Here is a 53,899-nt window from a genome sequence, read left to right as displayed (position 1 = left end):
AGACTGTTTCCTCCGATACACCGACACCACGCATGCTGAGCTGGGCGCGCAACTCCGCCATTTATCGCTTGGAGCGGCGGATGATGACCGAAAAGCAGCTGTTTGATGCCATTACCCGCAAGGCGAAAGAAAAGTTCGAGGATATCGGCGCGGCGCAACTCAAAGCCCTTGCCGATTTCGCCGTCAGGTTCGCCTATGACAACAAGGCTCTCGATGATGGCGCCTATGCCGAGATCAGCACGCGTTCCCAGCTGCGCGGCGGCAAATCGAAGCGCGCCATCGCCCGGAAACTTGCGGCCAAGGGCGTCGCTGGCGATAAGGTCGAGGCCGCCCTCGAGCAGGCTGACGATCTCTATGCCGCGACGATCTTCGCCCGCAAACGCGCCTTCGGCCCCTTCCGCCGCGTCGAGCTTGATGACAAGCGAAAGGCCAAAGAGCTTTCGGCCTTCGCCCGCAACGGCTTCAGCTTCGACATCGGCAGGAAGGTGTTCGACATGAGTTTTGAGGATGCCGAAGAGCTCATTCTGGCCGGCCGTCTCTGATCTTGCATAAGGCCTTTTGCTGGCCGGATCAGAAGTTTGAATTTGTCGCTCGCAAGCCGCCTTCGTAAGAACAGCTCACAATTGGAGGCGGATATGGAAGAAAGAGCAAATGCCGGCGCGGGCGCGCTGACCGCAGAGGCGTCAACAGCATTCGGCGGGGTGGCGGCCGGCGGGCTGATGTGCCTCCTATCCATGTCGTCGATCCAGTTTGGCGCTGCACTATCATCTTCCGCCATCGCCGCATATGGACCGGCCGGCGCCAGCTGGCTGCGCCTGGCTTTTGCGGCCATCATTCTCGCCGTCGTCGTGCGACCGCGCGTCGTCAGCTGCAACAGGGCGCAATGGACGAGCGCGCTGGTTCTCGGCGCGACGACGGCGCTGATGACCATGAGCTTCTTCGCGGCGATCGAGCGCATTCCGCTCGGTCTTGCCGTGGCGATCGATTTTCTCGGCCCGCTGTCGGTTGCGACCATCGGCTATGGCCTCAGCCGGCGTCTCCTCTGGCCGCTCATTGCAGCACTTGGCGTTCTGGCCCTCGCCCATGACGGTGAAGGCTGGGTGGGCGATATCGGGGGCATTCTCTTTGCGCTCGGCGCGGGAACCGGATGGGCGATCTATATCGTCCTGACAAAAAAGATCGGCGCGAGCTTCAAGGGGCTGGAGGGGCTGTCCATATCGCTAATGGTCGCTGCTCTTGTCGCCACACCCTTCGGCTTCGCCGGCGCCATGCCGAAGCTCGATGCTTACGGCCTGGTTGAAATGGCGGGCCTTGCCATTCTTGTGCCGCTGCTCCCCTACACGCTAGAACTGATTGCCCTGCGGCGTATGCCGACAGCCTCCTTCGGCATTCTCATGAGCCTCGAGCCGGCCATTGCGGCACTCGCGGGTTTCGTCATTCTGGCGCAGCCGATGACGCTGCTGCAGATGGCCGGAACTGCCTTGGTGGTTGCCGCAAGTGCCGGAGCGACTTTTGCCGCAAGATAGTGATCAGCCCACCTTTTTCGCGGGATCGTCGAGAGCGGGATTGTAGAACAGCGACAGCGTCAGGCTTTTGGCGATCCGCTCGGCGGTCGCCATGAACCAGGCCTTGGCTTCCGGCGAGGGAGCGACATCGTCGAGCGTTGCGGCAAACAGCGACAGCCACTTCGGAAAAAGATCGGGCGTCAGGTTCTGAACACCCGTATGCGCCTGCACCGGCTTGCCGCCATAGGCGCCGCTGCGGAAGGCGACGGCCGACCAGAAGCTCTTCATCTTCTCCAGATGCTCCGGCCAGCGCCCGGAAAGCCGCGCATCGAACACCGGCCCGAGATCGGGATGCTCCAGCACGCGCCCGTAGAAAGTCTCGACCAGCCTGCCGATAAAGGCCTCGTCGACCCCCATCGCCCGCATCTCGGCCTCCGCCTTTTCGCGGATCGCCGCGACATGGGCAGGGCGGCCTTGAATGTCATTGTTCATCATAAACCCCGGCGCCGCATGATGCGGCAGCCTCCATATAGGTCTTTACCTCAGCGAACCAAAGCCGCTCATGCGGATTGCGGCAATCTGTCAGCCGGTCCGCCCCCGCCACTTGACCACCATCGCTTCCTTCCTTAGGTTTAGAACTATTCTAAATTGTTGGAGAAGTTTATGCTGGCGCGTTTTTTCAGGTCGCCGAAACGATCCTTTGACTCGCTCTCCGAGCAGGAGATTCTCGCACTTGCGATTGCCTCGGAGGAAGACGACGCCCGCATCTATCTCGCCTATGCCGATAGGCTGCGCCCTGAATTTCCGGCTTCGGCCAAGGTCTTTGAAGATATGGCCGAGGTCGAGGACACGCACCGCAAATCGCTGTTCGAAATCCATCGTCAGCGTTTCGGCGAGCGTATTCCACTGATTCGGCGCGAGCATGTGCAGGGTTTTTACGAGCGCAAGCCGGACTGGCTGAGAGCCAACCTGTCACTCGACGCGATGCGACAGGAAACCGAGGCGATGGAGGAGCAGGCCTATCGTTTTTATGTCGAAGCGGCAAAGCGCACCACCGACGCCTCGACGCGTGAACTGCTCGGCGACCTCGCGCTCGCCGAGCAGGGACACGAGGATATTGCCCGCATGCTGGGCGACACGCACACGCCAGAGGATGTCAGGCATGACGAGGACGAGACGGCGCACAGGCAATTCGTGCTGACCTATGTGCAGCCGGGCCTTGCCGGCTTGATGGACGGCTCGGTCTCGACGCTGGCGCCGATCTTTGCCGCCGCCTTCGCCACCCAGGACACATGGCAGACCTTCCTCGTCGGTCTTTCGGCTTCGGTCGGCGCCGGCATTTCGATGGGCTTCACCGAAGCCGCCCATGACGACGGCAAGATCTCCGGCAGGGGCTCGCCGGTCAAACGTGGCCTTGCCTGCGGCATCATGACTGCGCTCGGCGGCCTCGGCCATGCGCTGCCCTATCTGATACCGCATTTCTGGACGGCGACGATCACCGCCGCCATCATCGTCTTCTTCGAACTCTGGGCAATCGCCTTCATCCAAAACCGCTACATGGAAACCCCCTTCCTGCGTGCCGCCTTCCAGGTGGTGCTCGGCGGCAGTCTGGTCCTCGCCGCCGGTATTTTGATTGGGAATGGGTGAGGAGCGGTCGGCGAAGCCGAGCAATCGATCCAGTGAATCGATTGCAGCGACGAACGCCCTGAGCTCAAGCGAAGGGCCGGGAAACGGTGCGGCATATTAACACCCCATCTCAGGCGGCACGCACCACGATCAGCCCTCATGGTGAGGAGGCCAGCAGGGCCGTCTCGAACCACTAGGGCGGGTGGCTGAACGCCGCTCATCAGCATCTGCCGGGACCGGTGGCCAGCCCCGTCCTTCGAGGCTTCGCCCTATGGGCTACGCACATCAGGATGAGGCTGGAGAGAGGGCGTGCCGGCATTCTTGCCCCTCGCTCACGCTCAGTGGATTCGCTTCTATCATCCTCACTCCTCACTGCTCGTCAGGCCAGATGAGGGGCGAGGAGCGCCAGCGACGAATACCTTGAGGCCGCGAAAGGTATTGGCGACGCCTCTCCAATCTCCCCAAAAAGCAAAAGGCCGGCTTTCGCCGGCCTTTTCCCCCGCATCCCCTCGAAATGCTTAGCGAAGAGCGCCGACCAGAAGGTCGCGGCCGTTCTCGATGGTGACCCAGCGGCCGGCGTTGTAGCTCGACTGGCGCTTGACGAAAGTATAGGCCGTCGCAAACCAGGGCTTCACGTCGGCAGCGAGATTGTCGAGCACGAAATCGCCCCCGGCGGTGCGCAGCGTCAGCACGGCATGGCCTTCACCGTCGGGCTTGCGCACGACGGTCATCAGCAGGTCGGCGGCCGAAAAGCCGCGCTGAATCAGCATGCGGCGCTTCAAGAGCGCGAAATCCTCGCAGTCGCCGGCAGTCGTCGGATAGGCCCAGACCTCGTCCTTGCCGTAGATTTCCTTGTCGGTCATCGGCTTGATCGTGCTGTTGACCGTGGCGTTGACCGAACGGACCAGCGACCACTTCGCCGGCGTCATCTCGACCGGCCCCGCGTTGCGGTTTGCGCCGCATTCACTGCTGTGGATCTGACAGAAATCGTAATGGCCGATCGGTTGGGAGGTGGCATTGCCTGTTACCATGGAAGCATTTCTGCTTGGAGCTGGGATGGCGGCAGGCGCCATCGCAAAAACGGCCATCATGGCCACAAAAATACCTTTGAATCGCACGCCCGCTCTTTCCTCGATCGCCCCTTAATTATTAACAAATTGTTAATGGAGAGGGCCGAGAAGAGTCAATCGTTACTTCTTGGGAGAGCCTTGCGACTCGCCGACATGGTTAAAATGCAACAAGATTCGCGGCCGGCTTCGGGAAATTATCGCCCATTCGCGGATGCGAGGATGATGCCTTTGACGGCGCCGAGCAGAAGGGCGATATCGCCGGGGCGGGAAAGGCGGTGGTCGCCGTCGCGGATGAAGGTCAGCACCACGTCGTCGGCGGGAAGGTGCTCCAGAAGCTTCATCGCGTGCGCATGCGGCACGTCGGGATCCTTCATGCCCTGGAGGATATGCACCGGGCAGCCCGTCTCGATCATGCCGTCGAGCACCCGGTTCCTGCGCCCGTCCTCGATCAGTGCCCGCGTATAAATATTCGGTTCCGGGCTGTATTGCGACCGCTCTTCGAAATAACCGCGCTCCGCGAGCGACTTGCGCTCCCTGGCCTTAAGGTTCGGCTCGATCAGTTCGGAGGTGAAATCGGGCGCCGGGGCAATCAGCACCATGCCGGCGAGCTTCGGACCACCTTGCCCTGCGAGTTCCTGCGCCAGCCGGAGCGCAATCCAGCCTCCCATCGACGAGCCGACGAGAATGATGCGCTCGGGCGCAACATGGCGGATGACGGCAAGCGCTTCCTCCAGCCAGCGCGAGATCGTGCCGTCGCGAAAACTGCCGCCGGAAAGCCCGTGGCCGGAATAGTCGAGGCGGATGCAGGCGACACCGAGTTCGGCCGCCAGCCCATCGATCTCCGCCGCCTTGGTGCCGCTCATGTCGGAACGGTAGCCGGATAGCCAAACGAGCGATGGGGCAGCATTGCCGGCCTGCGCCGGACGCAGGAGCATGGCGATTTCCCGTGCCGCCTCGCCTTCGCCGACAGTCAGGAACTGCGGTAGGGCATTGCTGATCTGATCGGACATCGGCGAAACCTCCTGTTGTTTCGGCCTATAAAACAGATTCTTGGCAGGCTGACAGCTGGTGATTTTTCCGCTAAAGGATGATATTGACTCCGTTGCAGCGATAACGAGATAGGTTTGTGCACCCTGATTGAGCGTGCGCCGCTGCAACGTTCCGAAACAACGCGAGGAGAATACGACCATTCGCAGACCTTTTAAGACCGATGCGCCCGTGAAGGACGGACCGCGCTCGAACCGTGAAATCCGCATTCCCAAAATTCAGCTGATCGCGGCTGACGGACAGAATATGGGCGTCGTGCCTACCGACCAGGCCTTGAGAATGGCGGAAGAAGCCGGCCTCGATCTTGTCGAAATTTCCCCCAATGCCGAACCGCCGGTGTGCAAGATCCTCGATCTGGGCAAGCTGAAATATGCCAACCAGAAGAAGGCTGCCGAGGCGCGCAAGAAGCAGAAGATCGTCGAAGTCAAAGAAATCAAGATGCGCCCGAACATCGACACCCATGATTATGAGGTGAAGATGAAGGCGATGGGCCGCTTCTTCGACGAGGGCGACAAGGTCAAGGTGACGCTGAAATTCCGCGGCCGTGAGATGGCCCACCAGGAACTCGGCATGAAGCTTCTGCAGCAGGTCAAGGCCGATACGACCGAGATCGCCAAGGTAGAAGCCGAGCCCAAGCTCGAAGGCCGCCAGATGATGATGGTGCTGGCGCCGAAGTAAGCGCCAGACACTTTTTGCCCAAGGCCGTCCGCAAGGGCGGCTTTCGTGCTTTCGGCTACCGTATCTTCGGCCTTTGTTTTATGCATGTCGTTATCCCGGAACCGCCGCACACTTCCGGGCGACAAGCATAGCCGAAGATTCCTCCGCGCCCCCGTTGCACTTTCGTGAGGCTGCGGTTATAAGCGCGCGTCCGAACTGACCGGCAGGGCATGCCGTGGCAGTTTTCGAATGCTTGCGGAACGGTTCGTCGCCGACGCCGCAGATCAACAACAAACGCTCCCGCACCTTGTTGCGACGACCGGAGAACCGGACTTCGCATGGAGGGCTTTTTGATGAAGCGCGCAGGGAGGACAGAAGGAGTAGCAAAATGCCCAAGATGAAGACGAAGTCCGCCGCCAAGAAGCGGTTCAAGATCACCGCATCCGGCAAGGTCAAGGCGGCTGCTGCTGGCAAACGCCATGGCATGATCAAGCGCACGAACAAGTTCATTCGCGATGCACGCGGCACGATGGTTCTCGCAGAACCCGATGGCCGCAAGGTCGTGAAGAACTATCTGCCGAACGGTCTCTGAGACTATTCCGGTAACGCGTTAGATTAAGGAGATCATGATATGGCACGTGTAAAAAGAGGCGTCACCGCCCACGCCAAGCATAAGAAGGTTCTGAAGGCCGCGAAGGGTTTTTACGGCCGCCGCAAGAACACCATCCGGACCGCCAAGGCTGCTGTCGATCGTTCGAAGCAGTACGCCTACCGCGACCGCAAGGTCAACAAGCGCAACTTCCGTGCGCTCTGGATCCAGCGCATCAACGCTGCCGTCCGCGAATTCGGCCTGACCTATGGCCGCTTCATCGACGGCCTGAACAAGGCCGGCATCGAAGTCGACCGCAAGGTTCTCTCCGACATGGCGATCCACGAGCCGGAAGCATTCGGCGCTCTGGTGGCTGCCGCCAAGAAGGCCCTTGAATATCTCAAGGAAACCGGCACGGCGAACGAGTTTGAAGGCGCGGTTCGGTAACCAGCGCTTCCCAAGCTTGACGCTTTTTTGAATTTTGGGAAACCCGCGCTGGTTTGGGCTAGCGCGGGTTTTTCTTTCTTTATATTCCTTGCGCCCGTCGGCGCCGCCTGCCTCCCGATCCCCGCCTGATACTGGACGGAAAGAAGTGACAATGTCAGATATCGACCAGCTCAACTCATCGCTGCTCGCGGAAATCGCCGCCGCCAATGACGAGGCAGCCCTGGAAGCCGTGCGCGTGTCCGCGCTTGGCAAGAAGGGCTCCGTCTCCGAACTCCTGAAAACGCTCGGCGCCATGACGCCGGAGGACCGCCAGACCCGGGGGGCTGCGATCAACGCCCTGAAGAATGCGGTGACGGACGCCATTGCCGAGCGCAAGTCGGTCTTGAAGGTTGCGGCGGTCAATGCGCGACTGAAGGCCGAGACGGTCGATGTCAGCCTGCCGGTGCGCTCCTCGCCGGCCGAGCGCGGCCGCATCCATCCGATCAGCCAGATCGTCGACGAGATCACCGCGATCTTCGCCGACATGGGCTTCTCGATCGCCGAAGGCCCCGATATCGAGACCGATTATTACAATTTCACCGCGCTGAATTTTCCCGAAGGCCATCCGGCCCGCGAGATGCACGACACCTTCTTCTTCAATCCGGATGAGAATGGTGAGCGCAAGGTGCTGCGCACCCATACCTCGCCGGTGCAGGTGCGCACCATGGAAGCGCAGCAGCCGCCGATCCGCATCATCATTCCCGGCAAGACCTACCGCCAGGATAGCGACGCCACGCATTCGCCGATGTTCCATCAGGTCGAAGGCCTGGTCATCGACAAGAAGGCCAATGTCGCCAACATCCGCTGGGTGCTGGAAGAATTCTGCAAGACCTTCTTCGAGGTCGACAGCGTGACGATGCGCTTCCGTCCGTCCTTCTTCCCCTTCACCGAGCCCTCCTTCGAGGTCGATATCCAGTGCGACCGCTCCGGCCCAATCGTAAAATTCGGCGAAGGCACCGACTGGATGGAGATCCTCGGTTGCGGCATGGTCCACCCGAACGTGCTGCGCTATGGCGGGCTCGATCCGGACGAATATCAGGGCTTTGCCTGGGGCATGGGCCTCGATCGCATCGCCATGCTGAAATACGGCATGCCCGACCTGCGCGACTTCTTCAATGCCGATGTCCGCTGGATGACGCATTACGGCTTCCGCCCGCTCGACATGCCGACGCTGTTCGGCGGCCTCAGCGCTTGAACGGAGATTTGGGACGATGAAATTCACGCTCTCCTGGCTGAAAGAGCATCTCGAAACGGATGCCACGCTGGATGAAATCTGCGCCCGCCTCACCGAGATCGGGTTGGAAGTCGAAGATGTCGACGACAAGGCGGCGTTCAAGCCCTTCGTCATCGCGAGGGTTGTCTCGGCGGAAAAACATCCGCAGGCCGATCGCCTGAAGGTTCTGATGGTCGATACCGGATCCGGCGCGCCGGTCCAGGTCGTCTGTGGCGCCCCGAATGCGCGCGCCGGCCTCGTCGGTGCTTTCGCCGCTCCCGGAACCTATGTTCCCGGCATCGAGGTGACGCTGGCCGTCGGCAATATCCGCGGCGTCGAAAGCCGCGGAATGATGTGCTCCGAAAAGGAGCTTGAGATATCCGACAATCATGACGGCATCATCGATCTGCCCGCGGATGCACCGGTCGGCCAGAGCTATGCGGCCTACGCCCATCTCGACGATCCCGTCATCGAGATCAACCTGACGCCGAACCGGCCGGACTGCACCTCGATCCACGGCATCGCCCGTGATCTCGCCGCCTCCGGTCTCGGCACGCTGAAGACGCGGCCCGCGCCGTCCTACGCCATCGAAGGCGAAACGCCGGTGAAGCTGACGCTCGATCTCGATGATCCCAGGCTCTGCCCCGGCTTTGCCCTGCGTCTCGTGCGCGGCGTCAGGAACGGCCCGAGCCCGCGCTGGATGCAGCAGCGGCTCACCGCCATTGGCCTGCGTCCGATCAATGCGCTTGTTGATATCACCAATTACATGACCTTCGATCAGGGGCGGCCGATCCACGTCTTCGACGCCGCCAAGATCAAGGGCAGTCTCACCGTCCGCCGGGCGAGGGAAGGGGAGACCGTGCTGGCGCTCGACCAGCGCGAATACAAGCTCGGCCCGAACAATGTCGTCATAGCAGATGAAGAGGGCATCGAATCGATCGGCGGCATCATGGGCGGCGAACATTCCGGTTGCGACGACGATACCGTCGACGTCCTGATCGAATCCGCTCTGTGGGATCCGATGAACATCGCCAAATCCGGCCGCAGTCTCGGCATCATTACCGATGCCCGCTATCGCTTCGAACGCGGCGTGGATCCGGAATATATGGTTCCCGGTCTCGAACGCACGACGGAACTGGTGCTGGAACTCTGCGGCGGTACCGCCGCCAGGGCAGAGATTGTCGGCTATCACGGGTACGATCCGAAGGTCGTCGATTTCCCCTATTCGGAGGTCAAGCGCCTGACCGGCCTCGACGTCTCGAATGAGGAAAGCAACACGATCCTGACGCGTCTCGGCTTCATAGTCTCCGGTTCCGGCGAGCGCGTCTCCGTTGCTGTTCCCTCCTGGCGCCCGGATGTCGACGGCAAGGCCGATCTTGTCGAGGAGGTCATGCGTATCCATGGCGTCGACAATATCAAGCCGGCGCCGCTCGAAAGCCATGCCGCCGTCAATGGCAGGATTCTGACGACTCTGCAGATCCGCACCCGTGCGGCCAAGCGGGCGCTGGCCGCGCGCGGCATGCTCGAGGCGGTCACCTGGTCCTTCATTCCAGAAGATCAGGCAAAGCTCTTCGGCGGCGGTTCGCCAGCCCTCAAACTTGCCAACCCGATCGCCGCCGAAATGTCGGACATGCGTCCGTCTTTGCTGCCGGGTCTGTTGACCGCGGCTCAGCGCAATGCCGATAAAGGTTATTCCGACGTCGCCATCTTCGAGGTCTCCGGCACCTATGAAAACGACCGGCCGGAAGGCCAGCGCCGCGTCGCCGGCGGCATCCGCCGCGGCACGGCCTCGCTCGCCGGCGCCGGCCGCATGTGGTCGAACGTCGCCAAGGGCGGCGGCAAGCCGGTCGACGTCTTCGACGCCAAGGCCGATGCGCTTGCCGTCATCGAAGCCTGTGGCCTGCCGATGGGCAACATCCAGATCGAGCAGAGCGGCCCCGAATGGTTTCATCCCGGCCGCTCCGGCACGATCAAGATGGGGCCGAAGATCGTGCTCGGCTATTTCGGCGAATTCCATCCGTTGACGCTGGAAGCCCTTGACGTCTCCGGCGCTCTCTGCGGCTTCGAAGTCTATCTCGATGCCATGGCGGAGCCGAAGAAGAAGGCGACCCGCACCAAGCCGGCGCTCGATCTGTCGCCTTTCCAGGCCGTCAAGCGCGACTTCGCCTTCGTCGTCGACAAGACGGTGGAATCAGGCGCGATCGTCAAGGCTGCGACCGGCGCCGACCGTAAGCTCATCACCGGCATCAACGTCTTCGACATTTTCGAGGGCGCATCGGTCGGCGAGGGCAAGAAGTCGGTGGCGATCGAGGTTCAGATCCAGCCGGTCGATCGGACGCTGACGGACGAGGATTTCGAGGCGCTGACGCAGAAGATCGTCGCCAGCGTCACGAAATTCACCGGCGGCGTCCTCAGAAGCTGAGCCTCATCTGCCGAAGATAGAGTGGACCGGTCGCGCAAGCGGCCGGTCTTTTCATGTGTGCAGATGATAGAGTTTGCTGACGATCACCCATCGGCCTTCGATCTTCAGCAGCGAAAGATAGTCGGTGAAGCGCATTCCGGCGAAATCGTCGGTTACCTTCACGCTTGCAGCGTCGCCTTCGACATCGACGTTCTGGATGTCCATAAAAGGCTGCGTGCCGGGCGGGGCCGGCTCCTCGGCCAGGATCGCGGCGATGAATTCGTCCCGCGTCAGCCATTCGACGGCATTCTGGTAATAGCCGACGATGGAGCTTTTCGGGTGGAAGGCCTTCTTCAAGGCCGCCGCATTGGCGAAGGCCATGCCTTCGACATAGAGATGAACCGTCTGTTCGACTGCCTGCCTGTCCGACATGTTTCCATCCCGTTCTCCGAGATGGCGTTAGATAGTTTCGCCGGCCGCGAAGGCAAGCCCGGCCGGTCGCAACTGCCGGGCTTGTCCGCCTCAAATGTTCGTCATGGCAAGCGAGGCATCCGAATAGCGCTTGCCGGCCACCTGCGCCGCGGGGATCGCTTCACCGAGCTGATCGAGTTCCTCGGCGCTGAGCACGATATCGGCGGCGGCAACGTTCTGTTCGAGGTGGTGTAACTTGCGTGCGCCGGGGATCGGCACGATGTCGTCGCCCTGGTTCAGCACCCAGGCCAGTGCCAGCTGCGCCGCCGTCACGCCTTTTGCAGCCGCAAGCTTTTCGAGCGTTGCGACAAGCGCCGCATTGGCGTCAAAATTTTCAGCCTGGAAACGCGGCACCTGCCGGCGGAAATCGTCGGCGGCAAGGTCGTCGGCCTTGCGGATCGCTCCTGTCAGTAAGCCGCGGCCGAGCGGGCTGTAAGGCACGAAGCCGATGCCGAGTTCGCGGCAGGTGGCAAGCACATCCTCTTCGGGATCGCGGGTCCAGAGCGAATATTCACTCTGCAGCGCTGCGATCGGATGGACCGCGTGCGCCCGGCGGATTGTGGCGCTCCCGGCTTCCGAGAGGCCGAGCGCTCGGACTTTGCCTTCCATCACCAGCTCGGCCATGACGCCGACCGTCTCCTCGATCGGCACGTTGGGATCGACCCGGTGCTGGTAGAGCAGGTCGATAGTCTCGATGCCGAGACGTTTCAGCGAAGCCTCGGCAACCGCCCTGACATGTTCGGGGCGGCTGTCGACGCCGGCGATGGCGGCAGCGCCCGCTTTACTGGTATCGATCTTGAAGCCGAATTTGGTGGCGATCACCACGCGGTCGCGAAACGGCTTCAGCGCCTTTCCGAGGAGGACCTCGTTGGTGAAAGGACCGTAGACTTCGGCAGTGTCGAAGAAGGTGACGCCGAGATCAACGGCGCGATTGAGCGTCCGGATCGATTCAGCTTCATCGCTGGCGCCATAGGCAAAGCTCATGCCCATGCAGCCAAGGCCGACGGCTGAGACGGTGAGATCGTTTCCGAGTTTCCGGGTTTTCATAATGCGCTCCTTGTTCTGAGCTGATTGTGAACCGCTGAGGATATCGTTGCGGTACGGGCAGATGATATCGGCGGGGCATCGATCAGAAAATGCATGCAGTTTCTAACAGCCTGTTCTATCATTTCGATCAATGAACAGAACTCAGCTCTCGCAACTCGCCGTTCTCGCCGCCGTTTCCGAGCATCGCAGTTTTCGTGCAGCGGCCAAGGAACTTCTCGTCGCGCCGTCGGCCATCAGCCATGCGATCTCGAGTCTTGAGGAAAGCCTGGGCGTCAGACTTCTGGCGCGCACCACCCGCAGCGTCGCGCCGACGGAGGAGGGTCGCCTGCTCCTCGAAAGGCTCCGCCCGGCGCTGGAGGAGATCGATGTTGCCTTGGAGGCCGTCAGAGATACGCGCGGCAAGCCCGCGGGAAATCTGCGCATTACAGCGCCGCGCTTCGCCTCCGATATTTTGCTCGCCCCGCGCCTCGGCGATTTTCTCAATCTCTACCCCGACATCACTCTGGAGATCGCCAATGAGGACGGTTTCACCGATATTGTCAGGGAAGGTTTCGACGCCGGCATCCGGCTGGAGGAGAGCCTCGAGGCCGATATGATCGCCGTCAGGATCTCGCCCAAGCTGACGACCGTCATCGCGGCCTCGCCGGACTATTTCGAGCGCTATCCGAAGCCGGAGCATCCGCGCGATCTTGTCCATCACCGCTGCATCAAACGGCGCTTCACCAACGGCTCCATCTATCGCTGGGAATTCGAAAAGGACGGGCAGGAACTGATCGTTGCAGTCGATGGACCGCTTATTGTCAGCGAAGACCGGCTGGCCCTGCTTGCGGCGCTCAACGGTGCCGGCCTCGCCTATCTCTTCGACATGCGGGTGCATGCGGAACTGGCAGCCGGCAGACTGGTGCGGGTGCTGGAGGATTGGTGCGCGCCCTATCCCGGCCCATTCGTCTACTATCCAAGCCGGCGGCAGATGCGGCCGGCGCTGCGCGCCTTCATAGACTTCTTCAAATATGCGGAGACGGACAAGGGCGGCCGGTAGGAATGACGGCCACCCTTCTCATATAAGTCAGGCGGCCTTCGCCTTTTGGTTCGCCGCGGTGGTGGCGAGCTGCGAGAGTTTCTTGTCGGTGGCCGTCTCTTCCTGCAGCGTCTGATCGAGCAGGCTGACGACATCCTTGAGGCCGAGCGTTGCAGCCCAGGTTTTCAGCGTACCGTAACGGGCGATTTCATAGTGTTCGACGGACTGCGCGGCCGAAATCAGACCGGCATCCAGCGCCGGCGTGCCCTTGAATTCTTCCATGATCTCTTCGCCCTCGGCGATAATGCCCTGGATCGCTTCGCAGGTCTTGCCCTGGGCGCGCTTGCCGATCTTTTCAAAAACCTGCTGCAGGCGCTCGACCTGGGCCTCGGTTTCCTCGAGATGCTTCTGGAAGCCCGCCTTCAGTTCGGAGGACTGGGCGGCGCGCGCCATCTTCGGCAGAGCGCGCAATATCTGCCGCTCGGCAAAGTAGATGTCCTTGAGCGTGTCGTAGAAGAGATCTTCCAACGTCTTTTCCTTGGCCATTTTCTCGATCCTTGTTTTGGGAAAGGCCGCGAATGCGGCGACACACTAAGAAGCGAAGATCGCGCAATTTGTTCCCGATCGATTTCGGGTGGACTGGAAAACCGCGCCGGGCAATCATCCCGGCTGTTGACGTGGAGGAAGAAGAGATCATGCGAAAGCCGGGTTCGATGAAAGGTCTGGAGGATCTCGGCCGCGTGCGGCTGTCGCAAAACTTCTTCTTCCGCGATTTCCTGCATTCGGAAATCGCCGATTTCTACCGGATTCCCAATATCCCCGAGGATCCCGATCTGGCGATCGAAGCCGGCAAAAGACTTTGCGAGGAACTGCTGGAGCCGCTGGAAGCGACGTTCGGGCGTCTGCACGTCCGCTCCGGCTACCGCTCGCCCGAAGTCAACCGCTTCGGCAACGCGAACAATCTGAACTGTTCCACCAATGCCGCCACGGCTGCGCATCACATCTGGGATCTCAGGGACTTCGATGGCTGCATGGGCGCCGCCGTCTGCATTGCCGTGCCGTGGGTGATCGACCGCTATCGCGATGTAAGCGACTGGCAGCGGCTCGCCTGGTGGATCCACGACCACCTGCCCTACGCCTCGCTCTGTTTCTTTCCGAAGCTCTGGGCTTTCAACATCCAGTGGCACGAACGGCCGAAGCGAGTGATCCAGAGCTATGTCAGACCGCGCGGCATCCTGACCAAGCCGGGCATGGCGAACTGGGAGGGTGACCACGCCGTTTTCTACGAAGGATTTCCCCCACTCAGAAACTGATGCGATAACGGATGTGGCCGTCGCTTTCGACATAGCTGTCGTAGAGCGCGCGGGCCGTCTTGTTCTGCTCGCTCGTATGCCAATAGAGCCGCGACCAACCCTTCGCCTTGCAGAGCGCGACGAGATCGTCCAGCAGCGCCCGGCCGACGCCCCTGCCGCGCGCATCGGAATCGATGAAGAGGTCTTCGAGATAGCAGTCCTTTCCGCGGATCCAGGTGCCCTCATGCGTCAGGAAAAGAGCAAAGCCCATGATCCTGCCGTCGATCTCGGCGACGCGCATCGCGATTGCCGAGGCCGGATCGAAGACCCGGCGCCATGTCTGGTCGGTGATATCGGCATCGACGGTCACCTCGTAAAAGGCGAGATAGGCGGCCCAGAGTTCGCGCCAGCGGGCTTCGTCCTCGGGGCGGGCATCACGTATCGTTGCGGTCATGGCTCTGTTCTTTCAGCGCCGGCTTCGTCGAGCAGCGCCATTGCATCCTTGGAAAGGGAAAGTGTCGCCGACTTCACGAGGCTTTCGAGCTGTAACAGGCTGGTCGCGCTGGCGATCGGCGCCGTCACGCCCTTCTTGCGCAACAGCCAGGCAAGCGAGATTTCCGCCGGCTTGGCGCCGGTCTCGGCAGACACCTTGTCGAGCGCGGCGAGAATGCGCAGGCCCTTTTCGTCGAGATATTGCGAAACACGGCCTTCGCGCGCCCGTCCCTGCGTGTCGGCCTTGCTGCGGTATTTCCCGGTGAGGAAGCCAGCGGCGAGGCCGAAATAGGTGATGACGCCGATATTCTGACGGACGCAGAGATCGGCAAGCGGCCCTTCGAAGCTGGCGCGTTGGTAAAGATTATACTCCGGCTGCAGCACCTCGTATCGCGGCAGGCCGGCTTTCTCGGCTGCGTCGAAGGACGCCTGGAGCAGATCGGCATCATAGTTCGAGCAGCCGATGGCGCGGATCTTGCCCTGCTGTTTCAGCTTCGCAAAGGCGCCGAGCGTTTCCTCGTGCGGCGTGTCGGCATCCGGCCAATGGGAGAGATAGAGATCGATATAGTCGGTCTGCAGCCGGCGCAGCGACGCCTCGACTGCCGCCAGAATGTAGCTCTCCTTGAGCGTCTTTCCCTGGCCCATATCCGAGCCCACCTTGGTGACGATGACGGCCTTGTCGCGGGCGATCCGCGCCTGTTTCAGCCAGCGTCCGATGATCTCCTCGGAATCGCCGCCCTTGTTGCCGGGAACCCATGCGGAATAGACGTCCGCCGTATCGATCGTGTTGAGCCCGGCATCGAAAAAGGCGTCGAGAATGGCGAAGGATGTTTTCTCGTCGGCCGTCCAGCCGAAGACATTGCCGCCGATCACGATCGGCGCGACCGAAAGGCCTGTTTTCCCAAGCCGGCGCATTTCCATAGGGCTCTCCAAAATGGGTGAAATATAAAAGGCTGTATTGAATCGCGGATACGGCAGAACGCCGTCTGGCCAAGTTAGCGCGATCCCGGCACCAGGCAAACCCGACTTCCGCAATTTCATATCGCGCCATTGCGTCGCGGCGGAGGCCTGAATATGGTGCGCGACATTGGTTTTGGGAGGCTCGCACATGCTGCGTTTCGGTATCATTTCAACGGCGAAGATCGGCCGCGACAATGTCGTGCCCGCCATCCAGGACGCGGAAAATTGCGTCGTCACGGCGATTGCCAGCCGTGATCTGGGGCGGGCAAGGGAGATGGCCGATCGCTTCTCCGTGCCGCATGCCTTCGGCTCTTACGAGGAGATGCTGGCCTCCGACGTCATCGATGCCGTCTATATCCCGCTGCCGACGTCGCAGCACATCGAATGGTCGATCAAATCAGCCGATGCCGGCAAGCATGTGCTCTGCGAAAAGCCGCTGGCCCTGAAGGCCAGCGATATCGACGCGGTGATCGCTGCCCGCGACCGCAATAAGGTGATGGTCACGGAAGCCTATATGATCACCTATTCGCCGGTCTGGCAGAAGGTGCGCTCGCTGATCGATGAGGGCGCGATCGGCTCGCTCCGGCATGTGCAGGGCGCCTTCACCTATTTCAATCGCGATGCCTCCAATATGCGCAACATTCCCGAGCTGGGCGGTGGCGGCCTTCCCGATATCGGCGTCTACCCCGTCATGAGCACGCGCTTTGCCACCGGCAAGGAGCCGCTCCGGATCCAGGCTATTACCGAGCGCGATCCGGACTTCGGCACCGATATCTATTCGAGCGTCAAGGCCGATTTCGGCGATTTCGAGCTGAGCTTCTATGTCTCGACACAGATGGCCAACCGGCAGGTCATGGTCTTCCACGGCACCGAAGGCTATATCGAGGTCAAGTCGCCCTTCAACGCCAATCGCTGGGGGCCGGAAGAGATCGAACTGGCTGATCGCAGCCACAATGAATCGCGCATCTTCCGCTTCCAGGACAGCCGCCAGTACAGGCGCGAGGTCGAGGCTTTCGCTCGGGCGGTAGAGCACGGCAAGAAAGAGATCGTTACGCTGGAAAATTCGAAGCTGAACCAGAAGGTCATCGATGCGATCTATCGCGCGAGCGAAAAGGACGGCTGGGAGGCGGTTTGATAATCACGCGCGGAAGACGAAGCGCGAATAGCCGAAGAAGCTGAAGACCATTGCGGCGATACTGGCGACCACCATCGCCGCAAGCGGCTGAAGCCCCGGCAGCGAAAGCAGCAGTGCCGAATAAAGCCCGTAATTGACGAGCGCCGCCGTCACGCCGACCGAGCCGTAGCGGAAGCCTTCCACGGCGAGCGAGCGCCCCGAGCGATCGAATGTGAAGTTCCGGTTGAAGACCCAGGTTGACGCCATTGCGAGGGCGATTGCGATGAGCCGCGCCACGAAGGGGCCGAGCGACGTCAGATCGAGTAGCGCCGACAGCACACCTGCGTCGACGAGAAAGCCGATGCCGCCGGCAATCGCAAAACGGATGAGCTTCTTCACGCGGCATCCGCCTTGCCGCGGCCCCGGCGCGACGCCGACGCTGGCTCGCGATCAAGCAGTTTGGCCGCACTTGGGGTCTCCAGGCTCATATAATGGATGCGAAGCTGCTCGGCCCGGGCCCGGGCCACCGAATCCAGGATGACGCCGGCCGTAAAAAGCATGAAGGAGATCATCATCAGCGCCATCGACAGCACCCAGGTCGGCATGCGGCTGACGAGGCCCGTGTCGAAATACTCCGCCAGCACCGGCGTCATGAAGCCGAGGCTCGTCAGCATGAAGACGGCGCTGATCGCGCTGAAGAAGGCGAAGGGCCGGGTCTCCTTCATCAGCATTGCGAACATCCAGAGGATTTTTCCGCCGTCGCGGAACGTCGAAAGCTTGGAGTGCGAGCCTTCCGGGCGGCGGCCATAGTCGAGTTCCAGTTCGCTCACCGGCAGTTTCAGTCGGGAGGCATGCACCGACATCTCGGTTTCGATCTCGAAGCCGCCGGATACCGCCGGGAAGCTCTTGACGAAGCGGCGCGAGAAAGCGCGGTAGCCGGAAAAGATATCGGTGAAGTCGGGGCCGAAGATCGTCCGGTAGAGCAGATTGAAAAACCGGTTGCCAAGCGCATGGCCCTGACGGCCGGCATCGTCGTGCACGCCGCGCCGGGTTCCCACAACCATGTCGGCACGCTCGGTGAGAAGCGTCCGCACCAGTTCCTCGGCATCGCCGGGTGCATAGGTTCCGTCGCCGTCGGCGATGATGTAGATGTCTGCCTCGATGTCGGCGAACATGCGGCGCACGACGTGTCCCTTGCCTTGCCGCCGCTCGCGCACGACATGCGCTCCGGCCAGCATCGCCTGCAGCGCGGTGCCGTCGGTGGAATTATTGTCGTAGACGTGGATCGCCGCATCCGGCAGCGTCGCCCGGAAGCCCTGCACCACAGCGCCGATCGTCGCAGCTTCGTTGTAGCAGGGAAGCAGGACGGCAATGTCCGGGTGATCGGTAAGCGTTCGGGCCATGACTCTACTCGTTACACTGAAAAGCCGTTACCAGCCTAAATCACGCAGCGTTAATAAGACGCTATGACGCAGGCAAAATCGGCTGCGGTCGCGGACGGCTTTACACTTTCTTGATCGGCGCCCGCTAAGGTTCGGCCATCTGGAAACGAAGCGCTAACCACGATGAACGCCGTGCAGCCGATCGCTGATGCATCCGCCGTGACCGCCGCCCGCAGGAGCCGGCTCGGGGGCCTCATGACGCGTCTCTGGCCGGCTGTCATTGCCTATAGTGTTATCCTCGCCGCCGTTATCCTTGTTACCAAATTCTCCGGCGCCACCGATTATGTTGGTCCCGACAATGACGACGGCATGCGTCTCGTCGAGGTTCGCGATTTTCTTGCCGGCCAAGGCTGGTTCGATCTGATGCAATATCGTCTCGGCCTTGCCGGCGGTACGCTGATGCATTGGTCGAGGCTGATCGATCTGCCGATCGCTTCGCTGATCCGGTTTTTCGGGCTGTTTGCGCCGCGTGAAACCGCCGAGGCGCTGGCGCTCGCCGTATGGCCCGTATCACTCATCTTTCCTGCCATGCTCGCCATGGGCGTGGCGGGCCGGCGGATCGGCGGGGTTGCCGGCATGCATATCGCTCTCGGTCTCACCGCTCCGGCGATCTACATCGGAAACCGCTTCGCCCCTGGCGCCATCGATCATCACAATGCGCAGCTGGCGCTGGTCGCGACGATGGTGGCGATGCTCATGGATCCCGCGCGTCGCGGTTGGAGCTACGCGGTCGCCGGTATTGCGGCGGCTGTCGCCATCGCCATCGGCGCCGAGACCACCCCTTTCGTCGCTGTCGTCTGCCTCACGGTCGCCCTGCTCTGGGCATGGGAAGGCGAGAATTTCGCCATCCCCGCCCGGGCCTTCGGGCTGTCGCTGACGATTGCGATCAACATTCTTTTCTTCGCAACGGTGCCGCCCCGGCTCTATTCGATGGTCACCTGCGACAATCTCTCGCTCGGCTATTACAGTCTGGCGGCGATCGGCAGCGGCCTCCTGTTGTTTTCGGCCGTTTTCGCGAGCGGCTTGCGTCGGCCCTTGCGCTTTGCCGCACTCGCCTTTGTCGGCGCCGGCGTTTTCGGTGCGGCGATCGTCATCGCACCGCAATGCCTGAGCGATCCGTTGGGCAGTCTCGATCCGATGCTGGTCGAACTCTGGCTGCGGCATATTTCGGAAGCCCAATCGCTCCTGGCGCTGGCGCGCACCGATCCCACCTCGGTCGGCGCTTTCTATGCGGCAGGTCTCTTCGGCATTGCCGTCTGCATCTTTCGCATCATTCGGCGCGACCGCGTGCAGATCCACCTGGTCCTGCTCTTTCTGCTCGCCACGAGCTGGGCGATCGCGCTGGTCCAGGTGCGCGGCGCTACTTTCTCGAACCTGCTTTCGATCCTGCCGCTCGCCCTGCTGATCATCGATGTCAGGCGCATTTCCAACAGCGACAGCGAGAATGTCGCCGTTGCCTTCGTCTACGTGATGAGTGTTCTCGCAAGCGTTCCGGCGGTCTGGGCCGTCGGCGGCGGGCTTGTTTCAATGCAGATGGAGAACGATGCGCAGAAGGCGGCGGAGCCGACAAAGGCGCTTTCCTGCACATCGAAAGAGGCGCTGGCATCGCTTGCCGAACTCCCGCCCGGCCTGGTCTCCGCGCCATCGGAAATGGGTGTGCCGATCCTCCGCTTCACGCAGAATCGGGTTCTCTCCGCCCCCTATCATCGCGATCAGGGCGGCATGCTGACAGAAATGCATATCGGCCTGGCAAAGCCGCAGGAGGCGGAAGCCTTCCTGAAGGGGGCCGGTGTCACGACGCTTGCCTTCTGCCCGAAGGACCTGCAGACGCGCGAACTCGCCAAACTGAAGCCGGATGGGCTCTACGCCGAACTCGGCAAGGGCAATATTCCGCCCTATCTGGAACCGCTGGCGAAGGTGCCGGATACGGGCGTCCAGTTCTTCCGTTACCGGCCGACGGCGAATTGACGCCGACAGCCTGATGTTGCGCTGACGTCAGTGAGACGTGCGGACGGCCCGCAGGCGGTCGCTGGCATAAAGCCCGAGCACGAAGAGGATAAGACCACCATTGTAGCCGAGAATGGCATAAACAAGCGCCAGAAGTGACACCGGTCCGGGCGAGGTTATCGCCGCCAGCGTGAAGCTCATTCCGATCAGCGCGGCCACCAACGCGATGCCGGCGGCCGAGCGCATTAACCCGGCGCTGATGCCCAATGCTGCTGCTGTGAGAATAATCATTTCAGCACCTTCCCAGAGAGAACGAGGGGAAGCATAGGAAGCGCCAACTAACAAAGATTTACCGGCTCTCTGGGCTGAAAATCCTTTGTATTGCGGTGGTTAGCAATCCCTTTCGGGTAAAACGCGCTTTTTATCCATGCGTTCCCCGGCGAAACGAATTTTCCCGTTTTTCTTGTCATTCTTGCTGCTGCAACGGCCGCATGCACTCAATGCCTGGGGCATGAATCTTGATGGACGGCGGCGACTCTGCCACGCCAACGGTTCAGCGGTCGGGAAAACGGGTCTCTCCGGCGGTCGCGACCTTCCCGTTTCCCGCCAATGGAAATAGAAAGGAGGGATGAGCAACCTCTTCGACAGCGATTCGCCGACCAACCTTGCCGAATATTCGGTTTCGGAGCTTTCCGGCTCAATCAAGCGCACCGTCGAAACCGCTTTCGACCAGGTTCGCGTGCGCGGCGAAATATCAGGCTATCGTGGGCCGCATTCCTCGGGTCATGCCTATTTCGCGCTGAAGGACGATCGCGCCCGCATCGACGCCGTCATCTGGAAGACCACCTTTTCGCGGCTGAAATTCCGCCCGGAAGAGGGCATGGAAGTGATCGCCACCGGCAAGGTCACCACTTTTCCGGGCTCCTCGAAATATCAGATCGTCATCGAGACGCTGGAGCCGGCAGGGGCCGGCGCGCTGATGGCGCTGATCGAGGAGCGCAAACGCAGGCTCGGCGCCGAGGGCTTGTTCGATGCCGCTCGCAAGAAGCGGCTGCCCTTCATGCCGCATGTGATCGGCGTCGTCACCTCGCCGACCGGCGCCGTCATCCGCGATATCCTGCACCGGATCTCCGACCGTTTTCCCGTGCATGTTCTCGTCTGGCCGGTGAAGGTCCAGGGCGAGGGATCCGGCGAGGAGGTGGCGAACGCCATCCGCGGCTTCAATGCGCTGGAGCCCGCCGGCGCCATCCGCCGCCCGGATGTGCTGATCGTCGCACGCGGCGGCGGCAGCCTGGAAGATCTCTGGAGTTTCAACGACGAGATCGTCGTGCGCGCTGCTGCCGAAAGCCGCATACCGCTGATCTCGGCCGTCGGCCACGAGACCGACTGGACGCTGATCGACTATGCCGCCGATGTCCGCGCTCCGACGCCGACCGGGGCGGCGGAAATGGCCGTGCCCGTCAAAGCGGAGCTCGAGGCGCAGGCTGCGGCGCTTGCCGCCCGCCTGCAGGGCTGCATGAACCGGCAGATGGATCAGCGCCGCCAGTCCGTCCGTAGCCTGATGCGGGCATTTCCCTCGCTCGACCAGCTTCTCGCCTTACCGCGCCGCCGCTTCGACGAGGCGGCGGCGAGCCTCGGCCGCGGGCTGGAGCTCAACACCATCAACAAGCACCGCGGCTTCGAGCGCGTCGTCGCGCACCTGCGCCCAGACCTTCTTTCCGGCCGCATTGCCGAGCGCCGCCAGATGTTGAACGAGCGGATGGTGCGGGCCGAGCGCATGGTCGAGCGGCTGATCGACCGCTCGGCATCGCGCGTCGAGCGCGCCGAGGCGATCCTTGCTTCGCTGCCGGCACGGTTGAAAGCGCAAACCGACCGCTCCCGCGAGCGTCTCGGCAATCTTTCCCGCCACGCCGATACGGCGATCCGCCACCAGCTGACGCGCGCCCGCGCCGAGCTCTCGGCGCAGGACCGCGTGCTGCAGTCGCTCTCCTACAAGAACGTGCTGAAGCGCGGCTACGCCGTCATTCGCGATGAGGACAACAGGCCGGTCTCGCAAGCGGCCGCACTCCCCGCCGGCATGGGCATCGCGATCGAATTCGCCGACGGCCGTGTCGGCGCTATGACCACGGAAGGCGGCACCCCGCCTGGCGGCGCCAAGAAGCGCAGCACAAAATCGGCGGAGCCGACGAAGCAGGGAAGCCTGTTCTAACGATGCGGATCCTGCTGGTGCTTGCCCATCCGCTGCCGGAAAGTTTCGCCGCCTCGGTGGCGCGCACGGCTCGCGAAGCCTTGGAAGCCTCCGGCCATGCCGTCGACCTCGTCGATCTCTACGCTCAGAATTTCGATCCACGCCTCTCCGAAGCCGAGCGCCGTGCTTACTTCGATGTGCCCTACGGCACCTCTGATGTGGCCGATATGGTTGCCCGGCTGAAGGCGGCCGATGGTCTCGTCCTCGTCTTTCCGCAGTGGTGGTTCAATTTCCCAGCCATCCTGAAAGGCTTCTTCGACCGCGTCTTCGCGCCAGGTGTGGCCTTCACGCATGATGCCGCCGGTGGCCGGATCGTGCCGGAGCTCACCAATATCAGGCTGCTCTATGCGCTGACGACGACGGGCTCGCCCTGGTGGCTGGTGCATTTCTATATGGGCAATCCCGTCCGCCGCCTGCTGAAGCGCGGTATCGCCAGCTTCTGTTCGAAAAAGCTCGTCTTCCGCATGCTGAGCCTGCATGACATGGACCGGGCCACGGAAGCCAGGCGCAAGGCGCATCTGGAGCGTGTCCGCAAGGCGCTCGCCGCCATTTGACTATTCGAAATCCGCGAGGAATTTCTTCAGCAGCCGGTCAAACTCGGCCCTGTCCCCGGCCGTCAGGTTGCGCGTCAGCCGCTGCTGATTGGCGACATGGGCGCCGACCGCCTCTTCGACGGTCGCAAGCCCCTTTTTGGTCAGCGCGATCAGCACGCTGCGCCGATCCTGCGGATTGACGATGCGCTCGACCAGGCCCGCCTTCTCCAACTGGTCGATCCGGTTCGTCATTGTGCCGGAGCTGACCATCGTCATTTCCAGGAGCTCGCCCGGCGAAAGCCGATGGGGTGCGCCGGAGCGGCGAAGTGTGGCCAGCACGTCGAAAGCAGAGGTGGAAAGTCCGTGCTGCATGAGCACGGCCTCGACTTCGCGGCCGAGATGGGTGCCGAGGCGCTTCAGGCGCCCGAGAATGCCCATCGGTTCGACGTCGAGGTCCGGCCGCTCGCGCCGCCATTGCGCCAGGATCCGGTCGACATGATCTTGCTTCTGTTCACTCATGCCATATGGATAGCAGTAGACATCTTGACGTCAAGATAAATTGCGCTATGTTGAATTTATCTTGATATAGAGATTCTTGATATGAAGACAAATTCGCGATATTTCGCCGACGTGCTGATCACCGCCGTCGCTCCGGCCATCTGGGGCAGCACCTATTTCGTCACGACATCCTTCCTGCCGCAGGGCTATCCGCTGACTGTTGCGATGCTGCGCGCCCTGCCGGCGGGCCTGCTTCTGCTGCTCATCGTCCGCAGGCTGCCGACGGGTGTCTGGTGGGGCCGCGCCTTCACTCTCGGCGCGCTGAACTTCTCGTTCTTCTGGGCGATGCTCTTCGTTTCGGCCTATCGGCTGCCGGGTGGCGTGGCGGCCACCGTCGGCGCCGTGCAGCCGCTGATCGTCATCGCCTTGTCGCGCCTTTTCCTCGGCAAGCCGATCCGGTTTCTCGCCGTTGTCGCCGGCCTGATCGGCATGTCGGGGGTGGCGTTGCTGGTGCTGACGCCGAATGCCGCGCTCGATCCTGTTGGCGTCGCTGCCGGTCTCGCCGGCGCAGTCTCCATGGCCTTCGGCACGGTGCTGAGCCGCCATTGGCAGCCGCCCGTTTCCAGCCTGATTTTCACTTCTTGGCAGTTGACGGCGGGCGGCATCCTGCTCGTGCCCGTCGCTTTCGTGCTGGAGCCGGGGCTTCCCATGCCGACGACGGCCAATATTCTGGGCATCGCCTATCTTGGCCTCATCGGCGCGGCCTTCACCTATCTGCTGTGGTTTCGCGGCCTGTCGCGCATCGAGCCCTCGGCCGCAGCATCGCTCGGCTTTCTCAGCCCCGTCGTCGCGACCCTGCTCGGCTGGCTGGCGCTCGGCCAGAGTCTGACGCCGGCGCAGATCGCCGGCTTCGCTATGGTGCTCGCCAGCGTCTGGCTCAGTCAGCGCACGATGATGCCGCTCAGGCCCATTCGCCCTGCCGCATCACCGGAACCCGCGAGCCGTCCGGTGTGATGCCGTCGATATCGACCTTGTCGGACCCGATCATCCAGTCGATGTGGATCAGGCTGGAATTGCCGCCCTGCGCCTTGATCTGCTCCTGGCTCAGGGTCGCGCCGTTCAGGAAGCACTTGGAGTAGCACTGGCCGAGCGCGATGTGGCACGAGGCGTTTTCGTCAAACAGCGTGTTGTAGAACAGGATGCCGCTCGCCGAGATCGGCGAGGAATGCGGCACGAGCGCCACTTCGCCGAGCCGGCGCGCACCCTCGTCGGTATCGAGCACCTTGTTCAAGACTTCTTCGCCGCGTGTCGCCTTAGCTTCGACGATCCGCCCACCTTCGAAGCGCACCTGGATATTGTCGATCAGCGTGCCCTGGTGCGACAGCGGTTTGGTGCTCGAGACATGACCTTCGACCCGTAATGCATGCGGCGTGGTGAACACTTCTTCGGTCGGAATATTTGGATTGCAGGTAATGCCGTTCTTGGCGGTGGAGGCGCCGCCGTGCCATTCATGCCCATCGGCAAGGCCGACTGTCAGATCGGTCCCCGGCCCCTTGAAATGCAGCGAGGCAAAACGCTCGCCGTTCAGCCAGGCCGAGCGCTTGGCGAGATTGGCATTGTGCTCCGCCCAGGCGGCGACGGGGTCGCTGACATCGACACGCGAGGCGGCAAAGATCGCCTTGGCGAGCTTGGCGATCGCGATCGGCTCCGGGTCGTCGGGGAAGACCACCTTGGCCCAGGAAGGGTTGGGATAGGAGACGATGTTCCAGTTGATGTCGAAATTCGAGATCTTTTCCAGCGCCGGCTTATAGGCGGTTGATGTGGCGCGATTGGCGCGGCCAACCTTGCCGGCATCCTGTTCGGAAAGCAGCATCGGATTGTCGCCGGCGACCGCCAGACGGGCCGCTCCGTTGGCATAGGCCTTGGCCATGCCCTCGTAGAGCCAGTCGGAGGCGCGGTCGAAGCTCTCGTCGCTGCCATATTGGAAGCGCGCCAGCGTCGTTTCCTCGTCGGAGTAGAAGGTGCTCACCAGCCCGGCGCCGGCCTGATAGGCGTGTTTGGTGATGAGGCGCACAAGCGGCAGCGCCACAACAGGCGCGGTGATCACCAGGTCCTGGCCCTTCTGCAGCTGCAAACCGACCTTGACGGCGACTTCCGCGAGCTTCTCCAGCTTGACGGGATCAACGGTGTTCTGGCTCTGGGGCATGAAAGTCATGGTTCAACCTGCCTTCTGTCATCGACGCTAAGAGGCTGAAAGACTTAGACCGGTTTGCGGCGAAAATGAAGCGTAGAGCTGCCGATTTGAAAGCGGCCGGGCACCATGCCCGACCGCCTTCGCGCAAGCGTCAAGCGGCGGCAGGCAGCCTGAGCAGGATCGAACTGTGCTTGTCGAGGAACTCCATCAGCCGCTGCGGATAATCTTCGCCGACGGCGTCTTTCACGCTTCGCCGTTCGCCGAGCGCGCTCCGCCAGCGCGTCACCCGCTCGAGCCCCTCGAAGATGCCGCGATCTCCGAGCCTCTCGAAAACATCGAAATACCGAAAGATCGGCGCGAAGACGGCATCGACGAGGCTGAAGCTGCTGCCTGAAAAATAAGGTCCATCCGCGAGTGCTCCTTCGAGCGTCGTGAACTTGGCGATGAGCGCCTTGCGCTTGGCCTCCAGCTGTTCCACCTCGGTGGCCGTTTCGTAGCCCCAGAGATCGGAAAGCACGGACGATCCGAATTCCATCCATCCGCGATGGCGGGCGCGGGCAAGCGGATCGGCAGGATGCAGGGCAGATCCCGCCTGCGTCTCCTCCAGATATTCGCAGATGACGCTGCTTTCGAAGAGGATGGCCTCGCCGCCTTCCTCTTCCCCGATCCTCAGCAGCGGCACCTTGCCGAGCGGCGAGATCTCAAGGAACCAGTCCGGCTTGTTGGCAAGGTCGATGTTGATGCGCTCGAAGGGAACACCCTTTTCGCGAAGCGCGATCGCGGCGCGTTGCACATAGGGGCAGAGATGGTGGCTGATGAGGGTAAGCCTGCTCATGAACGTCTCCTCGCTGTTTAATAGATGCATTTGCATATAATAGCGCTTGCGGCTTTGTGCAAGATAAATGTATTTGCATATATGATGGAAAAGACACCGAAGCCGAGCGAAGCCGCCACCTCTGCGTGGACCAGCATCATGCGCGCCCGCGAACGGCTGCTCGCTGCGATCGAAGCCGATCTGAAAGCGGCCGGCATGCCACCGCTTGCCTGGTATGACGTGCTGTGGGAACTGGCGCGCGCAAAAGACGGCAAGCTGCGACCCTACCAGATCGAGGAGCGGACCTTGCTGGCGCAGTATAATCTTTCCCGGCTGATCGACCGGCTGGAAAGAGAGGGAGTGGTCCGGCGCGAAGTCTTCGCTGGGGATGGCCGCGGGCGCTGGATTCTGATTACCGATGCCGGCCGAACGCTTCGCACGCGGATGTGGACGGTCTATGCCGCAGCGATCGAGACCCATGTCGGCAGCAAGCTTGCGGAAGACGAGGCGAAGGCGATTTCCGGTCTGCTCGCTCGTTTCCTCTGATCAGGCAATCAATAACGCGCCGACCGCTTTCAATGCCTTCAGTGCATCCTTCGGATCGAGCCGCACCTGCAGCCCGCGCTGTCCGCCATTGATATAGACGAGCGCTTCGGCGAGAACGGTCTCCTCGATCGCCGTCGCCACGGCCTTCCTCTGGCCGAAGGGGCTGATGCCGCCAACATGGTAACCGGTCAGCCGCTCGGCATCGGACGGCTTCATCATATTGGCCGACTTGCCGCCAAAGGCGCTGGCGAGTTTCTTCATGCTGACTTCGCGATCCGACGGCACGACAACGCAGACCGGCTTGCCATCCACCTCGGCCATTAGCGTCTTCAGCACCCGCTGCGGCGTCTCACCCAGGGCTTCCGCCGCCTGCAGTCCGACGCGCTCCGCGCCTGGGTCATAATCATAGGTGTGGATGGTGAAGGCGACGCCTGCCTGTGAAAGAGCCTGTGTCGCGCGCGTGGTCTTGGACATCTGGGCTCTGTCAGTCTGCGAATGTGCCGGCATAAATCTCCGGCTTGAAGCCGATCAAAAGCTTGCCTTCCGTCTCCAGCACCGGCCGCTTGATCATCGAGGGTTGGTCGAGCATCAGTGCGATCGCCTTTTCCCGGTTCAGGTTCTCACGCTCGGCATCGGGCAGTTTGCGAAAGGTGGTGCCGGCGCGATTGAGCACCGTATCGAGGCCGGCCGTGTCGATCCAGGCTTCGAGCTGGGCGCGGTCGATGCCGAGCGCCTTGTAGTCGTGAAACTCATAGGCGACGCCATGTTCTTCCAGCCAGCTGCGGGCTTTCTTCATCGTGTCGCAATTCTTGATCCCATAGATGGTGACGGCCATACCAGATCAGTCTCCCTTTGATGGCAGCGGGATAGCATGCGCAAGCGCCAGCGCAAACGCCGCCCGGCATTTATCCCCGGCAGTGCCTGCTCAACTCTCCAGCGTGCCGGCCTTGCGTGCGGCCTTGCTCGGCCGGGCGCAGACGATCTTCATCAGGTCGCCGCGCCGGCGCACCAGCCGATCCGAGGTTCGGGTCAGGATCAGCCCATCCTGCGGCGCGTGCAAATCGATGCTGCCGTCAGGCTGACCCGGCCGGGTGACGATCGTCGCCAGAAGCTCGCCCTCTGCAACCCTGTCGCCGATCGTGCGATGGAAGAGCACGGCGCCGCCTTGGGGAGCGCGAATGATCTCGACATTGTCGAGCGGCACGGCGGGACCGGCAAACACGGCCTGCGCCATTCTTTCGTCGCTGACGATCCCCCGTTCGGCGAGGAAACGCCAGAGCCCATCCGCATCCCGCTTCGCCAGCGCCGGATCGACGTCGCGCTTGCCGCGCAACTCGACGGTGACCGAAAGCTTGCCCGGGAGCCGCGGTTGTCGTTCGCCCGGAACCGCATATTTCCACGCAAAACCGACGGCTTCCTCGAAGGCCGAGCTTTCGCCATCCGAAAGCAGCACCGCCTCCATGTCGAGTGCACCGGCAAGATCGACTGCCTCCGGCCAGAAAGCCTCATCGATATAGGCATATTGCAGCGATTCGTCGTCGCAGTGCAGATCGAGGACGAGATCCGCGCCGAGCGCCATATCCAGAAGCTGCCGCTTCAGCCGATCGGCAGCCGGATAATCATTGAGATCTTCCGTCAGCATTGCCCGATCGGTGGCGCTGATCAGCGGAAAATCGCGGTTGAAATTGGTGCGGGAACCGAGATCGAAACGGCCCTGCAATTCGCCGAAATGCGATTGCGCCGTGCCGATCGGGTTGGCCTGCGGCACGATGGTGATGTCGCCGGCGACCGCGCCTTCGCTTTCCGCTCGCCGCAGACGTTCGCAAAGGAAATGCAGAAGCGCCGTTCCCGGCAGCTCGCCGGCGTGAAGCGCCGCCTGGACATAGGCCTTCGGAGCCTTTGGATCACGGCCCACAAAACGCAGCACCGGCAGCCGCCACTCCGTTCCCGGCGTATCGCCCGGGATAATGATCTCCGAAACGTCCATGTTTTTGTCTCGCTTGCAATCGAACAGCTTTTCCGAGTTTTATGCGCGGAAATCCGGCTCGCGCAAGCCACGGTCGATGGACATCGTTGCGATCAGCCAAGCAGCGGCCAAAGATCGATGATCCGGTGTTCGGTTTTTCCGAGAACGCTGTGAATGAGCAGGAACTCCAGCGCTGCCCGTGAACCGGCCTGTCGAGATTTGCAGGCGGCACCCCCTGCGGTCGTAAAGCAGTGTCATATGCGGCGTGAAATCCGGTTTGACATAGTGCGGCAATCCGGCATTGTGCATGCCGACCCCGAGTTGAACATGCAGTCGGATGAGCGCTTTCCGCCCGCCTTCGCCGCAAAGGATTAGAGGTTGCGCCTTGCCTTCCCGTCTGAAGCTCCTGATTCTGTCGAAGGTGATCGCGATCGGCGCACCCTCGACCGTGGCGCCGGCCTGGCGCGCCGCGAAGATCCTCCGGCAAAATGGAAGAGCAAGAACGAAAAGGGAACATACACGCAAGAAACGGGTTGAAACAGCAGTCGCTCCGTACGATTTTGGTGTTAATCGAAAACGCGGAGGCTGTGTCATGGCCGAGACGATACATCACTATCTCATCTTCGAAACCACCGGCGGCTTCTGCGGCATCGCCTGGAGCGACGCCGGCATCGCCCGCTTCCAATTGCCGACGAAAACCGCGGAAGCGACCGAACGGCTGCTGCTGCGCCGCCTGCCAGATGCCCAACCCGGCGCGCCGACGCCTGAGGTGCTGGACACGGTCGCGGCCGTAAAGCGCTATTTCCAAGGCGAGGAAACCGATTTCTCCGGCGTCCAACTCGATCTTGCCGGCCAGGATGCCTTCTTCCGGGATATCTACGCGGCGGCAAGGCGTGTCGGCTGGGGCAGCACGACCACATACGGAGCGCTGGCGAAGGAGCTTGGCGTCGGGCCGGAAGCGGCCCGCGATGTCGGGCAAGCGATGGCGAAAAACCCGGTTGCGCTGATCATTCCCTGCCACAGGGTGCTGGCCGCCGGCGGCAAGATCGGCGGCTTCTCCGCTCCCGGCGGTTCGTCATCGAAGGCCCGCATGCTGGAGCTCGAAGGCGTCAGCCTCGCCCCGCCGCCGCCCGCCCAGCAATCGCTGGGTTTTTAGGCGGGATGCCGGCAGCTCAATGCGGGCTGGCCGTCGGCCGGACGATGATCTCGCTGACATCGACGTCATCGGGCTGGCTGATGGCGTAGAGGATCGCATTGGCGACGGCTTCCGGGCTGATGGTGATGGCCCTGAAAGCCTTCATCGCATCCCGCGCGGTCGGATCGGTGATCGTCTCGGCCAGTTCCGAGGTCGTCGTGCCGGGAGAAACGACGGTGACGCGGATGCGATTTGTCTCCTGTCGCAGTCCGTCCGAGATTGCCCGCACCGCGTATTTCGTCGCGCAATAGGCGGCGGCCGTCGGCGAGACGCTGTGGCCGCCGATCGAGGACAGGTTGATGATCTGCCCCGATCCCTGTGCCTTCATGATCGGAAGAGCGGCCGCGATGCCGTAGAGAACGCCCTTGATGTTGACGTCGACCATCCGGTCCCATTCCTCGACCTTGAGGGCGTCGAGCGGCGAAAGCGGCATGACACCGGCATTGTTGACGATGACATCAAGCCGGCCGAACTCGGATCTGGCAAAGCCGGCAAAGGCTTCTACCTGGGCACGGTCGGTGACGTCGAGTTTTCGCAGACGCACCGTTCCCCCTCCGGCTTCGATTTCGCCGGCGAGCGCCTCCAGACGCTCGCTGCGGCGCGCGCCGATCACGATCTGTGCTCCGGCGGCGGCCAGCACTTTTGCCGTGGCCTCTCCGATGCCGCTGCTGGCTCCGGTGATGGCAATGACTTTTCCTTCGATATCAGACATTTCAAGCTCCTGAGCAGGTTGAGAGTTTCGTGATGGTCAATTCGGAAAATCGGCGCTGAGCGTGGTGTCCGCCCAGGCATCGAAATTGGCGCGAAGCGTATCGAGCCGTTCACGGGCGATCTTCAGGGAAGCTGCCCCGAGCAGCAGGCGCAGCGGCGGTTCGCCCGCCTCGAAGGCCGATATGATGGCGCTTGCCGCGCGCGCGGGATCGCCCGGCTGATTGCCGGAGATTGAGCGGGTGGCCTGGCGCCGCTTGCCGGCGGTCTCGGCATAGTCTTCGATAATTATGCCGGATTCGACCATCGAGCGGCCGGCCCAATCCGTGCGGAAGCCGCCGGGCTCCAGGATCGTCACGCGGATGCCAAGCGGCCCGACCTCATGGGCCAGCGATTCCGACAGGGCTTCGACCGCAAACTTGGTGGCGTGGTAGTAGCCGGTAGCGGCGAAGGCGACGAGCCCCCCAAGCGAGGAGACGTTGAAGATATGCCCCTGCCGGCGTAAGCGCATGCCGGGCAGAACCTCTTTGGTAACGGCGATCAAGCCGAAGACATTGGTCTCGAACTGAGCGCGGATCTCGGCATCCTCGCCCTCCTCGATTGCCGAGAGATATCCGTAGCCGGCGTTGTTGACGAGGACATCGATGGCGCCGAAATGCGCCTCGGCGTCGCGGACCGCAGCAGCGACGGAGCGGCCATCCGTCACGTTGAGGGCGAGGGCCAGCGCCCGCTCCCCATGCGCTGCCGTGAGATCGCCGAGCGTATCGGGCCTGCGCGCCGTAATGGCAGCGCGCCAACCGCGTGCCAGGACCGCTTCGGCGAGTGCCCGGCCGAGGCCGGACGATGCACCGGTGATGAACCAGATGGGTGTGGTGGAAGACATGGTCGTCATCCTTTCCGGCCGTCCTATGCGGCCTTTTCGGTGTGCGGGCGAGTCATTTGCGGCGAAGCACCATGCCGCCATGATGGAGCGTGTTGTCGTCGACGAAATCGCCGTCGGCAGTGAAGCCCGTATCGTCCCAGTATTCGATATGTGTTCCGGTGACTTCGTAGCGTCCGCGATAGGCGCTCTCCCGGCTCCCACGGGCCTCGTCGTAGCGATTGTCGGGCAGGAGTTCGTGTCGGACGCGGCCGTCGTCGGTGACCCATACTCCGACATAGGGATGTTGCTGCATGGTGTTCTCGCTTGGCTGTTGGAACTTGGATTTTCGCTCGTTCGAGGCGTCGGCCGACCACGCCGGCATCGCCGTGCCGGTCAGAATGATGGCGGTGAAGAGATGCAGAACTGGGCTGTCGTAAAACTTTTCCATCGCTCTTCCTTTCGACGCGGGCAGCACTTGGGGCTACGTCCCTTGACCTCGACAGGAAGATAATCTTGGCGAGCCGCGAGATTAAGTTGCCAATGCCGAATGGCTTGGTTAGCATTGCTAACCAATGGCCGATGACCTCGAAGGCATTTCAGTCTTTCTCGCCGTAGCGGAGGCGCGGAATTTCCGGCTCGCCGGCGAGCGTCTCGGCGTGACCCGCTCCGCCGTCAGTCAGGCCCTGCAGCGCCTTGAGGACCGGCTTGGTGCGCCCCTGGTTCAGCGCACGACGCGCAGCGTCAACCTTACCGAGGCCGGCGAAGTCTTCCTCGAGGCGGTTCGTCCCTCGATGCGCCAGGTCAGGGATGCGATGCAGACGGTTCGCGACATGCAGGCGCGCCCGAGCGGTCTGCTGCGAATCACCGTTTCCTCCATCGCCGAGCGCTTCCTGTCCGGCACATTGCTGACCGGATTCCTGCAGGCCTGCCCGGGCATCAAGCTCGATATCACCATCACCGATGACGAATTCGACATCGTCGAAGCCGGCTTCGATGCTGGTGTGAGACTGGGCGAGGTGATCGAGCAGGACATGATCGCGGTACCGGTGTCCGCCCCTCAGAGGCAATGCTCAGCCGCATCCCCGGGCTATCTTCAACGTCACGCTCCTCCTCGGCACCCTCGCGACCTGCAGAACCACGCCTGCATCGGGTGGCGGCCACGACCGGACACCGCACCCTATCGCTGGGAGTTCACGGAGAACGGCCGCGATTTCGACGTCGCCGTCGACCCCATGGTCACGACCAATGACATGGGCATGATGATCCGCATGGCCTGCGCCGGGGCCGGGATCACTTTCGGCATGGTGGAAACCTTCCAACCTTATGTCGACCGCTGCGAGCTCGTGCCGCTGCTGGAGGAATTCTGCCCACCGTTTCCGGGCTTTTATCTCTACTATCCCAAGCGCCAGAGGCAGCCACTGAAGCTGCGCGCGCTGGTCGACTATGTGCGCCGGTCAGCCGGTCGTTAAGCCCCTGGCCCAAGTCCTGGCTCCGGGCCCAAGGTTGCTGACGGCACGTGGCTTTGATATTCCCGAGCCTCCAGGTCCATGGCGAGCGGGCGGCGTCACCGATTCCGCGATCGCCGTTCTGGCTATCCCGCTGGCGGAGAATCTATGCGCGACGACGTCTTTCCTATCCCGACCAGGGCGTTGATCCGCCAGGGTGGGCGAGCCTGCTTCTACCGCCTCGTCAACACCACTCCCCTGTTGATCCAGGTCCAATCGGGAACGAAGATCGTCATGTCGGACGACAAGCCTTTACGACTAGAGGCCGGCGACTACGGCCTGCTGCCCGACTACAGGCCGTTGACGATGGAGAATATTCCCAAGGCGCCGCAGAAATATCAGACCCTGGCCCTTCCAATTCCGCGACAGCTTTTCGAGGACGCATATGATAGGATGGGATCGGTCGCCGTGCCATCGAGACCTCTTCCCGCCAGCACCTCAGGCCTGCCGGAGGAAGCTGCGGCATTGTTCGAGTATTGCTGCCAGCCGGGCAATCTGGCGCGCCTTCCCGGCGCTATCGCCAAGGCTCGCCTGATGGAACTCGTCATCTGGTTCGCGCTCCGCGGGGCGGTGCTCGGCCGATGCGAAAGCTCCCGGCTTGAGGACCGGTTGAGGCAGATGATCGAAGCTGATCCCGCCGCCGCCTGGACATTGGCCCAAGCTGCGCGCTTGTTCAACATGAGCGAGGCGACGCTGAGGCGCAGGCTCTCCGGAGAGAATACCGCCTTCAGCGAGATATTGACCGATACCCGAATGAATCGCGCTCTTGCACTCATTCAGACCACGACATTGCCGATGGCCCAGGTTGCGCTGGAGGTCGGATATGACTCACCTTCGCAATTTTCAGCACGTTTCAAGGAGCGGTTCGGCGTCAGCCCGCGCCATGTACGCAGCGGCACCGAGCAGTTTGAGCGGATCGGGGCAGAAATTGAGCAGAGCGGGGCAGATGCACTTGCGCGGTGACGGTAGTTTCCCGGCATCGTCAACCACAGGAGAACAGCAATGCGTTTGATCACAGCAGCACTTATGGCCGCATCCGTCTTCGGCGCCACGGCCGCTCACGCCGAAATGAAACTCACCTCGAAGGACCTGGCCGCCGGCAAGGCCATGGCCGACGCGCAGGTCTTCAACGGCTTCGGCTGCTCGGGCAGGAACATCTCGCCGGAACTGGCCTGGTCGGGCGCGCCAGAGGGAACCAAGAGCTTCGCCGTCATGGCGTACGATCCGGATGCGCCCACAGGTTCCGGCTGGTGGCATTGGTCGGTGTTCAACATCCCGGCAAAGACTTCGGAGATTGCCGCTGGCGCGAGCGGTGACAAAAAGCTTCCCGCAGGCGCCGTGGAAGGCCACACCGATTTCGGCACCTCCGGATATGGCGGCGCATGCCCGCCGGCCGGCGATAAGCCGCACCGCTACCAGTTCACAGTCTACGCGCTCAAGGTGGACAAGCTTCCGCTTCCCGAGACGGCGCCGGGCGCCATGGTCGGCTTCTATGTCAGGGCCAACACGCTCGACAAGGCCTCGATCGAAGTCACTTACGGCCGCTGAGGCCGGCCCTGGATCCGCAACATCCGTGCATAACAAAGGCTGGCCGCGGTGACTGAATCTCGGCCGGCCTGCGCGCTGAGGCAAGCGTAGGCATTCAAGAGAGCCTCATCCTTGTGCCCCGCAGTGGCCTCGAAGGACGAGGCGGGTGTGCGGCGCAGAGGGATGCCAGAAGCAATGTTGCGGCGTGCTTCGAGGCTACGCCCTATGGGCTTCGCACCTCAGCATGAGGGAGGTTGGAGGATGCCGCGTTCATAGCTGCAGGCGCGAGAGGTGCGCGCCGCCCCCAAAGAGAGCCACGTTGGAGGATGCTGCGGTTTCCGTTCCGCCCCGGCGAAGCCATCAGGAAGCAGTCAGGCTGCGCCCACTCCATCTTCACCGGCAAGTTTACTTGCCGTTCCTGAAGTTAGGCAGGAACATAGGTCAGCTTGATCACATTCTCGTCGACCCGATCATGGCTCACAAGGCGGAGCGGCGGCCGGGGACCGGCGAAATAGGGTTTGCCATGGCCAAGCACGACGGGATGCAGGTAGATGTGATACTCATCGATCAGGCCGAGTTCGGTAAGGCTTTGCGCCAGATCAGGACCGGCAACTTCGATCTCCCCGTCGCGCTCGGCCTTCAACGCGCGGATCGCGCCCTCGAGATCATTCCCAACAAGCCTGGCGTTGGGGCCGACCGAGGTCAACGAACGCGAGACCACCCATTTCGGCTGGTTCCGCCACGCCGCTGCGAAGGCCTGTTCCTCGGCATCCCATTCGGGATGATCGTCATCCCAATAACGCATGACCTCATACATCCGGCGGCCGTAGACGCTGCCCGCCTGCCTCTGAGCCCCCTCGATGAAGTGGTGGAAGAGGGTGGGGCTTGGCGCGAATTCCATATGGTCGACGTAGCCGTCCAGCGACTGGTTCATCCCGAATACGAGCTTAGCCATGCCAACTTCCCTTCTTGAACGGAGCATCCGTGTGAGTTCGGCTGCGCAGCGATGGCAAGGAAGCTAGATCAACTGATTGTGAATTGCAATTTGTTTTGAGTGCGCACAACTCCTGCCGGACGGATAGCGGCAGGCGCTTCGTTGAGCTTGATCCGCCTGATTCAGCGGATGCGGCCGACAGTCTCAGCCCCACTTCATCTCGATGCGCTGAAACAGCGGTCTCGGACGGCGGCTTCTGCCCTCATTCCCACTCGATCGTGCCGGGCGGCTTCGACGTAACATCGTAGACCACGCGGTTGATGCCCCGCACCTCGTTGATGATGCGGGTGGCGGCGCGGCCGAGGAATTCCATGTCGTAATGGTAGAAATCCGCCGTCATGCCGTCGACTGATGTGACGGCGCGCAGCGCGCAGACGAATTCATAGGTGCGCCCGTCGCCCATGACGCCGACGGTCTGGACGGGAAGCAGCACGGCGAAGGCCTGCCAGATCGCGTCGTAGAGGCCGGCCTTGCGGATTTCGTCGAGATAGATCGCATCGGCCTCGCGCAGGATCTCCAGCTTTTCGCGGGTGATGCCGCCGGGGCAGCGGATGGCAAGGCCGGGGCCTGGGAACGGGTGGCGGCCGATGAAGCTGTCTGGCAGGCCGAGTTCGCGGCCGAGCGCGCGCACCTCGTCCTTGAAGAGTTCGCGCAGCGGCTCGACGAGCTGCATGTTCATGCGCTCCGGCAGGCCGCCGACATTGTGGTGCGACTTGATCGTCACCGACGGGCCGCCGGTGAAGGAAACGCTCTCGATCACGTCGGGATAGAGCGTGCCCTGGCCGAGGAAATCGGCGCCGCCGAGTTTCTTTGCCTCTTCCTCGAAGGTTTCGATGAAGAGCCGGCCGATGATCTTGCGCTTGGTTTCCGGGTCGCTGACGCCCTCGAGCTCGCCGATGAAACGGTCCGAGGCATCGACGTGCAGCAGATGCAGATTGTAGTGCTCGCGGAACATGGCGACGACATTGGCCGCCTCGTCCTTGCGCATCAGGCCGTGGTCGACGAGGATGCAGGTCAGTTGGTCGCCGACGGCCTCGTGGATTAGGAGCGCGGCGACGGAGCTGTCGACGCCGCCCGATAGCGCGCAGATGACGCGCTTGTCGCCCACCTGCTTGCGGATCTCTTCGACCGCCTTTTGGCGATAGGCCGACATCGACCAATCGCCCTTGATGCCGGCGACATTGTGAATGAAGTTTCCGATCAGCTTGGCGCCGTCGGGCGTATGGACGACCTCGGGGTGGAATTGCACGCCGTAATATTTGCGCTTCTCGTCGGCGATGAAGGCGAAGGGGGCATTGGAAGAGGTGGCGACCACCTTGAAACCATCGGGCAGCGCCGTGACGCGGTCGCCATGGCTCATCCACACCTGATGTCGCGAGCCGGAGGACCAGAGGCCTTCGAACAGCTCGCAATCCTTGTCGACATCCAGAAAGGCGCGGCCGAATTCACGGTGATGGCCGCTTTCGACCTTGCCGCCGAGCTGCATGCACATCGTCTGCTGACCGTAGCAGATACCGAAGACCGGCAGGCCGCTGTCGAAGATGATCTGAGGCGCTCGCGGTGATCCCTCGTCCACGGTGGAAGCCGGGCTGCCGGAGAGGATCACGGCCTTCGGCTGCAGGCGCTTGAAGCCTTCTTCGGCGGATTGAAAGGGAACGATCTCGCAATAGACGCCGGCCTCGCGCACGCGCCGTGCGATGAGCTGGGTCACCTGGCTGCCGAAATCGACGATGAGAACGGAGTCGGGATGTGCTGTCTGGGTCATGGCGAGGCTTTAAAGAAAAGCGCTTCGCCTGGCAATCCGGGAAATCGGCAGCATCGGGTTTTTATTGTTCCGATTGTCCCCGCGCGCGCGGCGCCGAGCCCTAAAACCAGAAAACTCCGTCCTCCAGCGCCGTGAACAGGCTGTCGACGCCGTAGGAGAGCTTGCGGTCGACGATGTGCAGATATTCTGTCCAGCCGGAGATATGCTGCAGTTCGACCGCACCGTCGGAAATGCCGCGCAGGCCGATCAGCGGCAGCTTGTAGCCCTGGCAGGCGCGCAGCACCGCATAGGTCTCCATATCGACCATGTCGGCGTCGATATCGCTATAGGCGGCACCCGAGATGACGTTGCCGCCGGTGGAAAGGCTTGCCTCGGGAATGCCGGGGATGCGCAGCGGCAGCTCGAGCGCCGCAGGCAGGTCGAGAAAAGGCGTCAGGCCCTTTTCGAAACCGAGCGGCGAGGCGTCCATGTCGCGATAGGAAACCGAGCTCACCTGATAGACTTCGGTCTGCTCCAGTTTCGCCGAACCGGCCGAGCCGAGCGAAACTACGAGATCCGGCAGGTCGTCGGCCGCATCCAGCCGTGCCAAGGTCTTGGTCAGCGCGACCGCCGCCTCGACCGGGCCGACGCCGGTCATCAAGGGTTCGATGCGCGAACGCAGGAAGGAGCCGTATTCGGCCTCCGCCGCCATGACGAAAAGCATGGATTTTCCTGCGACCGACTTCAGCTCGAACTTCATCCCGTAATTCCTTCTCTGCCGCGGATGACCATCATCGTTCCTGTCATGGAGGCGATCAGTTTCGCCGGCCCGTCGCTGATCGCGTAGCCTCGCCCGTCGGCGACGATGATGGTGGAGCCGGGTTTCGTGATTTCCCCGCGAAACAGGAAACGCTCGCCACGCCCCGGCGACATGAGGTTGACTTTGAACTCGATCGTCAGGATCGAGGCTTCGGGGTCGATGAGGCTGTAGGCCGCAAAGCCGCAGGCCGAATCCAGCGCCGCCGAAATGATGCCCGCATGCAGGATGCCGTGCTGCTGTGTCAGTTTGACGTCGAAGGGAAGCTCGATCTCGACGACGCCGTGTTCGACGCGCGTCAGCTCTGCGCCGATCGTCTGCATCGCCGCCTGGCGCGCAAAATTGCGGCGGATTCGCGCGCGGAAATCGCCCTTGTCAGTCTCGCTCATGGCTACCCCTCTCGAAGCCGGGAAAGTGGCATGACGGGCCGGATTCGACAAGCTGGACGTTGCCGAAATCCCGCCGTGACGCTGCCGGAAACCGCAGACCGTGTCGCCGGGGCAACCTTTCGCCGTGCCGTCGTTGCACAAACCTGCTTCGCCAGCGCCGCCCGCCTCGTGCAATGGCGATTGCAGCTTCGCGCGCAGCGCGTATTCTCGCGTCCAAACTCGAAAGGATGGAGCATCGGCGGCATGACGACGATATCGCAATCGGTCCGGAATTTCGAGGACTGGCTGGGCGGCGAACTCGGCGACGATCTCGTCAAGAAGGACCTCCGGGAGAAGCACAGGAAGATGCGCGACAACGCGTTCGCCTTCCTGCGCGCCACCTATTGGCGCTGGTGCGAAACAATCCTCGACATCTGCCAGGACCTCGCCGGCGCGCCTGAAGTGCTGGCGATCGGCGATACGCATCTGGAAAATTTCGGCACCTGGCGCGATGTCGAGGGTCGGCTCGTCTGGGGCGTCAATGATTTCGACGACGCGGCGGTCATGCCTTATGCGCTCGACCTCGTTCGTCTGGCGGCAAGCGCCATCCTGGCGCGCGGCGACAAAGGCCCGTCCGTTCGCATGATCGGCGAACTGATCCTCGCCGGCTATCGCAGGAGGCTTGAAAATCCGCTGTCCGTCATCCTCGATCGCGACTACAAATGGCTGCGCAAGGCATTGGTGCTGCCGAATGCCGAACGCCGGGAATTCTGGGAGAAATACGAGACGCTGCCGGTGGGGAAAAAGCCGGCGCCTGAGGCCTATATCGAGGCGCTCACCGGCGCCTTGCCGCCCGGATCCGGCCCTTTCACGGCCAAGCCGCGCAGCGCCGGCACCGGCAGCCTCGGCCGACCGCGGTTCGTCGCCTATGCCGAATGGCGGGGCGGGCCCGTGTTGCGGGAGGCGAAGGCGCTGCTGCCGTCGGCATGGTCGCTTCGCCACCGACCGAAGGACGTAGCGATCCATGCGGGCAAGATCGCCGGCGGCCGGGCGCGCTCTGCCGATCCCCACTATAACGTCTCCAGGCGTATCCTCGTGCGCCGGCTCTCGCCGAACAGCCGCAAGATCGAGATCGACAAGCACCCGGAAATCCTGCTGGCGCCGACGATGCTCGAACTGATGGGCTTCGAAATCGCCAACTGCCATTCCGATGATCCGGCGGCGGCGGTGGCGATCCTGGACGATCTGCGGGTGCGCGGGAGCGAATGGCTGCATGAAGCGGCAAGGGCTGCGGCGTCGGCGATCAGTGCCGAGCAGAAGGCCTATGCGCGCGTCGGCTGAGAGATCCGAACGATGTGCTGATCCCAGGCAACGTCGCTGCGGGTCGACAGGAAGTCGCCATCATAGGAGGAGACGGCAAAGCCCTCTTTTGCCGGCGCGATGCCCGCTGCATCCGCAATTGCCGTCTCGGCCAGCACCCTGCCCGTCCTCCCGTCGATCGTCACCGAGGCGCCGCCTTTCGGGGAGGTGATGCCGACGAGGCCTTCGCTGCGATTGACGGCGATCGCCCCGACATAATTGGCAAGCCTGCGCGTCGTCTCCTCCGGCAGGTCGATGAAGGAAAGATCCTCGCCCTTGGCGAAATGGCCGACGAGCGCCGGCAGGTCCTTGCGGTGGCCCTCGTACTGGCAGGCGAACCAGATGCGGCCCTCGCCGTCGAGGTCGACGTGGCGGGTCGACAGCTGTGACCATTCGGCCGGCAGCACATGTTTTTCGATCAACGCTCCCGTCGCCGCATCGATCAGGACAAGCGACGGCTGCATCGCCCCGAGATTGAGCTTGGTGCGGCCGAAGTCCGGATGCGTCTCGATGCCACCATTGGCAACGATGAGCAGGCGTCCGTCATCGGAAACGGTCATGTCGTGCGGGCCGATGCCGTAGGTCTCGAATTCGCCGATGCGGGTGAAACGGTCGGTCGCGTCGTAAATGCCGATCATGCCGCGATTGCCGTCGAAATCGTTCTCGCTGGCGTAGAGAATGCGGCCATCGGGCGAGAAGACACCGTGGCCGTAGAAATGACGGTCTTCCCGGGAGTTGATGACGATCGGCTCGCCCCTATTCCGCGGATCGAAGATCATCGCATAGGTGCCGGGCCGGCGCGCAAAGGCGACGGTCTTGCCGGTGGCGGCGCTGAAGGCCATGCCGTGAGCTCGGGCGGGAAGCGTCACCTGATCGATGATCTCGCCGCGCTCCGTCACCGTCGCGATGGCAAAGGAGCCGTCGGCGGCGCGAATGCCCGAGGCATAGACGGCGTCCGAGCGCTCCAACGCCATCAGCGACCTTGGCGTCAAGGCCGCAAGGAAGGCGATCCCTGCCGCCTTGACGAAGCTGCGTCGATCGATCGTGGTGCTTCGTATCATCGCTTCAGTCTCCGTCCGAAAAGGAAAAGCCGGCCGAAAGGCCGATGGCCGAGCCATATTCGTCGCTTATTCTGGTAATCAGCTGGCGGCTGTCGGCAAGCAGCGCATCGAGCTTGGCCTTCTCGGCACCGCTCACGGCGACGTCGATTTCGGGATTGAGCTTCGGCACGCTGTCGAGCAGCGATTTGAAATCCGCGTCGATCGAGGCGGCAACCGACCGCTTGTCAGCCGGCAGAAGCTCGGCCATGCCGGCCTTCTGCCAGAGCGTGCGCAGGCCTTCCAGATTGGCAGCCATCGATTTCCAGGTGTTTTTCGAACGCCAATAGATGGCCATGCGCGGGCGGGGCGCGGCGTCCTTGCCCTTGTAGAACTGCTCCAGCCGCTGATCGCGGACATTCTCCGCACCGTGGACGAGAATGCCGAGCAGTGCGGTCACGGCTTCCTTGTTGTCCATGAAATCATTGCTCTGCGGGCCCGGATGTTTCCAGCTCGCCTGCACGCCATCGGGCTTTTCCCAGGCGGCAACGACTTCGCCGGCCTCACGCTGGATATTGCCGGCGACCGCTGCGCCGTAAAGGCAGCGGAATCCGCCCTTCTGCTTGACGAGGTCCTCCGAGCCGTTGCCGTAGAGCACATATTCCAGCGCTGTCAGGCCCTGCAGCGCCACACTCTTACCGGCGATGGCATCGACGGTCGCGTCCTTCGGATCGGCCTTGGCGATCAGCGCCTGCACCTGCTTCAAGCCGACACCCTTGCGGTCGGGATAGAACAGGATGTGCTCGAAGAGATTGTCCTGGATGACGGGCCCGGTCTGGACGATCTCGATGATCGACCAGTAGCGGATCGTGTCGTCGAAGGCCGATTTCGCCTTGTCGAGCGTTTGCTGCGTACCGCCGTCGCAGAGATCCTTCATCGCCGTCGTCAGCCGCGCGGCCGATTGCTGCATGTTGCGATAGCCGGGACGGATCACCTCGTCGACGGCGCGCTGCATGACGGCGGGAACGGCATCCTCGTTCAGCTCTGCCGGAGGAGCGGCGGTCTCAGCGGCCGCCGATGTGGCGAGGCTGATCAGAGTGAGGCAGAGCAGGGGGTGCCAAAGGCGCATCAAAGTGACTCCAGGAATGTAATCAGTGCCTCCCTGTCGTCTTTGGACAGGGAGGAGAAAGCGTTGCGGGCTTTTTCAGCTTCGCCGCCATGCCAGAGAATCGCCTCGGTGAGGTCCCGCGCACGGCCGTCATGCAGGAAAAAGCTGTGTCCGCTGACCGTCCGGGTCAGTCCTATACCCCATAGCGGCGGCGTGCGCCATTCACGTCCGCTTGCAAGCCCGACCTGTTGCCCGTCGGCCAGACCCTCGCCCATGTCGTGCAGGAGAAAGTCGGAATAGGGCCAGATCAGCTGGAAGGATTGCGCCTTGTTCACCGTATCCCGGCGGGTGACGAATTTCGGTACATGGCAGGAAATGCAGCCGGTTTCGTAGAAAATCCGCTTGCCCCGCAGCGTCTCGGAAAAGCTCGCTTTGCGCCGCGCCGGAACGGCCAGGTTTTCCGAATAGAAGGTCACGAGATCGAGAATGGGCCCCGGCGCTTCTTCTGCGCCCAGCCGTTTCTGCACCCCAGTCGGCATTGCCTGACATTTCTTTTCCGCCTCGGTGCAGTCGCCATGCGCTTTCGGGTGGTCGGGCGTCGAAATACCGATATCATTGGCGAAGGCGTCCGCATTCTGGTCGCGCACCGTAGCATTCTGCGCCTTCCAACCGAACCGGCCGAGCGAAATCTTGCCGCTGCGGTGGTCGCGCACGATCGCCGCCTTGCCTGATATGCCATCGCCATCGGCATCGTCGGGATCGGCATGGGCAAGGATATCGGCCTCGGGGATCGCCTCGATCAGCCCGAGGCCGATCATCGCAGGGGCAACACGCGCCGAAATGGTCGTCGCCGGATCGAGCGGCCCATAGGCGAGGTTCGTCGCCCTGTAGTGCGGCCGGCGCAGCGACACGGTCTCGCCACCGCCGAGGGTCACCGTCTCTTCGTCATAGGTGATCGCCATGCGGCCTTCGGCGGCAAGCCCGGGCACGGCAAGATCCTGCAGCTGGTGGCCATAGACCGGATCGGGAAAATTGAGGATATCCGCACCCGCGATCGCCTTTTCTTCCTCGGGTGTTCTGGCCGCGCGGGAAAGCCGCAGGAACATCGAGACGGCGCTCGGACCGCCTTCCGGCGGCTTACCGCGGCCGTCATTGACATGACAACTCATGCAGGAGCGGGCGTTGAACAGCGGCCCGAGGCCATCGGAGGCTTGCGTCGAGGAGGGCGCGGAGACCCAGAGCTTGCGGAACAGCGCATTGCCGAGCTTGAAATTCTGCTCTTTCTCGAAGGGGATATTGGCCGAAATATGCGAAAAGCTGTCTTCGGTGACCGGATCGATCGAGGTCGTAGCCCCCGCCTGCATCGCTTCATATTGTTCGGCCTTGGAAAAATCCGCGGTCGGCCGGGTGACGTCGGCAACGCGTTCGAGATCGGTCTCGGTAAGGTCGGTGCGTTTCGTCAGCAGATCGAAGCCGGCGGCGATGGTTGCCGAGAATCCGGCAAGCATGGCGCAGAGCGTTGCGCTGGCAATCAATCGGCGGGCCGAGGCATGCGACATTTCAGAGTCTGGGCCGCTCCGGCTGTCGAAGCGGCCCGCCTTTTTGCTTATTTGAAGACGGCGTTAGGATTATCCAAGCTGTCGGAACCTTCAAGCTGAACGGCGCCGAGATCGAGTGCGGCAATAACGCGCTGGATCGATTTCGTTTGGTCGATCAGCCCGTCGATGGCGGCCTGCACGACGGCGTTGCCTTCCTTGTTGCCCTCGGCGATCATCTGGTCGTACTTCTCGACCGTCTCGCCGCGCTTGGCCATGGCGTTCATCGCATCGAGCGTCTTGTTGAGCTTGCCGTCCATCTCGGCATCGAGCGCCTTATCCTTGGCGGCGACGAGGTCGTGCAGCGACGGGCCGCTGAGCTTGGTGCCGTCGACGCGGGTGTAGTTGCCGGTGTAGGCGGCGGCGATACCGATGGCGTCGTTGAGATGCGAATTGTAGGTATTGTCGGAGAAGCAATCATGCTCTTCTTCCGGATCGTGCAGCAGCAGGCCGAGCTTCATGCGCTCGCCGGCAAGCTCGCCATAGGAGAGTGAACCCATGCCGGTCAGGATCGCGACGAGGCCGGCCTTCGGATCGGCTTCGACGTTCTTCGTTGCAGCCCCGTCCGGCTTCCAGTTGTCGGCCATTTCCATGAGGTCGGAAACGAGCAGGGTGGAGGCGGACTTCAGATATTCGGCGCGGCGGTCGCAATTGCCGTGCGTGCAGTTCTTGAGGTCGTAATCGGTGGCCGGGCGGTTGCCGGCGCCGGGACCGGTGCCGTTCAGATCCTGGCCCCAGAGCAGGAATTCGATGGCGTGGTAACCGGTCGCGACATTGGCTTCGATGCCACCGGCCTCGGCGAGCGTGCCGGAGAGGAATTCGGGCGTCAGCTTGGAGGCGTCGACATCCTTGCCGTCGATCTTGATCGTCTTGTTGGCGATGACGTTCGCGACATAAAGCGAGTTTTCGTCGCTCTCGGTGCCGTAGGCAGGATCGACATAATCGATCAGGCCTTCATCGAGCGGCCAGGCGTTGACCTTGCCTTCCCAGTCGTCGACGATCGGATTGCCGAAACGATAGACTTCGGTCTGCTGGTAGGGGACGCGCGCCTTGATCCAGGCATCCCGGGCGGCCTTGAGCGTCTCGTCGGTCGGCGTCTTCAGGAAAGCGTCGATGGCGGTATCGAGCGCCTTGGCAGTCGTCAGTGAGTCCTCGTATTTGGCGTGCGCCACCTCGGCATAATGTTTCACCACGGCGCTAGCATCGGTCGCGGCCTGCGCGGGAAGGGCGAGCAGGGCTGCGGGGGCAATCGCCAGCACGGCTGCGCGGAATTTGCTGTTGAGCTTCATAATCCTCTCCTGTGACGGATCTTCCGTCGGGCTCCGTCTCTTCGCGCAAAAGTAAACTGGTGTCAAACGCTCTAGTTTGGAATGATTTTAAGAAGGGCGCGGGCCAGCACACGCTGGTTTTTTCAGGCCCATTTGGCTGAAAATCACCACCTTCATGCCGCCGAAACGGCAAGCTCCAGTCAGCGGCTGTCGCGGGGGCGTCAGCCCTTGCGCTGCATGCGGCAGAAGAAGAAGCCGTCCGTGTCGGTGGAGGCGGGCGTCAGCGTCACCGTCAGACCGTCGGAAGAGTGCGGACGCGGCGCCTGTTTTCCGAACAGGCCGTCCCAGACGGGCAGGGCGCTGACGATCTCAAAACCAGGGTTCCCGGCCGTAAAGCGGCGCACCTGTTCCTCATTTTCCTGAGGCAGCACCGAGCAGGTGACATAGATCAGTTCGCCGCCCGGTTTGACGAATCCGCTCGCCTGCGCCAGCGCGTCCTGCTGCTGGGCGGTGCGTTCATCGAGGTTCTTCGCCGTCAGCCGCCATTTCGTATCGGGGCGGCGGCGCCATGTGCCGGTGCCGGTGCAGGGCGCGTCGACCAGCACCTTGTCACAACGCCCGGCAAGGCCGGAGAGTCCCCTGGCGTCGTCATGCACCTGGACATTGCGCGTGCCCGCCCGCTTCAGCCGCTCGATGATCGGCGCCAGCCGTTTGCGGTCGGCGTCATAGGCGTGAACCTGGCCCTTGTTCTGCATGGCGGCCGCCATGGCGAGCGTCTTGCCGCCGCCGCCGGCGCAATAATCGAGGATCTGTTCGCCCTCGCGCGCCAGCACCAGATCGGCGACGATTTGCGAACCCTCGTCCTGAACTTCGAACCAGCCCTTTTGGAACGAAAGCTCGGCTGTCACGTTTGGCAGGCGCGAGGCGCCTTCTCCGGCGGCAATCCGGATGCCGTAGCGGGCGATCTTCGCCGCATGCGCGCCGGCTCTTTCGAGCGCCTTGACCGTCTTGTCGCGCGAAGCCTTCAGGATGTTGGCGCGCAGATCGAGCGTCGGGCGGGCAGCAAGCGCCTGTGCTTCGGCGAGCCAGCCCGTACCGAAAGCCTGTTCGAAGGAGGATTGGACCCATTCGGGAATATCGCCGCGGATATGCGGTGGCGCATCGTCGAGCGAGCGGCTCGCAAAGGCGGTTGCGGCCTCGGGTGAAAGTGGCGCCGGCGCAAACTTGTCGTCGGCGAGTTCGGCGGCAAGACCGTCTGGGGTAAAGCCCCATTGACGGAACATGACGGCGTGGGCAATGGCCGCAGCGCTGTCGTCATCCATCAGCCAAGCATGGGAAAGCCGCATGCGCAAAGCGTCGTAGACGATGTTGCCGATCGCCGCACGATCGCCGGAACCGGCGAAGCGGTGCGCGAGGCCCCAGTCCTTCAGCGCGTCGGCGACAGGCCGCTTGCGGGCATCGATGTCCGCGAGCACAGAAATCGCCCCTTCGAGGCGGCCGCCCAGACGCATTCACAAGTCTCCTGTTGCCATGCCTGCGAAGGATCCGGTCAGCCGCGACAGTCGCGGGGTGGATTGTTCACAAGTCTCAACCGCGTGGTAACCGCGATTGGCGGCAAGAGCAAGCGCCGCTGACGGCGCAGGCGGTGCAAGCTCCGGGCTTAGCTGATCACCTGGTAGCAGACCTTCGCCGTGCCGGAGCTCACCATGCCGATATTCTGTGCGGCGGCGCGCGACAGATCCAGCACACGGCCGCGGATGAACGGACCGCGATCATTGATGCGGACGACGACGGTGCGGCCATTGTTGCGGTTGGTGACCTTCACCTTGGTGCCGAATGCGAGCGAACGATGCGCGGCAGTCAAGACGGCGGGGTTCATACGTTCTCCGGAAGCAGTTTTGGAGTGAAGAGCGTACCATGAAGCACCGCCGCAGCCATTTGCAGCAAAACCTTCCGCCGGAAGCATGGAAGAGAAGGCTGCAATAGTTGCGGCAGCGATAATAGAACGGCTGATTTTCTTCAAAACGAAGTATCCCTCAACTATTGAACGCGCGCCCTTACAGGCGGCGGGGCTTAAATCCGTCGAAAAATGGCAAAAAAGTGCCGCGTGAGATCACGGAATGTTACAGTGCGTAATATTTGTGATGCTATTGATAAAATTTCGGAATTTGCCTCGTGCGGCCGCACGTAGAAAAAACCCAATGGAATCAGCCAAAATTCAAATGAATTTTCCGACGAAGTTTCAGGTGGCGCGGTTCTCACGGAAATCACGAAATTTTTTTTTCTGCCTTCGCCATATTTGCTGCCACATTTGAGCAAATTCAAAGGCTGTTAACCATAAGATGCGGCGAGAATTGTTCGTAGAGTTGCGGAAAGTAGGAATTTCCTACTCATTTTGAGTGATGACTCTGACCGCCCGGATCTAACCGCGCCAGCGTCCGTCCTGCCACAATTGTGCAAGCGACATCGGGTAGTTCGGGAAGGAGAATCCGAAACCGGCCGCCTTCAGTCTCGCATTGGAAACCCGCTTGTTCTCGCCGTAGAAGGAGCGCGCCATCGGGGTCAGTTCGGCAGTTTCGAAAGCCTGTTCCGGCGGCGGTTCGACGCCCATCAGCCGTGCCGCCTCGACGATCACGTCCTGCGGCGGCCCGGGCCGGTCGTCGGTGACATTATAGATGCCGCCGAGGCCGCGCTCCGACAGGAAGCGCGCCGCCGCGCCGATGTCCTCGACGCGGATGCGGTTGAAGACCTGGTCCTTCTTGATCAGCCGCCGCGCCGTGCCCTTTTCGAGATTGCAGAAGGCGTTGCGCCCCGGCCCGTAGATGCCGGAAAGACGCAGCACCGCCGCGGGAACGCCACGCTTGCGGCCCATTGCTAGCCAGCCTTCTTCCGCCTCGAGCCGCTCCTTCGAGCGTCCGGAGACAGGCACGCAAGGTGTTTCCTCGTTGATCCATGCGCCCTGGTGATCGCCATAGACGCCGACGGTGGAGAGATAGCCGATCCATTCGAGCCGGGGCAGGAAACGGGCGCTGTCTTCGCCCAACAGCCGCAGCAGCGGGTCGGCCTTTCCCGGGGCGATCGATTGCACGAGGTGGGTGACGCTCTCAAGAGCGCGGCTCAGCTCGTCTCCCATTGTCTCGCCATCGAAGAGGAAGGCTTCGATCCCGTTGGCTCGCAGCGCCTCGAGCTTCTCGGCCGAACGCGTGGTGCCGGAAACGCGCACGCCCTGGCTGGCGAAGGCCTTCGCAATCGCCGTGCCGGAATAACCGCAGCCAAAGATCATCACATGCATCAGCCCACTCCCGCCAGCCGCCATTCGTGCAGCACATCGTCGTCGCTCTCATCAGTCCTTTGTGCGGCAAAGGCCGAGAATTCGCCAGCCTCCATCAGCCGGGAAAGCGCCCAGACCGCCATGCCGCGCACCGCCGGGGCGGCATCGCCGGCGAGTTCGCGACATTGCGCAATGAGCGCCGTCTCGCCGGAATTTCCGGCGGCGATCAGCACATTACGGATGAAGCGGTCGCGGCCGATCCGCTTGACCGGCGAGCCGCTGAAAAAGGCGCGGAAGGCGGCGTCGTCGAGCGTCAGCAGAAAGGTGAGCGACGGCTCCTGCAGATCTTCGCGGGCCTTGAGCTTCATTTCGGAAGCGGAGACCGCGAACTTGTTCCAGGGGCAGGCGGCAAGACAGTCGTCACAGCCATAGATGCGATTGCCGATCAGCGGCCTGAGATCGGGGTCTATCGGCCCCTTGTGCTCGATGGTGAGATAGGAGATGCAGCGTCGCGCATCGATCTGATAGGGCGCGGGGAAGGCAGCCGTCGGGCAGACATCGAGACAGGCGCGGCAGGAGCCACAATGATCGGTCTCCGGCGCGTCGACGGCAAGATCGGCAGTGGTGAACATGCTGCCAAGAAACAGCCAGGAGCCGTGCGTGCGGCTGACGAGATTGGTATGTTTGCCCTGCCAGCCGAGGCCCGCCGCCGCCGCTAAGGGCTTTTCCATGACGGGCGCAGTATCGACGAAGACCTTCACATCGGCACCGGCCCGCGCCGCAAAACGCGTGGCGATCTCCTTCAGCCGGCCCTTGATGATGTCGTGATAATCGCGGTTGCGGGCATAAACGGAGATGGCCGCCTTGTCCGGCTTGTCGAGGATGCCGCGCGGATCTTCTTCCGGGGCGTAGTTGAGGCCGAAGACAACGACGGATCGCACCTCGCTCCAGAGTGTCAGGGGATCGCCGCGCCGCTCGCGCGTCTCCGCCATCCACTCCATTGTCCCGTGGCGCCCGGCATCGATGAACTGGCCGAGGCGCTGCTTCGCTTCAGGAATCGCATCCGGGCGGGTGATGCGGCAGAGATCGAAGCCCTTGGCGGCAGATTCCGTCCTGACGAACTCGGTCAAATTGTCGCGGCGCCGCCGCTCTTTGTCATCTCTATAAGCTTCGGGCATGAAGAGCCCTCGTCAGAAATCCAGATCGGCATAGTGTGAAACGGGGGTCAGGCCGCGCACGCGCTCCGTCAGCATCGGCCGGAAAGAGGGGCGCGATTTCAGCCGCTGATACCACTCCTTGACGACGGGGGCTTCGGCCCACTCGATCTCGCCGAGATAATCGAGGATTGAGACCGAGGCGGCGGCGGCGAGATCGGCATAGCTCATCCGGTCGCCCGCCAGCCATTGGCGCGAGCCGGCAAGCCAGGTGAGATAACGCATATGCTGGCGGATATTCGCGCGGGCCGTGCGCAAAATCTTCGAATCCGGCGCTCCGCCACCCTGATCTGATGTCATCTGCAACTTGTAGACACGCTCACGGGCGAGCGGCTTCGTCACGTCGTTTTCCATCTTCTGCATGAACCATTCGGTCAGCCTGCGGATTTCCGCCCGCTGGAATGGGTCCTCGGCGAGCAGTCGCCGGTCGCGCTTCAAGACCCCGTGCGTCTCGTCGAGATATTCGGAAATGACGCTCGCGCCACAGAGCGCACGCATGCTGTCGTCGACATAGACCGGCAGCGTACCGGCCGGATTGAGCGCCAGGAAATCCCGGCGCTTCTCCCATGTCTGCTCTTCGATCAGATCCGCCTGATAGCCGTATTCCGCCAGGATCAGCCGGACGAAGCGAGATGCGGAGGACATGGGATGATGATAAAGCGTGGGCATCGATACTCGGGCTTTATGATTGCTGTTACAGGACTGTGTGGCAGCTCGTTTATAGCGCCTTAGTCATGACTCATTGGTTGAAGCTATAGGAGTTTGGCCCGGCCAATACAAGCGAATCGGCTTTCACGCCATCTGACAAGGGACAAAACACACATCGTGCCTACGAGGATAACGGCTGCCTGATCGGTTCAGACGCAGCTCAGAGAATTTCCAGCAGGAAAGGCTCGATCCGAACGATCTTTAAACCGGAGACAATTTATGGACTATATCAATGCCGCCATTCTCGGTGTCATCGAGGGGATCACCGAGTTTCTGCCGATCTCGAGCACCGGCCATCTCATCATTGCAGAGCAATGGCTCGGCCATCGGTCGGACATGTTCAATATCGTCATTCAGGCGGGTGCCATCCTTGCCGTCACCATCATCTATTGGCGCCGCCTGCTGGATCTGGTGCTCGGCTGGCGCGAGCCTGAGAATCGGGACTATGCCGCCAAGCTGATCGTCGCATTTCTCATCACCGCTATCCTCGGCCTCGTCGTCAAGAAGCTCGGCTTCGAACTTCCCGAGACCGCGACGCCGATCGCCTGGGCGCTCATCATCGGCGGCATCTGGATGATCTTTGCCGAATGGGCCGCCGCGCGCCGGCCGCCGCATAAGCAGATCACCTGGCTTGTTGCCATCCTGGTCGGCATCGCCCAGATCGTTGCCGGCGTCTTTCCGGGTACGTCACGTTCCGGCGCCACGATTTTCGTCGCCCTGCTGGCCGGCACCGGCAATCGCGCCGCGGCGACCGAATTCGCCTTTCTCGTCGGCATCCCCACAATGTATGCCGCAAGCGGCTATGAACTGCTGAAGACCTTCAAGGACGGCGGCGCGGCAGGTGAAGACTGGACGGCGCTCGCCATCGCCTTCGTGGTCTCCACGATCGTCGCTTTCATCGCCGTCAAATGGCTGCTCGCCTATATCAGAAGCAACCGCTTCACGCTGTTTGCCGTCTACCGCATCATTCTCGGCGTCTTGCTGCTCGGCATGGCCGCAACGGGTATGATCGCCTGAGGCACCTGCAAATGCATTCGCGCAACTCCCGGCGCGAATGCATTGCCCGTCGGAATCGGGCGCACGAATACCCGCTCGGCCGCCAAGCGTCGAGTTTTCACATCTGTCTTGAGAGGAAGGACGCTCGTCGCCGCTTCGAAGCTGGCAATACCGAGCCTTCATTGCGGAAACGCTTTGTTCGGCGTTCCCGACTGCTTGTCTTCGTAGACGCCGGCGCAAGGTGCCGGCCTTTTCGTCAATGGCTGATCGAAGCCGTCGAGCAAGGATCGACGCCGTAGGCCGGCGAGCAGTCGCCCTTGACCGCCGCGACCGAACCGGGCGCAACGAAAGAGCCTGCCATGATAATCAGCGCCGCACACGCAAAAAGGAGCGCGATTGACTTGCCCATCGAGTAATGCCTTTCACAGTGATTGTCGCACGCCTTCGCAGACATTGAGTCCGTTGGAAGACGCGGGGTTTGGTAGTCAGTGGAATGACAAATAGCAATAAACGTTCCTGCTAAATTTGGTGTTAATTCCACAAAATTTCCGCTGCGCCTTTTATGCAACGCTGCTCGCTATAGCCGGCAGGAAAACAGGCTGAGCTTGCGCCGGCATGGCGGCGTCGCACACCGTTCAGGACGCCGCAACGGTAAAGGTGCTGCGGCAAAGCAAAACGCCGCCCGCAGGACCGGCGGACGGCGTTATCGTTCCTCGGGAAAGATGGTCAGGCGGCCTTGCCGGAGCCGGTATACTGGCCGTGCGGACGGTACTGCACGAGGTAGGAGCCGAGCACCGATGCCGGCATGGTCGGCGTAATGCCGAGGCCCTTCAATGTGCGGCCTTCCGCCTCGGCTTCTGGGGATACGACGTTGTCGCGCTTGAGCAGGCGCACCTGGTCCGGCGTGATCGGCGGTGTCACGAAGGGGATCAGCGAGGCTATGCTGCCGATCAGCGAAGCCAGACCGAAGGGCAGGGACACCAGCGGGTTCTTGCGGCTCGTCACCTTCAGCATCATCTCGAGACATTCGCGGAAGCTCAGCACCTCGGGTCCGCCGAGTTCATAGATCTTGCCGCCGGCAACCTTGCCGTCGACGGCGCGGGCGACCGCCTCGGCGACGTCCTCGACATAAACAGGCTGGAATTTCGTCTTGCCGCCGCCGACCAGCGGCAGGACAGGCGACATGCGGGCCATGTCGGCAAACTTGTTGAAGAAGCTGTCCTCCGGTCCGAAGACGATCGACGGACGGAAGATCACCGCATCAGGCTTGATGGAGAGGATGGCCGCTTCCGCGCGGCCTTTGGTGCGGCCATAAGCCGAATCGGAATCGGCATTGGCGCCGATGGCCGAAATATGGGTGAGGGTCGCGCCGGCATTGCGCGCCGCTTCGGCAACTGCGCGTGCGCCGAATTCCTGCACCGCATCGAAGGTGTTCCGGCCGGTCTCATGCAAAATACCGACGCAGTTGACGACGTGGCTGGCGCCCTCGGCGGCACGGTCGATCGAGTTGCGATAGCGCAGGTTCGCCTGCACGAAAGAAATTTGGCCGACATTGCCGAGCGGCTGCAGGAAGCCGGCGAGATCGGGCCGGCGTACGGCGACCCGGATGCGATAGCCGCGCTTAGCGAGCGCCCGCACCACATGTCTGCCCACGAAGCCGGAGCCTCCGAACACGGTGACGAGCGGTGGCAGGTTGGCAAGGGTCATGGCAGGCTCCTCGAAAGGCTGTGCGGGATGCTGTATCGGCACCGTCTTAGCCCAATCCCGGCGCGACGGGAAGGCCCATTGCGCCGTGAGTTTTGCGGGTGCGAAGGCGCTCAGACGCCTTCGACGACGACCATTTCCGCATCGGCCACTTCCTGGCGGATTTTGGCGGCGATCTGGTATTCCGGCGAATTATAGCAGTCGACCGCATGCTGCATCGACGGGAATTCGATCACGACATTGCGGGTGCGCGCCTTGCCCTCGAGCTCGGTGATGGCGCCGCCGCGCGCCAGGAAATTCGCGCCGTATTTTTCGAAGGCCGGTTTGGCCGCCGCCACATAATCCTTGTAGCGCTCGGCGTCACGAACGTCGACGCGGGCGATCCAATATGCCTTGGCCATGATCTTCTCCCTTGTGCTCTTGAATTCAGCGGTTTGCCGGCCAGAGCGCGCCCACCATTTCGTTGAGGACGGCTTGGGCCGCCTCTTTCGGATCGGGCGCCTTGACGATCGGCCGGCCGACGACGAGATGGGTTGATCCCGCCTTCAGCGCGTCGAAAGGCGTCATCACCCGCTTCTGGTCGCCCTTGTCGCTGCCGGTCGGGCGAATGCCGGGCGTGACGATCGCCATGTCGGGACCGACGATCTCCCGCACTTCGGCCGCCTCCGCCGCCGAGCAGACGACGCCGCCCATGCCGGCGGCGCGGGCCTGCCCGGCGCGGCTGAGCACCAGGCTGTGCGGGT

General features: G+C 62.3%; 60 protein-coding genes and 1 pseudogene (2 of these 61 cut by a window edge). 23 read left to right on the top strand and 38 right to left on the bottom strand.

Annotated elements, in window-relative coordinates:
* Positions 1-542 carry the 3' portion of a recombination regulator RecX gene (recX, locus tag B5E41_RS01675; RefSeq protein WP_088390529.1) on the top strand. It extends 10 nt beyond the left edge of the window, so 542 of the gene's 552 nt are visible here — the last part of the coding sequence; the start codon falls outside the window, past its left edge; the stop codon is at positions 540-542.
* A 93-nt stretch (positions 543-635) separates the two neighbouring features.
* Positions 636-1,526 carry an EamA family transporter gene (locus B5E41_RS01670; protein ID WP_088390527.1) on the top strand — a complete coding sequence of 297 codons (891 nt, stop codon included), beginning with the start codon at positions 636-638 and terminating at the stop codon, positions 1,524-1,526.
* A 3-nt stretch (positions 1,527-1,529) separates the two neighbouring features.
* Here the strand turns inward: B5E41_RS01670 and B5E41_RS01665 are convergent, their stop codons facing one another.
* The gene (locus tag B5E41_RS01665; RefSeq protein WP_088390762.1) at positions 1,530-1,997 is read right to left on the bottom strand and encodes a group III truncated hemoglobin; all 468 of its coding nucleotides are present in this window, start codon (positions 1,995-1,997) and stop codon (positions 1,530-1,532) included.
* Between the two features lie 171 nt (positions 1,998-2,168).
* Between B5E41_RS01665 and mbfA the strand changes: the two genes are divergently transcribed.
* Entirely contained in the window at positions 2,169-3,152 is a 984-nt protein-coding gene (gene mbfA / locus B5E41_RS01660; RefSeq protein ID WP_088390525.1) for an iron exporter MbfA, read from the top strand.
* Between the two features lie 497 nt (positions 3,153-3,649).
* On the opposite strand, the gene B5E41_RS01655 is transcribed toward mbfA, so the two are convergent.
* Together B5E41_RS01655 and B5E41_RS01650 are read right to left on the bottom strand one after the other, a co-directional pair.
* Positions 3,650-4,249, bottom strand: coding sequence for a transglutaminase-like cysteine peptidase (locus B5E41_RS01655; RefSeq protein WP_041678522.1), 600 nt, complete (start codon positions 4,247-4,249; stop codon positions 3,650-3,652).
* Positions 4,250-4,395: 146 nt separating this feature from the next.
* Complete coding sequence (locus B5E41_RS01650) at positions 4,396-5,211, bottom strand: alpha/beta hydrolase (RefSeq protein WP_088390523.1); 816 nt, start codon at positions 5,209-5,211, stop codon at positions 4,396-4,398.
* 178 nt (positions 5,212-5,389) lie between these two features.
* On the opposite strand from B5E41_RS01650, the gene infC reads away from it, so the two are divergent.
* The 5 genes from infC to pheT all read left to right on the top strand — a co-directional run bounded on the left by infC (position 5,390) and on the right by pheT (position 10,615).
* Positions 5,390-5,926: a translation initiation factor IF-3 gene (gene infC, locus B5E41_RS01645; RefSeq protein WP_082240342.1), complete on the top strand. Its 537-nt coding sequence runs from the start codon at positions 5,390-5,392 to the stop codon at positions 5,924-5,926.
* A 367-nt stretch (positions 5,927-6,293) separates the two neighbouring features.
* Positions 6,294-6,497, top strand: a complete 204-nt coding sequence (gene rpmI, locus B5E41_RS01635; protein ID WP_011423646.1) for a 50S ribosomal protein L35 — start codon at positions 6,294-6,296, stop codon at positions 6,495-6,497.
* 39 nt (positions 6,498-6,536) lie between these two features.
* Positions 6,537-6,941, top strand: coding sequence for a 50S ribosomal protein L20 (gene rplT / locus B5E41_RS01630; protein WP_064809305.1), 405 nt, complete (start codon positions 6,537-6,539; stop codon positions 6,939-6,941).
* Between the two features lie 151 nt (positions 6,942-7,092).
* Positions 7,093-8,175, top strand: a complete 1,083-nt coding sequence (gene pheS, locus B5E41_RS01625; RefSeq protein WP_088390521.1) for a phenylalanine--tRNA ligase subunit alpha — start codon at positions 7,093-7,095, stop codon at positions 8,173-8,175.
* 16 nt (positions 8,176-8,191) lie between these two features.
* Positions 8,192-10,615 carry a phenylalanine--tRNA ligase subunit beta gene (gene pheT, locus B5E41_RS01620; protein WP_088390519.1) on the top strand — a complete coding sequence of 808 codons (2,424 nt, stop codon included), beginning with the start codon at positions 8,192-8,194 and terminating at the stop codon, positions 10,613-10,615.
* 51 nt (positions 10,616-10,666) lie between these two features.
* Here the strand turns inward: pheT and B5E41_RS01615 are convergent, their stop codons facing one another.
* Positions 10,667-11,026 (bottom strand): nuclear transport factor 2 family protein, encoded by a 360-nt coding sequence (locus B5E41_RS01615; RefSeq protein ID WP_088390517.1) that lies wholly within the window; start codon positions 11,024-11,026, stop codon positions 10,667-10,669.
* 90 nt (positions 11,027-11,116) lie between these two features.
* Positions 11,117-12,112, bottom strand: coding sequence for an aldo/keto reductase (locus B5E41_RS01610; protein WP_088390515.1), 996 nt, complete (start codon positions 12,110-12,112; stop codon positions 11,117-11,119).
* A 130-nt stretch (positions 12,113-12,242) separates the two neighbouring features.
* Here B5E41_RS01610 and B5E41_RS01605 point away from each other — a divergent pair, with 130 nt between their 5' ends.
* The gene (locus B5E41_RS01605) at positions 12,243-13,151 is read left to right on the top strand and encodes a LysR family transcriptional regulator (RefSeq protein WP_088390513.1); all 909 of its coding nucleotides are present in this window, start codon (positions 12,243-12,245) and stop codon (positions 13,149-13,151) included.
* A 27-nt stretch (positions 13,152-13,178) separates the two neighbouring features.
* On the opposite strand, the gene B5E41_RS01600 is transcribed toward B5E41_RS01605, so the two are convergent.
* A complete protein-coding gene (locus B5E41_RS01600) occupies positions 13,179-13,676 on the bottom strand; it encodes a YciE/YciF ferroxidase family protein (protein ID WP_011423653.1) in 498 nt (165 codons plus the stop codon).
* Positions 13,677-13,825: 149 nt separating this feature from the next.
* On the opposite strand from B5E41_RS01600, the gene B5E41_RS01595 reads away from it, so the two are divergent.
* Entirely contained in the window at positions 13,826-14,443 is a 618-nt protein-coding gene (locus tag B5E41_RS01595; protein ID WP_245303046.1) for a hypothetical protein, read from the top strand.
* Here B5E41_RS01595 and B5E41_RS01590 read toward each other — a convergent pair.
* The gene (locus B5E41_RS01590; RefSeq protein ID WP_088390511.1) at positions 14,433-14,876 is read right to left on the bottom strand and encodes a GNAT family N-acetyltransferase; all 444 of its coding nucleotides are present in this window, start codon (positions 14,874-14,876) and stop codon (positions 14,433-14,435) included. The genes B5E41_RS01595 and B5E41_RS01590 overlap by 11 nt on opposite strands.
* The gene (locus B5E41_RS01585) at positions 14,873-15,835 is read right to left on the bottom strand and encodes an aldo/keto reductase (protein ID WP_088390509.1); all 963 of its coding nucleotides are present in this window, start codon (positions 15,833-15,835) and stop codon (positions 14,873-14,875) included. The genes B5E41_RS01590 and B5E41_RS01585 overlap by 4 nt, the downstream gene beginning before the upstream one ends.
* Positions 15,836-16,022: 187 nt before the next feature.
* Here B5E41_RS01585 and B5E41_RS01580 point away from each other — a divergent pair, with 187 nt between their 5' ends.
* On the top strand, positions 16,023-17,009 hold the full coding sequence (locus B5E41_RS01580; protein WP_088390507.1) for a Gfo/Idh/MocA family protein: 987 nt from the start codon (positions 16,023-16,025) through the stop codon (positions 17,007-17,009).
* A gap of 3 nt (positions 17,010-17,012) precedes the next feature.
* Here the strand turns inward: B5E41_RS01580 and B5E41_RS01575 are convergent, their stop codons facing one another.
* Both B5E41_RS01575 and B5E41_RS01570 read right to left on the bottom strand, forming a co-directional pair.
* The gene (locus B5E41_RS01575; RefSeq protein ID WP_085857845.1) at positions 17,013-17,387 is read right to left on the bottom strand and encodes a GtrA family protein; all 375 of its coding nucleotides are present in this window, start codon (positions 17,385-17,387) and stop codon (positions 17,013-17,015) included.
* Positions 17,384-18,391 (bottom strand): glycosyltransferase, encoded by a 1,008-nt coding sequence (locus tag B5E41_RS01570; RefSeq protein WP_088390505.1) that lies wholly within the window; start codon positions 18,389-18,391, stop codon positions 17,384-17,386. Before B5E41_RS01570 ends, B5E41_RS01575 begins: the two co-directional genes overlap by 4 nt.
* A 162-nt stretch (positions 18,392-18,553) precedes the next feature.
* Between B5E41_RS01570 and B5E41_RS01565 the strand changes: the two genes are divergently transcribed.
* Positions 18,554-20,398, top strand: a complete 1,845-nt coding sequence (locus B5E41_RS01565) for a hypothetical protein (RefSeq protein ID WP_088390503.1) — start codon at positions 18,554-18,556, stop codon at positions 20,396-20,398.
* Positions 20,399-20,425: 27 nt separating this feature from the next.
* Here B5E41_RS01565 and B5E41_RS01560 read toward each other — a convergent pair whose 3' ends face one another.
* Entirely contained in the window at positions 20,426-20,668 is a 243-nt protein-coding gene (locus B5E41_RS01560; RefSeq protein ID WP_020920162.1) for a hypothetical protein, read from the bottom strand.
* 337 nt (positions 20,669-21,005) lie between these two features.
* Between B5E41_RS01560 and xseA the strand changes: the two genes are divergently transcribed.
* On the top strand, positions 21,006-22,586 hold the full coding sequence (xseA, locus tag B5E41_RS01555; RefSeq protein WP_088390501.1) for an exodeoxyribonuclease VII large subunit: 1,581 nt from the start codon (positions 21,006-21,008) through the stop codon (positions 22,584-22,586).
* A gap of 2 nt (positions 22,587-22,588) precedes the next feature.
* Positions 22,589-23,179, top strand: coding sequence for an NAD(P)H-dependent oxidoreductase (locus tag B5E41_RS01550; RefSeq protein WP_020920164.1), 591 nt, complete (start codon positions 22,589-22,591; stop codon positions 23,177-23,179).
* Here the strand turns inward: B5E41_RS01550 and B5E41_RS01545 are convergent, their stop codons facing one another.
* Positions 23,180-23,677, bottom strand: coding sequence for a MarR family winged helix-turn-helix transcriptional regulator (locus B5E41_RS01545; RefSeq protein ID WP_020920165.1), 498 nt, complete (start codon positions 23,675-23,677; stop codon positions 23,180-23,182).
* 81 nt (positions 23,678-23,758) lie between these two features.
* On the opposite strand from B5E41_RS01545, the gene B5E41_RS01540 reads away from it, so the two are divergent.
* Positions 23,759-24,670: an EamA family transporter gene (locus B5E41_RS01540; RefSeq protein ID WP_020920166.1), complete on the top strand. Its 912-nt coding sequence runs from the start codon at positions 23,759-23,761 to the stop codon at positions 24,668-24,670.
* Here B5E41_RS01540 and B5E41_RS01535 read toward each other — a convergent pair.
* Both B5E41_RS01535 and B5E41_RS01530 read right to left on the bottom strand, forming a co-directional pair.
* Positions 24,618-25,871 (bottom strand): aminopeptidase, encoded by a 1,254-nt coding sequence (locus tag B5E41_RS01535; RefSeq protein WP_088390499.1) that lies wholly within the window; start codon positions 25,869-25,871, stop codon positions 24,618-24,620. The two genes, B5E41_RS01540 and B5E41_RS01535, sit on opposite strands and share 53 nt — an antisense overlap.
* 130 nt (positions 25,872-26,001) lie before the next feature.
* A complete protein-coding gene (locus B5E41_RS01530; RefSeq protein WP_088390497.1) occupies positions 26,002-26,685 on the bottom strand; it encodes a glutathione S-transferase family protein in 684 nt (227 codons plus the stop codon).
* 81 nt (positions 26,686-26,766) lie between these two features.
* On the opposite strand from B5E41_RS01530, the gene B5E41_RS01525 reads away from it, so the two are divergent.
* A complete protein-coding gene (locus B5E41_RS01525) occupies positions 26,767-27,210 on the top strand; it encodes a MarR family winged helix-turn-helix transcriptional regulator (RefSeq protein WP_088390495.1) in 444 nt (147 codons plus the stop codon).
* Here the strand turns inward: B5E41_RS01525 and ybaK are convergent, their stop codons facing one another.
* The 4 genes and pseudogenes from ybaK to B5E41_RS32070 form a co-directional block, all read right to left on the bottom strand.
* Complete coding sequence (ybaK, locus tag B5E41_RS01520; protein WP_088390758.1) at positions 27,211-27,684, bottom strand: Cys-tRNA(Pro) deacylase; 474 nt, start codon at positions 27,682-27,684, stop codon at positions 27,211-27,213.
* A gap of 10 nt (positions 27,685-27,694) precedes the next feature.
* Entirely contained in the window at positions 27,695-28,045 is a 351-nt protein-coding gene (locus tag B5E41_RS01515; protein WP_088390493.1) for an ArsC family reductase, read from the bottom strand.
* A 90-nt stretch (positions 28,046-28,135) separates the two neighbouring features.
* Complete coding sequence (locus tag B5E41_RS01510) at positions 28,136-29,197, bottom strand: succinylglutamate desuccinylase/aspartoacylase family protein (protein ID WP_088390491.1); 1,062 nt, start codon at positions 29,195-29,197, stop codon at positions 28,136-28,138.
* A 92-nt stretch (positions 29,198-29,289) separates the two neighbouring features.
* A pseudogene (locus tag B5E41_RS32070) lies at positions 29,290-29,653 on the bottom strand (2'-5' RNA ligase family protein); the annotation flags it as partial.
* Positions 29,654-29,768: 115 nt separating this feature from the next.
* On the opposite strand from B5E41_RS32070, the gene B5E41_RS01500 reads away from it, so the two are divergent.
* A complete protein-coding gene (locus B5E41_RS01500) occupies positions 29,769-30,332 on the top strand; it encodes a methylated-DNA--[protein]-cysteine S-methyltransferase (protein ID WP_088390489.1) in 564 nt (187 codons plus the stop codon).
* Between the two features lie 16 nt (positions 30,333-30,348).
* Here the strand turns inward: B5E41_RS01500 and B5E41_RS01495 are convergent, their stop codons facing one another.
* From B5E41_RS01495 to B5E41_RS01485, 3 genes are read right to left on the bottom strand one after another with little or no spacing between them, the layout of a single operon-like run.
* Positions 30,349-31,083 carry an SDR family oxidoreductase gene (locus tag B5E41_RS01495; RefSeq protein ID WP_088390487.1) on the bottom strand — a complete coding sequence of 245 codons (735 nt, stop codon included), beginning with the start codon at positions 31,081-31,083 and terminating at the stop codon, positions 30,349-30,351.
* 36 nt (positions 31,084-31,119) lie between these two features.
* On the bottom strand, positions 31,120-31,971 hold the full coding sequence (locus B5E41_RS01490; RefSeq protein ID WP_176439320.1) for an oxidoreductase: 852 nt from the start codon (positions 31,969-31,971) through the stop codon (positions 31,120-31,122).
* A 43-nt stretch (positions 31,972-32,014) separates the two neighbouring features.
* Positions 32,015-32,389, bottom strand: a complete 375-nt coding sequence (locus B5E41_RS01485) for an Atu4866 domain-containing protein (protein WP_020920176.1) — start codon at positions 32,387-32,389, stop codon at positions 32,015-32,017.
* A 124-nt stretch (positions 32,390-32,513) separates the two neighbouring features.
* On the opposite strand from B5E41_RS01485, the gene B5E41_RS01480 reads away from it, so the two are divergent.
* From B5E41_RS01480 to B5E41_RS01470, 3 genes are all read left to right on the top strand, one after another.
* Positions 32,514-33,410 (top strand): LysR family transcriptional regulator, encoded by an 897-nt coding sequence (locus tag B5E41_RS01480; RefSeq protein WP_088390485.1) that lies wholly within the window; start codon positions 32,514-32,516, stop codon positions 33,408-33,410.
* A 144-nt stretch (positions 33,411-33,554) separates the two neighbouring features.
* Positions 33,555-34,409, top strand: a complete 855-nt coding sequence (locus tag B5E41_RS01475) for a helix-turn-helix transcriptional regulator (protein WP_088390483.1) — start codon at positions 33,555-33,557, stop codon at positions 34,407-34,409.
* A 39-nt stretch (positions 34,410-34,448) separates the two neighbouring features.
* The gene (locus B5E41_RS01470) at positions 34,449-34,994 is read left to right on the top strand and encodes a YbhB/YbcL family Raf kinase inhibitor-like protein (RefSeq protein ID WP_088390481.1); all 546 of its coding nucleotides are present in this window, start codon (positions 34,449-34,451) and stop codon (positions 34,992-34,994) included.
* 403 nt (positions 34,995-35,397) lie between these two features.
* Here the strand turns inward: B5E41_RS01470 and B5E41_RS01465 are convergent, their stop codons facing one another.
* The 4 genes from B5E41_RS01465 to B5E41_RS01450 all read right to left on the bottom strand — a co-directional run bounded on the left by B5E41_RS01465 (position 35,398) and on the right by B5E41_RS01450 (position 38,917).
* The gene (locus B5E41_RS01465) at positions 35,398-35,928 is read right to left on the bottom strand and encodes a dihydrofolate reductase family protein (protein ID WP_088390479.1); all 531 of its coding nucleotides are present in this window, start codon (positions 35,926-35,928) and stop codon (positions 35,398-35,400) included.
* A gap of 241 nt (positions 35,929-36,169) precedes the next feature.
* On the bottom strand, positions 36,170-37,732 hold the full coding sequence (guaA, locus tag B5E41_RS01460) for a glutamine-hydrolyzing GMP synthase (RefSeq protein ID WP_088390477.1): 1,563 nt from the start codon (positions 37,730-37,732) through the stop codon (positions 36,170-36,172).
* A 100-nt stretch (positions 37,733-37,832) separates the two neighbouring features.
* Entirely contained in the window at positions 37,833-38,471 is a 639-nt protein-coding gene (locus B5E41_RS01455) for a 5'-methylthioadenosine/S-adenosylhomocysteine nucleosidase (protein WP_088390475.1), read from the bottom strand.
* The gene (locus B5E41_RS01450) at positions 38,468-38,917 is read right to left on the bottom strand and encodes a PaaI family thioesterase (RefSeq protein WP_088390473.1); all 450 of its coding nucleotides are present in this window, start codon (positions 38,915-38,917) and stop codon (positions 38,468-38,470) included. Before B5E41_RS01450 ends, B5E41_RS01455 begins: the two co-directional genes overlap by 4 nt.
* 243 nt (positions 38,918-39,160) lie before the next feature.
* On the opposite strand from B5E41_RS01450, the gene B5E41_RS01445 reads away from it, so the two are divergent.
* Positions 39,161-40,237, top strand: a complete 1,077-nt coding sequence (locus tag B5E41_RS01445) for a DUF2252 family protein (RefSeq protein ID WP_088390755.1) — start codon at positions 39,161-39,163, stop codon at positions 40,235-40,237.
* Here B5E41_RS01445 and B5E41_RS01440 read toward each other — a convergent pair.
* The 6 genes from B5E41_RS01440 to B5E41_RS01415 form a co-directional block, all read right to left on the bottom strand.
* Positions 40,219-41,316 (bottom strand): DUF1513 domain-containing protein, encoded by a 1,098-nt coding sequence (locus B5E41_RS01440; RefSeq protein ID WP_088390471.1) that lies wholly within the window; start codon positions 41,314-41,316, stop codon positions 40,219-40,221. The genes B5E41_RS01445 and B5E41_RS01440 overlap by 19 nt on opposite strands.
* Positions 41,317-41,320: 4 nt before the next feature.
* Positions 41,321-42,421, bottom strand: a complete 1,101-nt coding sequence (locus tag B5E41_RS01435) for an imelysin family protein (protein WP_088390469.1) — start codon at positions 42,419-42,421, stop codon at positions 41,321-41,323.
* Positions 42,421-43,959, bottom strand: coding sequence for a di-heme oxidoreductase family protein (locus B5E41_RS01430; RefSeq protein WP_088390467.1), 1,539 nt, complete (start codon positions 43,957-43,959; stop codon positions 42,421-42,423). The genes B5E41_RS01435 and B5E41_RS01430 overlap by 1 nt, the downstream gene beginning before the upstream one ends.
* A gap of 47 nt (positions 43,960-44,006) precedes the next feature.
* Positions 44,007-45,284 carry an imelysin family protein gene (locus B5E41_RS01425; protein WP_088390465.1) on the bottom strand — a complete coding sequence of 426 codons (1,278 nt, stop codon included), beginning with the start codon at positions 45,282-45,284 and terminating at the stop codon, positions 44,007-44,009.
* A 200-nt stretch (positions 45,285-45,484) separates the two neighbouring features.
* Positions 45,485-46,774: an RsmB/NOP family class I SAM-dependent RNA methyltransferase gene (locus B5E41_RS01420; protein WP_088390463.1), complete on the bottom strand. Its 1,290-nt coding sequence runs from the start codon at positions 46,772-46,774 to the stop codon at positions 45,485-45,487.
* A gap of 149 nt (positions 46,775-46,923) precedes the next feature.
* Positions 46,924-47,286 carry a septal ring lytic transglycosylase RlpA family protein gene (locus tag B5E41_RS01415; RefSeq protein WP_064800378.1) on the bottom strand — a complete coding sequence of 121 codons (363 nt, stop codon included), beginning with the start codon at positions 47,284-47,286 and terminating at the stop codon, positions 46,924-46,926.
* On the opposite strand from B5E41_RS01415, the gene B5E41_RS31575 reads away from it, so the two are divergent.
* On the top strand, positions 47,228-47,374 hold the full coding sequence (locus B5E41_RS31575) for a hypothetical protein (protein ID WP_176439314.1): 147 nt from the start codon (positions 47,228-47,230) through the stop codon (positions 47,372-47,374). The genes B5E41_RS01415 and B5E41_RS31575 overlap by 59 nt on opposite strands.
* A 311-nt stretch (positions 47,375-47,685) precedes the next feature.
* Here B5E41_RS31575 and B5E41_RS01410 read toward each other — a convergent pair whose 3' ends face one another.
* From B5E41_RS01410 to B5E41_RS01400, 3 genes are read right to left on the bottom strand one after another with little or no spacing between them, the layout of a single operon-like run.
* Positions 47,686-48,555 (bottom strand): SDR family oxidoreductase, encoded by an 870-nt coding sequence (locus tag B5E41_RS01410; protein ID WP_088390461.1) that lies wholly within the window; start codon positions 48,553-48,555, stop codon positions 47,686-47,688.
* A complete protein-coding gene (gene queG / locus B5E41_RS01405) occupies positions 48,555-49,712 on the bottom strand; it encodes a tRNA epoxyqueuosine(34) reductase QueG (RefSeq protein ID WP_088390459.1) in 1,158 nt (385 codons plus the stop codon). Before queG ends, B5E41_RS01410 begins: the two co-directional genes overlap by 1 nt.
* A 12-nt stretch (positions 49,713-49,724) precedes the next feature.
* Positions 49,725-50,417: a glutathione S-transferase family protein gene (locus B5E41_RS01400; RefSeq protein WP_088390457.1), complete on the bottom strand. Its 693-nt coding sequence runs from the start codon at positions 50,415-50,417 to the stop codon at positions 49,725-49,727.
* Between the two features lie 258 nt (positions 50,418-50,675).
* Between B5E41_RS01400 and B5E41_RS01395 the strand changes: the two genes are divergently transcribed.
* On the top strand, positions 50,676-51,473 hold the full coding sequence (locus B5E41_RS01395; protein ID WP_088390455.1) for an undecaprenyl-diphosphate phosphatase: 798 nt from the start codon (positions 50,676-50,678) through the stop codon (positions 51,471-51,473).
* Positions 51,474-51,708: 235 nt separating this feature from the next.
* Here B5E41_RS01395 and B5E41_RS31570 read toward each other — a convergent pair whose 3' ends face one another.
* The 4 genes from B5E41_RS31570 to pyrF form a co-directional block, all read right to left on the bottom strand.
* On the bottom strand, positions 51,709-51,861 hold the full coding sequence (locus tag B5E41_RS31570; protein WP_041678526.1) for a hypothetical protein: 153 nt from the start codon (positions 51,859-51,861) through the stop codon (positions 51,709-51,711).
* 317 nt (positions 51,862-52,178) lie between these two features.
* Complete coding sequence (locus tag B5E41_RS01385) at positions 52,179-53,159, bottom strand: complex I NDUFA9 subunit family protein (protein ID WP_088390453.1); 981 nt, start codon at positions 53,157-53,159, stop codon at positions 52,179-52,181.
* Positions 53,160-53,269: 110 nt separating this feature from the next.
* Positions 53,270-53,557: a DUF1330 domain-containing protein gene (locus tag B5E41_RS01380; RefSeq protein WP_011423697.1), complete on the bottom strand. Its 288-nt coding sequence runs from the start codon at positions 53,555-53,557 to the stop codon at positions 53,270-53,272.
* 25 nt (positions 53,558-53,582) lie between these two features.
* A protein-coding gene (gene pyrF / locus B5E41_RS01375; RefSeq protein ID WP_088390451.1) for an orotidine-5'-phosphate decarboxylase crosses the window boundary here: on the bottom strand, positions 53,583-53,899 show its end. It continues 391 nt past the right edge of the window; only the last 317 of its 708 coding nucleotides appear in the window; its start codon lies beyond the right edge, outside the window; the stop codon is at positions 53,583-53,585.

Origin of the sequence: Rhizobium esperanzae, assembly GCF_002204185.1 — a bacterium.
Lineage (GTDB): Bacteria > Pseudomonadota > Alphaproteobacteria > Rhizobiales > Rhizobiaceae > Rhizobium > Rhizobium esperanzae.
This window is presented reverse-complemented; position numbering and strand designations above follow the sequence as displayed.

Bases quoted from the DNA above. Each gene is read 5' to 3' on its own strand.
- B5E41_RS01670 (WP_088390527.1), top strand. From the start codon at position 636: ATGGAAGAAAGAGCAAATGCCGGCGCGGGCGCGCTGACCGCAGAGGCG.
- B5E41_RS01665 (WP_088390762.1), bottom strand. From the start codon at position 1,997: ATGAACAATGACATTCAAGGCCGCCCTGCCCATGTCGCGGCGATCCGC.
- mbfA (WP_088390525.1), top strand. From the start codon at position 2,169: ATGCTGGCGCGTTTTTTCAGGTCGCCGAAACGATCCTTTGACTCGCTC.
- B5E41_RS01650 (WP_088390523.1), bottom strand. From the start codon at position 5,211: ATGTCCGATCAGATCAGCAATGCCCTACCGCAGTTCCTGACTGTCGGC.
- rpmI (WP_011423646.1), top strand. From the start codon at position 6,294: ATGCCCAAGATGAAGACGAAGTCCGCCGCCAAGAAGCGGTTCAAGATC.
- rplT (WP_064809305.1), top strand. From the start codon at position 6,537: ATGGCACGTGTAAAAAGAGGCGTCACCGCCCACGCCAAGCATAAGAAG.
- pheS (WP_088390521.1), top strand. From the start codon at position 7,093: ATGTCAGATATCGACCAGCTCAACTCATCGCTGCTCGCGGAAATCGCC.
- pheT (WP_088390519.1), top strand. From the start codon at position 8,192: ATGAAATTCACGCTCTCCTGGCTGAAAGAGCATCTCGAAACGGATGCC.
- B5E41_RS01615 (WP_088390517.1), bottom strand. From the start codon at position 11,026: ATGTCGGACAGGCAGGCAGTCGAACAGACGGTTCATCTCTATGTCGAA.
- B5E41_RS01610 (WP_088390515.1), bottom strand. From the start codon at position 12,112: ATGAAAACCCGGAAACTCGGAAACGATCTCACCGTCTCAGCCGTCGGC.
- B5E41_RS01605 (WP_088390513.1), top strand. From the start codon at position 12,243: ATGAACAGAACTCAGCTCTCGCAACTCGCCGTTCTCGCCGCCGTTTCC.
- B5E41_RS01600 (WP_011423653.1), bottom strand. From the start codon at position 13,676: ATGGCCAAGGAAAAGACGTTGGAAGATCTCTTCTACGACACGCTCAAG.
- B5E41_RS01595 (WP_245303046.1), top strand. From the start codon at position 13,826: ATGCGAAAGCCGGGTTCGATGAAAGGTCTGGAGGATCTCGGCCGCGTG.
- B5E41_RS01590 (WP_088390511.1), bottom strand. From the start codon at position 14,876: ATGACCGCAACGATACGTGATGCCCGCCCCGAGGACGAAGCCCGCTGG.
- B5E41_RS01585 (WP_088390509.1), bottom strand. From the start codon at position 15,835: ATGGAAATGCGCCGGCTTGGGAAAACAGGCCTTTCGGTCGCGCCGATC.
- B5E41_RS01580 (WP_088390507.1), top strand. From the start codon at position 16,023: ATGCTGCGTTTCGGTATCATTTCAACGGCGAAGATCGGCCGCGACAAT.
- B5E41_RS01570 (WP_088390505.1), bottom strand. From the start codon at position 18,391: ATGGCCCGAACGCTTACCGATCACCCGGACATTGCCGTCCTGCTTCCC.
- B5E41_RS01565 (WP_088390503.1), top strand. From the start codon at position 18,554: ATGAACGCCGTGCAGCCGATCGCTGATGCATCCGCCGTGACCGCCGCC.
- B5E41_RS01560 (WP_020920162.1), bottom strand. From the start codon at position 20,668: ATGATTATTCTCACAGCAGCAGCATTGGGCATCAGCGCCGGGTTAATG.
- xseA (WP_088390501.1), top strand. From the start codon at position 21,006: ATGAGCAACCTCTTCGACAGCGATTCGCCGACCAACCTTGCCGAATAT.
- B5E41_RS01550 (WP_020920164.1), top strand. From the start codon at position 22,589: ATGCGGATCCTGCTGGTGCTTGCCCATCCGCTGCCGGAAAGTTTCGCC.
- B5E41_RS01545 (WP_020920165.1), bottom strand. From the start codon at position 23,677: ATGAGTGAACAGAAGCAAGATCATGTCGACCGGATCCTGGCGCAATGG.
- B5E41_RS01540 (WP_020920166.1), top strand. From the start codon at position 23,759: ATGAAGACAAATTCGCGATATTTCGCCGACGTGCTGATCACCGCCGTC.
- B5E41_RS01535 (WP_088390499.1), bottom strand. From the start codon at position 25,871: ATGACTTTCATGCCCCAGAGCCAGAACACCGTTGATCCCGTCAAGCTG.
- B5E41_RS01530 (WP_088390497.1), bottom strand. From the start codon at position 26,685: ATGAGCAGGCTTACCCTCATCAGCCACCATCTCTGCCCCTATGTGCAA.
- B5E41_RS01525 (WP_088390495.1), top strand. From the start codon at position 26,767: ATGATGGAAAAGACACCGAAGCCGAGCGAAGCCGCCACCTCTGCGTGG.
- ybaK (WP_088390758.1), bottom strand. From the start codon at position 27,684: ATGTCCAAGACCACGCGCGCGACACAGGCTCTTTCACAGGCAGGCGTC.
- B5E41_RS01515 (WP_088390493.1), bottom strand. From the start codon at position 28,045: ATGGCCGTCACCATCTATGGGATCAAGAATTGCGACACGATGAAGAAA.
- B5E41_RS01510 (WP_088390491.1), bottom strand. From the start codon at position 29,197: ATGGACGTTTCGGAGATCATTATCCCGGGCGATACGCCGGGAACGGAG.
- B5E41_RS01500 (WP_088390489.1), top strand. From the start codon at position 29,769: ATGGCCGAGACGATACATCACTATCTCATCTTCGAAACCACCGGCGGC.
- B5E41_RS01495 (WP_088390487.1), bottom strand. From the start codon at position 31,083: ATGTCTGATATCGAAGGAAAAGTCATTGCCATCACCGGAGCCAGCAGC.
- B5E41_RS01490 (WP_176439320.1), bottom strand. From the start codon at position 31,971: ATGACGACCATGTCTTCCACCACACCCATCTGGTTCATCACCGGTGCA.
- B5E41_RS01485 (WP_020920176.1), bottom strand. From the start codon at position 32,389: ATGGAAAAGTTTTACGACAGCCCAGTTCTGCATCTCTTCACCGCCATC.
- B5E41_RS01480 (WP_088390485.1), top strand. From the start codon at position 32,514: ATGGCCGATGACCTCGAAGGCATTTCAGTCTTTCTCGCCGTAGCGGAG.
- B5E41_RS01475 (WP_088390483.1), top strand. From the start codon at position 33,555: ATGCGCGACGACGTCTTTCCTATCCCGACCAGGGCGTTGATCCGCCAG.
- B5E41_RS01470 (WP_088390481.1), top strand. From the start codon at position 34,449: ATGCGTTTGATCACAGCAGCACTTATGGCCGCATCCGTCTTCGGCGCC.
- B5E41_RS01465 (WP_088390479.1), bottom strand. From the start codon at position 35,928: ATGGCTAAGCTCGTATTCGGGATGAACCAGTCGCTGGACGGCTACGTC.
- guaA (WP_088390477.1), bottom strand. From the start codon at position 37,732: ATGACCCAGACAGCACATCCCGACTCCGTTCTCATCGTCGATTTCGGC.
- B5E41_RS01455 (WP_088390475.1), bottom strand. From the start codon at position 38,471: ATGAAGTTCGAGCTGAAGTCGGTCGCAGGAAAATCCATGCTTTTCGTC.
- B5E41_RS01450 (WP_088390473.1), bottom strand. From the start codon at position 38,917: ATGAGCGAGACTGACAAGGGCGATTTCCGCGCGCGAATCCGCCGCAAT.
- B5E41_RS01445 (WP_088390755.1), top strand. From the start codon at position 39,161: ATGACGACGATATCGCAATCGGTCCGGAATTTCGAGGACTGGCTGGGC.
- B5E41_RS01440 (WP_088390471.1), bottom strand. From the start codon at position 41,316: ATGATACGAAGCACCACGATCGATCGACGCAGCTTCGTCAAGGCGGCA.
- B5E41_RS01435 (WP_088390469.1), bottom strand. From the start codon at position 42,421: ATGCGCCTTTGGCACCCCCTGCTCTGCCTCACTCTGATCAGCCTCGCC.
- B5E41_RS01430 (WP_088390467.1), bottom strand. From the start codon at position 43,959: ATGTCGCATGCCTCGGCCCGCCGATTGATTGCCAGCGCAACGCTCTGC.
- B5E41_RS01425 (WP_088390465.1), bottom strand. From the start codon at position 45,284: ATGAAGCTCAACAGCAAATTCCGCGCAGCCGTGCTGGCGATTGCCCCC.
- B5E41_RS01420 (WP_088390463.1), bottom strand. From the start codon at position 46,774: ATGCGTCTGGGCGGCCGCCTCGAAGGGGCGATTTCTGTGCTCGCGGAC.
- B5E41_RS31575 (WP_176439314.1), top strand. From the start codon at position 47,228: ATGGAAGAGAAGGCTGCAATAGTTGCGGCAGCGATAATAGAACGGCTG.
- B5E41_RS01410 (WP_088390461.1), bottom strand. From the start codon at position 48,555: ATGCATGTGATGATCTTTGGCTGCGGTTATTCCGGCACGGCGATTGCG.
- queG (WP_088390459.1), bottom strand. From the start codon at position 49,712: ATGCCCGAAGCTTATAGAGATGACAAAGAGCGGCGGCGCCGCGACAAT.
- B5E41_RS01400 (WP_088390457.1), bottom strand. From the start codon at position 50,417: ATGCCCACGCTTTATCATCATCCCATGTCCTCCGCATCTCGCTTCGTC.
- B5E41_RS01395 (WP_088390455.1), top strand. From the start codon at position 50,676: ATGGACTATATCAATGCCGCCATTCTCGGTGTCATCGAGGGGATCACC.
- B5E41_RS31570 (WP_041678526.1), bottom strand. From the start codon at position 51,861: ATGGGCAAGTCAATCGCGCTCCTTTTTGCGTGTGCGGCGCTGATTATC.
- B5E41_RS01385 (WP_088390453.1), bottom strand. From the start codon at position 53,159: ATGACCCTTGCCAACCTGCCACCGCTCGTCACCGTGTTCGGAGGCTCC.
- B5E41_RS01380 (WP_011423697.1), bottom strand. From the start codon at position 53,557: ATGGCCAAGGCATATTGGATCGCCCGCGTCGACGTTCGTGACGCCGAG.